Here is a 57671-nt window from a genome sequence, read left to right as displayed (position 1 = left end):
ATCTTTTTCGGGACGGAAAAGGGCAGCTACACCGGCGCCGAAACCAGAAAGGGTCTGTTTGAGCTGGCGGACGGGGGCACTCTGTTTCTCGACGAGATCAATTCCATGGAACTGTCCATGCAGGCAAAGCTTTTAAAGGTTCTGGAGGAAAAAAAGGCGCGCAGGCTTGGAGGATACCGTGAGATTCCGTTTAATGTCCGGATCATCTGCGCCATGAATGAGGATCCGGCGGAGGTCATGCGAGCGGGGCGGCTCAGGGAGGACCTGTACTACCGGATTGGCGTAGTGAAGCTCAGGATACCGCCTCTCAGGGAGCGGAGAGGGGATATTATGGTTCTGGCGGAACACTTTATCGAAAAATATAATCAGGAGATGGGGATGCACATTCACGGGATCAGTGAGCTGACGAAAAATGCCTTTCTGAACTATGAGTGGAGGGGGAATATCCGGGAGCTGAAAAATACGATTGAAAGCGCTTTCAACACGGCTCAGAACGGGATCATCACCATGAAAGACATTCCAGAACTGGTTCAGGTAAGCACGGAAAATGATATGTTTAAGACTCCCAACACAATTTCCGTCCCAACTGCCGGCTCCCTCAAGGAGATGATGGATGAGTACGAAAAGCAGATTATCTCTGAAACGCTGAAACGCTCCAAAACGATGGCTGAGGCAGCGGAGAAACTGAAAATATCGAGGCAGAATCTCCGGTACAAGATGAAGTGCTACCAGCTGGAACACAGCTGAAAACGGGAAAGCCCGGCCGCAGGGGAAAAGCGCAGCGGCGGTATAAAATATAAAAGCGGAATAACGGGAATGAATATCGGTTTCCCTGCAGGCCATTCTGGCCCTGTCAGGGGACCTTTTTTTATTTAACAGGAAACTTCGTTCCCTGTTAAATAAAAACGCTCCGCGGAGATCGCACTGCGGCGGAAAGACTAACTATTAAAAGTCAAGTCTAAAATGAAGACTTTTGAATGAATTGCGGGAACGCATTTCATAGATCGTTGTACCTTGAAAATCGCACGACAAACAGAGCATCGGATATCGGTGCTCTAAAAGAGTGTTATAGGGCAGAAAAAGTTATGCCGTTTTTATGTAAGGTTTGCCGGATTTTTCCATTGCGTAAATTAACCGTACAAGTTTCTTTGCGGCGTGGGTGATGGCGACGTTGTAGTGTTTCCCTTCAGAAATCTTCTTCTGAAGGTATGCACCGAAAGTTTCATCCCATTGGCAGACGTATTTGGTGGCATTGATCAGAGCAAAACGTAAATAGCGCGATCCCCGTTTCTCCATGTGGGAATAAGAGGATTCCATCTGCCCGGATTGATAGGTAGATGGAGAAGCTCCGGCATATGCCAGGATCTTATCCGGCGAATCAAAGCGGGAGAAATCTCCAATCTCTGCCAGGATCATGGCGCCCATGCGGTAGCCTATTCCTGGAATGGTCAGGATGGGAGAATGGATTTCATCCATGATCCGTTTGATTTCGGATTCAATTTCTGAGATTTCGGAATCCAGTTCACCAATTAGCCGGAGTGTGTGCTTTAATTCCAGAGATTTGGCAGGCATGTTGGAACCGATGGAGGCTCTGGCAGCATTCCGTATTTCAATCGCTTTCTCCCGGCTGTAACGGCCTTTTGAAGCGTTTTCCAACCGCTTCGTCAGGTGTGTCAAATGGCAGGAGGCAATCGTTCCGGCAGAAGGAAACTCGGAAAGAAGGGCGTAGATAGAAGCGATATGAAGCGAAGGAACAAGTTTTTCCAATTCTGGAAAGAGAATGGTAACAAGCCTGGAAACAGACTGTCTAAGCTGAGCGCGTTCCTGAACCTTACGAAAACGATAACGGGTGAGTGACTTTAACTCCTCGTTATGGTATGATGTATCTGAGTAGGACTTCAGGTTCACGTCAGACATGAGCATCAAAGCAATGGTTCGGGCATCAACCTTATCTGTTTTCGTCTTTCTAAGGCTGAGACTTTTTCTGTAAAGATTTGTGTGGAGCGGATTGATAACGAAGGTGTGGAGACCTTTGTCAATAAGATAACCGAGCAGGTTGTAAGAGTAGTGTCCAGTGGCCTCCAGTCCTACTTTTATATTGGACACATCTGAAGAAGAGGATTGAATCCTGGAAAAAAGAACATCAAATCCATCCCGGTTATTCTGAATGGTAAAAACCGGAAAAAGGACTTTGCCATCTGAATTGGTGATAAAGCAGTCATGCTTATCCTTAGCGACATCAATTCCAACGTAGATCATAAGAACACTCCTTAGTAATAGATTTAGATACTGTTTAGGACCACAGAGCTCTCTGCGCTTGTAACCTCGTTCTAAATCAACCGTCATGCGGTATCTAACTGATTAACAACGATACAAAGAGACTGTGGTTGGAGCCTTTCCGTAACCATCAAGTGGTAGGAAAATGAAACCAATCCACAGTATCTCCAAACAGTATAGCATACAGACCTTGGAGAGGGTCTATAAACACTACTACTATATAATACGAGGAAAATGTCGCTTTCGCGACCCGCCGCAGGCGGAGAATCCTGCAAAGCAGGATTCTTTCTTATCCTTCTGCGCCTTTTTCCGGTCTTTTTCCATCCTTCTGGCAGGAACAGAATTTTTACAGCCGGGAAAAAATTTGCGTGTCCGCTCTCCGGCCCGGCCCGGCCTGCTCCGTGAAAGCAGAGGCGAAGAGAGGAGGGAAAAGCCGCTGGATACAGATAATTACAGGGGATTTTGGCTGTTTCCCGGGAAATTTAAAAATTCTTCTCCATTTTCAAATACTGGCATGAAATCTGCTTTTTATATTTTGCAAAGGCAGAAAAAAGCTTATGAGGGCAGAATACAGTCCCCAGAACAGGAAAGGAGAATGTGAATGAAGCGCTATCAGGAATTAGAGGGAAAGAGGGTAATCATCACAGGAGGAGCCAGCGGCATCGGCCAGGCCACGGCACGGCGGTTTATTGAGGAAGGCGCCAAAGTGGTAATCTTTGATGTAAGCGACGAAGCCCTTGAGAGGGCGAAGGGGGAGCTTCCAGGGCTGGCCGGAGCTGTGAAGGTAGACGTAAGCAGCGAGGAGAGTGTAAAGGATGGATTCCGGGCGGCGGACTGCCTGATCGGCGGCGTGGATGTGCTGATCTCCAATGCAGGAATCAGCATCAGGAAACTGTTCCGCGACACAGATTTTGCCCAGTGGAAAAAAGTTATGGGGGTCAACCTGGACGGTATGTATCTGTGCGCCAAGGAAGCGGTTCTCAGGATGGAGCCTCAGCAGTCCGGCGTGATTCTTTTCACGGCCTCCACCAATGGAATGGAAGGGCATCCCTTCTACGCAGACTACAACGCGTCAAAGGCTGCCGTGATCCTTTTAGGAAGAACGCTGGCTCTGGAATGCGCGCCGTGGCTGCGGGTTAATTCCATCTGCCCGGGCTATGTGCTCACGCCGATGCAGAAGGCAGAGTACACAGAGGAAATGCTTGAGAAGGTAAATGAGGGGATCCCCATGAAGCGCCACGCTGCGCCGGAGGAGGTGGCAGCTCTGTTTGCCTTCCTCGCTTCAGACGAGGCAAAATACATTACAGGGCAGCATATTCCGATTGACGGAGGAGAGACAGCATAGGCTGCGCTTCAGGGTGACTCGGAAGGCAGAGAGGGTTTTGGCGAAAAGGTGAAAAGAAGACGGAAAGCCGGCTGATTAAGAATGGGGAGGCGAGCGAAATGATTCAGATTTATAAGAATGGAAATGTATTTACAGCGAAGGAAGGATTTGAACGCTGCCAGGCCTTTGCAGTGGAAAACGGAAGGTTTGTAAAGACAGGCACCGATGAGGAGGTGCTGGCGGAGTTTCAGGGGAGAGAGAAGGAGACAGAGGTCATCGATCTGGAAGGAAAAATGGTGGTGCCGGGATTCAACGACAGCCATATCCATCTTCTCAACTATGCCTACTCCCTCACAAAACTGCATCTGGAGGGGCTGAACAGCGTGGATGAGATTGTGGAGGCGGGAATCCGCTATATCCAGGAGAAGAAGATTCCGGCCGGCCAGTGGGTCATCGGTTGCGGATGGAACCACTATTTTTTCCCGGAGCCCCGCTTTTTGAACCGTCATGATCTGGACCGCATTTCCACTGAGCATCCGATTTTATTTACCCGCGTCTGCGAGCACACGGTGGCAGTCAATACGAAGGCCCTGGAGGTGCTGGGAATCGGAAAAGACACGGCGGATCCGGAAGGAGGGGAGATTGTCCGGGATGAGGAGGGAGAGCCTCTTGGAATCCTTCGGGAGACAGCCCGCTACCTGGCCTATGAAAAACAGCCTGCAAAGAGCGTGGAGGAGATTAAGGAGCTGCTTGTGCGCGCCATGGATGAGGCCGCGGCAGTGGGAATCACCTCTGTTCAGAGCGACGACTTTGAAACCTTCTCGGACAAGGACTGGAGAAAGGTGGTAAAGGCCTACAAAGAGCTTGAGGCAGAGGGCAGAATGAAGGTGCGCGTATATGAGCAGTGCCTTCTGCCGGATCTCTCCCGGTTCCAGGAATTCTTAGATGAGGGGTACCGCACCGGAACAGGGGATGAGTGGTTCAAAATCGGGCCTCTGAAGCTTTTGACTGACGGCTCCATCGGTCCCCGCTCCGCATTTCTGTCAGAGCCCTACGCAGACGACCCGGAGAGCAGGGGAATTGCCGTGTTCACCCAGGAGGAACTGAACGAGAGGATCCTTTTGGCTCACAGAAACGGGATGCAGACAGCCTGCCACGGTATCGGGGACGCTGCTATGCGGATGATTCTGACGGCGTGTGAGAATGCGCAGAAAGAGGCGCCCAGGGAGGATGCCCGCCATGGAATCGTCCATGTCCAGTTTGCAGCGCCCGATATTTTTGAGAGGATGAAAAAGGGCGGAATTATCGGCTACGTACAGCCAGTGTTTGTGCAGTCAGATATGCACTGCGCTGAGGAGCGGGTGGGAAAGGAAAGGCTGAAATATTCCTACCGGTTCCACAGCATGAAACAGATGGGGATTCACACTTCCCTGTCCTCCGACTGCCCGATCGAGTCCATTAACCCGATTGACGGCATCTATGTGGCGGTGACGAGACAGGATTACAATGGATTCCCGGAAGGCGGATGGTACCCAGAGGAAAAAATGAGCGCGGAGGAGGCAATCAGAGGTTATACGGCAGACAGCGCTTACTCTCAGTTCGAGGAAAAGGAAAAAGGGACGATAGAGGAAGGAAAGTATGCTGATTTTGCAGTCCTGTCCCATGATCTGACCAAGATTGAGCCAGAGCGGATCCGGGAGGTAAAGGTTGTGATGACTGTGGCAGGCGGAGTGAGAACCGCGTAAATTTTCCCGCTATACTTGCCGGCGGCGCGGGAGTGGAGTAAAATATCGATCAGAAAGAGAAAACAGAAAAAGAGAAGAAAAAAGAGGAATCAGAAAGCAGGAGAGAAGATTGGAGAAAAACAGCAGTCAGAGACAGCTGCATCTGCGGAGAGGAGCGGGAACCGTGAATGAATTTATCCAGGGACTGATTATGGGGCTTGCCTATTCGGCGCCTATCGGAATGCAGAATCTGTTTGTGATCAATACAGCCATTGGCAGTACACGCCGCCGCGCTCTATTTACAGCAGCCGCTGTGATCTGCTTTGATGTGGCTCTGATACTGTCCTGCTTTTTTGGAGCAGGGGCTGTTATGCAGCGGTTTGAAGGGCTGAGGATGGCTGTCCTGCTGGCAGGCAGCCTGATCGTTATCTGGCTGGGGGCGGGACTTCTGAGGGAAAAGGTGAGCGGTGCCCAGGCAGAAAACATACCGCCTCTGCCTGGGTGGAAGGTGATTTCCACCGCCTTCGTCGTCACATGGCTTAACCCTCAGGCTCTGATCGACGGCACCCTCATGCTGGGAGCATTCAGGGCGGCGCTTGCGCCCTCCGGGGCAGCCTCCTTTATAACCGGGGCAGTCTGCGCCTCAGCCCTGTGGTTTACGGTTCTGTCCCTGACCGTATCTGCGCTCGGAAGCCGGATCAGTGACAGGGTACTGCGCATAATCAACCTGGTCTGCGGCCTGGTTATGACAGTCTACGGCGTAAAGCTGCTCTGGAGCTTTCTGGGGGCAGCAGGGATAGGGCTCTAGCGGGATTTAAGCTCCTCCATCAGCTCGTAAACTCTTTTCTGTGTAAGCTCAGCGGCCTCTGTGTTGGCTGCAAGGGGTTTCATGGTTCCGCCCTCATACTCTGCGCCTGCTGCCCGGACAGCTTCTTCCTTTTCTTTAATCCATTCCCTCTGTCTGACAGTGAGCTGTTCCATTTCAGACTCGGTTTTTACTTTGCCGAGGGCGTCCCAGAGCTGATTCAGGGCAAAATCCCACAGACTGTAGAGATTCATGGAGGTTTCATTCAGCTCTGCCTGGTCGAGGGAGGCGTCTGTCCGGAGTTTCTCTTCCAGCTGGGCTCCCTGTTTTGCAGTATCGGAAATCAGAGTATCCATGCGCTCAATCAAATCATAGCTTCTGAAGCCGTACTGATGATTTTCATTCTCCAGCGCAAAGAAGGGGAGGGCGGTCTCGGAAGTCCCGGAAGGGTCGAAGTATCCAATCCATCCTCTGAATTCCTGGGAAAGCTCCTCCAGGGGCGTGCCGGGCAGGCGGATCAGGATTCGGCCAGGCTCTTCCAGGCCGCCTGCGCTGGTGTACAGGCGGCGGACGCCATCCAGGATTTCTTCTGTCCCGGGCTCCTTCTCATAATCGATGGCTGCGATTTCCGTGGAATAGGTATACGCATCAATTCTTTCAGGCTCTGTAAGCTGCCCGCTGAATTCAGACTGGTAGACTGTCCCGTTGGGGTATGTATCGCCAAAGTCTCCCATATCGCTGTCCAGGTATTCTCCGGAAAAGCTGCCGTCAGGGCGGATGACAAGGGAAGTGCTCCAGGCTCCCGCGCCGCTTGAAAAGGTGAACTCCAGTCCTCTCAGATCGGCGAAGGACAGAGCTCTCTCTTCAGAATTTTCTCTGTCGGAGAAGTTCACATCAGAGGCTTCCGACTTATCTGCATCAGCCGTTTCAGGCAGTTCAGACTCCGACGTGGTTTCCGGGAGACGTTCTGGAAGGTGATCTGAATCAGAAATCTCAGAAGCTGCCTCTGTACCCGAGGGCAGAGAAGGCTCCAGGCCGTCCGTCTGACTTCTGCACCCTACCAGAATGAGGGCCATCCCCGCTGCAAAAACACAGATTTTCATTTTTCTTCTCTTTTTCAATGTAAGCTCCTCCTAAAACTGTTCTGCTGTGTATCTATTCTGATGAAATTATAGAGCCGGCTCACCTGTTTTTCAAGCCTGTCATCCTTATATTTTCCTGTCATCCGCCGTATGTTCCCGATTAAAAGTCCGCATCATCTGAAAAGATTTTTAATGGGCTGGAAGCAGACTGCATTCCTGCGGCCGGCTGTAAAACTTGCAGAGTAAAAAACGGGGAAGATTTACCAGTAAAATTTTACTTCCTGCTGCCTTGAAAAGCAGATTTTCATCCGTCAAACCGCCAGAAAAAACAGGGGTTCTGACGGGAAAATGTGTAATAAATTACAAAAATGTATCGAAAAAGAGAGCTAAAAATTCCAAACAATAGAAATATCAGACAAAAGAATCTGAATTCATACGCTTTTAACCATGAATTTTCCTCTTGTTTTGCTTGTCAGAACCATAAAGGAATGATAAAATAGATGGAAAGTGAATTTTATCGCTGTAAAGAACAGGAGGAGAGGGAAAAAGACATGTACCAGATTTTAAGAGCAGAGAAGCTGGCCGACAAGATTTACCTGATGGAAGTGGAAGCTCCCAGGGTGGCCCGCGCCTGCGAACCAGGTGAGTTTGTAATTGTAAAGATGGACGAGGAAGGAGAGAGAATCCCGCTTACCATCTGTGATTTTGACAGAGAGAAGGGGACTATCACAATCGTATTCCAGACAGTCGGCGCTTCCACAGAAAAGATGGCCGGATTAAAGGCCGGAGACGCGTTCCGCGATTTTGTGGGACCTCTTGGAAATGCTTCCGAATTTGTGAAAGAGGACATCGAGGAATTAAAAAATAAAAAGTACCTGTTTGTGGCAGGCGGCGTAGGAGCAGCTCCTGTTTACCCGCAGGTAAAATGGATGCATGAGCATGGAATCGACGTGGATGTCATTGTCGGATCCAAGACAAAGGATCTCATCATTCTGGAGCAGGAGATGAAGGCTGTTGCCGGAAATCTCTACATCACCACAGATGACGGCTCCTATGAGAGAAAGGGCATGGTAACAGAGGTTGTAAAGGATCTGGTTCAGAACCAGGGCAAAAAATACGATGTCTGCGTAGCCATCGGACCGATGATCATGATGAAATTCGTCTGTCTGCTCACAAAAGAGCTGGGAATCCCGACGATTGTCAGCTTAAACCCGATTATGGTGGACGGTACCGGAATGTGCGGCGCCTGCCGTGTGACTGTGGGCGGGAAGGTGAAGTTTGCCTGCGTAGACGGACCGGAGTTTGACGGACATGAGGTGAACTTCGACGAGGCTATGAAGCGCCAGCAGATGTACAAGACAGAGGAAGGCCGGGCCTTATTAAAACTGAGAGAGGGAGACACCCATCACGGCGGATGCGGACACTGCGGAGGTAATGAGTAATGGAAGCAAATAGAGATCTGATGAAAAGAGTTCCTGTGAGAGAGCAGGATCCACAGGAGCGTGCAAAAAACTTTAAAGAGGTATGCTTAGGCTACGATATGGATGAGGCCATGGCAGAGGCAGTGCGCTGCTTAAACTGCAAAAACGCACAGTGCGTAAAGGGCTGTCCTGTATCCATCGACATCCCGGCTTTTGTTCAGGAGGTCAAGGCTGGAAATATTGAGAAGGCGGCAGAGATCATTGCAAAGTCCTCCGCTCTTCCGGCTGTATGCGGCCGTGTATGCCCGCAGGAGAGCCAGTGCGAGGGTAAATGTATCCGCGGAATCAAGGGAGAGCCTGTATCCATCGGAAAGCTGGAGCGTTTCGTCGCAGACTGGGCGAGAGAGCATGGCTTTGTTCCGAAGGCTCCTGAGACAAAGAACGGAAAGAGAGTAGCTGTGATTGGTTCCGGCCCTGCAGGACTTACCTGCGCCGGCGATCTGGCTAAGATGGGCTATGAGGTGAAGATCTTTGAGGCCCTCCATGAGCCGGGCGGCGTTCTCACATACGGAATTCCTGAGTTCCGTCTTCCGAAGGAGGGCGTTGTTCAGCCGGAGATCGAGAACGTAAAGAAGCTGGGCGTTGAGATTGAGACAAACGTGGTAATCGGAAAATCTGTTACCATTGATGAGCTGATGGAGAAGGAAGGCTTCGACGCTGTCTTTATCGGTTCCGGAGCAGGACTTCCAAAGTTTATGGGAATCCCGGGAGAGAACTCCAACGGCGTATTCTCCGCTAACGAGTACCTGACAAGAAGCAATCTGATGAAGGCATTCCGCGATGATTATGACACACCGATTGCAGCAGGACATAAGGTAGCTGTAGTAGGCGGCGGAAACGTGGCCATGGATGCAGCGAGAACAGCTCTTCGCCTGGGCGCAGAGGTTTACATTGTATACAGAAGAAGTGAGAAGGAGCTCCCGGCCCGTGTGGAGGAGGTTCACCATGCAAAGGAGGAGGGAATCGAGTTCCACCTTCTGACCAATCCGGTAGAGATTCTTGCAGATGAGAACGGCTGGGTAAAAGGCATCGTATGCCGCAAGATGGAGCTGGGTGAGCCGGATGAGTCCGGAAGAAGACGTCCGGTAGAGGTTCCAGGTTCCGACTACACCATCGATGTGGACACAGTTATCATGGCTCTGGGAACATCCCCGAACCCCCTTATCTCCAACACCACAAAGGGACTGGAGATCAATAAGTGGAAATGCATCATTGCCGATGAGACAAACGGCAAGACCACAAAAGAGGGCGTTTACGCCGGAGGTGACGCCGTGACAGGTGCGGCGACCGTAATTCTCGCCATGGAGGCCGGACGTGCCGGTGCAAAGGGAATTGACGAGTTCCTCTCCGGGAAGAAGGCTGAATAGCCAGACCGGAAAAATGAGGGAGCAGGCTGTCAGTTCAGCGGCACAGGTCTTTAAAGACTGAATGTGAGGATAAAAACTCATAAAAGAGGGATAAGAGCAGGGGCATGATATTTGAAAGAGTATCATGTCCCTGTTGTGATTTCCCGGAGGGCAGGCCAGGCGAATAAGTCTGTATATTTGCCTGGCGCTGACGGGGCAGCGGGTGAAGCCTGCCAGGTGTGTTTCATCTCGTTTACACGGGCAGAGCCAAGGAATTTAAGAAAAACGGCCGGTTTGCATGAGGCAGAGGGAGAATGACAGAAATGAAAAAGCAGGTTGATTTACTGAATGGAAAAATAATATCCGCTCTGACAGAGCTGGCTATTCCCATCATGGGAACAGCGGCAGTTCAGATGGCCTATAATCTGACGGATATGGCATGGATTGGCCGTGTGGGAGCTACGGCGGTGGCCTCGGTGGGAGCGGCCGGAATGTATACCTGGCTTTCCACAGGAGTGGTTATGCTGGCCAAGATGGGAGGCCAGGTGAAGGTCGCCCACTCGCTGGGAGAAGGCAGGAAGGAGCGGGCGGCCCAGTACGGCAGGGGAGCGCTTCAGCTGGCAGTGATCCTGGCGGTAATCTACGGGATTGTGATGAATGTGTTTGCCTATCCGCTGATCGGCTTCTTCGGCCTGGAGGATCCGAAGATTATCGGGGATGCAGTTATCTATCTCAGGATCGCAGGTGGGCTGATTATCTTTACCTTCCTGAACCAGACGCTGACGAACCTGTTCACGGCCATCGGAAGCAGCCGCGTTCCGTTTGCAGCCAACTGTATCGGAATGCTCAGCAATATTGTGCTGGATCCCATGCTGATTTTTGGAATCGGATTTTTCCCTGAAATGGGAGTGGCGGGAGCGGCGGCAGCCACGGTGGCTTCCCAGGCAGTGGTGACGGCTGTGATGCTGTGGCACGTAAGAAAGGACACGATCCTCTTCAACCGGATACAGTTTTGGAAGAAAACGCCTCTTCCCTATTTTATCATTATGGTAAAGATTGGCTTTCCCGCCGCTGTGCAGGAAACTATCTACTGCGGAATCTCCATGATCCTCACCAGATTTGTGACAGGATGGGGAGATACGGCTGTGGCGGTGCAGAGAGTAGGAGGCCAGATTGAGTCTCTTTCCTGGATGGCGGCAGAGGGATTTGGAATGGCTATCAACGCCTTTGTGGGGCAGAACTACGGAGCAAGGCAGTTTGGCCGTATGAGAAAGGGATATTTTATTGCAGCCGGGATGATGGCAGTGTGGGGAAGCATCATTACTGCCCTGATGATCCTGTTCAGCACGCCGATCTTCGGCCTGTTTATCCATGAGGCAGATGTGCTTCCCTACGGGGCGGACTATCTGAAAATTATGGGAGTGGGACAGATTTTCATGTGCGTGGAGCTGATGACTGTGGGAGCTCTGGCCGGAATGGGAAAGACGCTTTACAGCTCCATCATAAGTATCACCCTGACCAGCGCCAGGATTCCCCTTGCCATGCTGTTTGGCTCAACGTTTCTGGGACTGGATGGAATCTGGTGGGCGCTGACGGTGTCCAGCATCCTGAAGGGAATCACCTTCTTCCTGGTGTGCTGCATCGTGCTGAAACGAATAGTGAAGAGAGCAGGACAGGAAGGGGAAGGAGAGAAGGCGTAAACTACTTATAAAAATGGAAGGGAGAGGAGAGCAGATGAGATACCTGATTATAGGCGCCGGCGGAACCGGAGGATTCATGGCCGCCAATATGGCGGAGGCGGGACTGGATGTGGCGGTAATTGCAAGAGGAGAGCATTTGCAGAGGATACGGGCTCAGGGACTCGGGCTGGAAACGCCGGAGCGCGGAGAATACACCGTTTGGGTAAAAGCCTGCTCAATGGAAGAATATCTGGGCACAGACAGAGGAGACGGCGGCGCGAAGGTATTTGACGGCCAGGCCCCGGATGTAATTTTCGTCTGCGTCAAGGGCTACTCGCTTAAGGAGGCCGTCAGCTTTATCAGGCAGGCTGCGGGAGAAAAAACCATTGTAATTCCCGTTCTCAATATCTACGGGACAGGCGGGAGGATCCAGGAGAAGCTGCCTGAAATTCTGGTGACAGACGGCTGCATCTACATCTCTGCCAACATATCCTCCCCCGGACATCTGAAGCGCCATGGAGACGTGTTCCGCGTTGTATTCGGCCTGCGAAGGGGACAGAAGGCAGAGGAAAGCCAGAGGGAGCGTCTTGGCGCTGTGGAGGCAGATCTGAGAAAGGCCGGAATCGAGGGGATTCTGTCTGAAAATATAGAGAGAGATGCGCTGCTCAAGTTTTCCTATGTGTCTCCTCAGGCAGGCTGCGGCCTTTACTGTCACGCAGAGGCCGGGGCGATCCAGAAGGATGACGGAATGCGAGGCTTCTTTATTCAGCTTGTCCGGGAGGTGGATGCTGTGGCCAAAGCCATGGGAATTGACTTCGGCGAGGATATTGTCAGGAGAAATCTGGCAATTCTGGATGCCTTAAAGCCTACCGCCTCCACCTCCATGCAGAGAGACCTGGAAAAGGGGGACCAGTCAGAAATCGACGGCCTGATTTATGAGGTGGTGCGTCTGGGAGAAAAGTATGGAGTGGATGTGCCCGGATACAGAAAAATCAGTGAAAAATACCAGGGAATTTACAGGTAGAAAAGTTACGCGCCGGAAAACGGCAGAGGTGATGCAGCAGAGCCTTAGCGGCAGAGATACCGCCAGGGCTCTGCATTATTTTTTCTGGAGTTCTGCGCCAGGAGTTCTGCGCGGAACGGACGAAAATAGCCGGCTGCACTGTCCGGGGGACAGGGGCTGCGGGCGCGGTAATTTTTTACATGGGAGAGATTGACTATTTCGCTTTTCCATGCGATAATAGCGGTATGTACGGTGTGATAAAATTAACAATGTACTAAAACACTTGTTTGAAAGGAGTCTTACAATGATTTATTCACATGAAGTAGAAAAAATGTGCCCAGTTGCACAGGGTGTCTGTCATGGAGCAGCTCCGATTCCAGAGGAGGCAAAGTGGGTTCAGGCTAAGGAAATCAAGGATATTTCCGGTTTAACACACGGTGTAGGCTGGTGTGCTCCGCAGCAGGGTGCCTGCAAGCTGACTCTGAATGTAAAGGATGGCGTGATCCAGGAGGCTCTTGTAGAGACACTGGGATGCTCCGGTATGACACACTCCGCAGCTATGGCGGCAGAGATTCTTCCGGGAAGAACCATTCTTGAGGCTCTGAATACAGACCTTGTCTGCGACGCGATCAACACAGCCATGAGAGAGCTATTCTTACAGATCGTTTACGGAAGAACACAGAGCGCCTTCTCTGAGGAGGGACTTCCGATTGGAGCAGGACTTGAGGATTTAGGAAAGGGGCTCCGTTCTCAGGTCGGCACCATGTATGGTACATTGAAAAAGGGTCCGCGTTACCTTGAGATGGCAGAAGGATATGTAACAGGCATTGCTTTGGATGCTGAGGATCAGATTATCGGATATCAGTATGTAAACCTTGGAAAGATGACAGATTTCATCAAGAAGGGCGACGATCCGACAACTGCTTACGAGAAGGCTAAGGGACAGTACGGCCGCGTGGCTGACGCTGTCAAGATCATCGATCCGAGAGAGGAATAATTGTCTGCCTGCTCTGTCTGTGCAGGGAATACAGGCGCCGGGACATATGGACGAAAAGACCGATGGCGGCCGGAATATGCGGCTGTCGGGACGTATGGGCGCGGGGAACAGGGGAATGCATCGGCAGAGAAAAGACAGCAGTGAAATTCCCGGGCAGGACAGATTTCCGACACAGCGTCGGACTGTCAGGCTTTCGTGCTTAAAATTCAGAGATTGTTAATTACATATCAAGGAGGAAACCACTCATGGCATTATTTGAATCATATGAGAGAAGAATTGATAAGATCAATTCCGTATTAAACAGCTATGGAATTGCTTCTATCGAGGAAGCTGAGAAAATTACAAAGGACGCCGGCCTGGATGTTTACAACCAGGTAAAGGGCATCCAGCCAATCTGCTTTGAAAACGCATGCTGGGCTTATATCACAGGCGCGGCTATCGCTATCAAGAAGGGCTGCCGCAAGGCATCTGACGCTGCTGCAGCTATCGGCGAGGGACTTCAGGCATTCTGCATCCCGGGCTCCGTTGCAGACCAGAGAAAGGTTGGCTTAGGACACGGAAACCTTGGAAAGATGCTTCTCGAGGAAGATACAGACTGCTTCTGCTTCCTGGCAGGACACGAGTCCTTTGCAGCTGCTGAGGGCGCTATCGGTATCGCAGAGAAGGCAAACAAGGTTCGCCAGAAACCGCTTCGCGTTATCTTAAACGGTTTAGGAAAGGACGCTGCACAGATCATCGCCAGAATCAACGGCTTCACATACGTTGAGACACAGTACGACTACTACACAGGCGAGTTAAAGGAAGTATTCAGAAAGGCATACTCCGACGGACCTCGTGCAAAGGTAAACTGCTACGGCGCCAACGATGTGCGCGAGGGCGTTGCCATCATGTGGAAGGAGAACGTAGACGTTTCCATCACAGGAAACTCCACCAACCCGACACGCTTCCAGCATCCGGTAGCAGGAACATACAAGAAGGAGAGAGTAGAGGCAGGAAAGAAATACTTCTCCGTAGCTTCCGGCGGCGGCACAGGACGTACTCTGCACCCGGACAACATGGCAGCAGGCCCGGCTTCCTACGGTATGACAGATACTTTAGGACGTATGCACTCTGACGCACAGTTCGCTGGATCCTCCTCCGTACCGGCCCATGTAGAGATGATGGGACTGATCGGCGCAGGAAACAACCCGATGGTTGGTATGACAGTTGCTGTAGCGGTAGCCATTGAGGAAGCCGCTAAGGCTGGGAAGTTCTAAGAAATCCCGTAAAATCAAGGGTTGTTCAGAGTGAAGAGCCTGTCAAATCCTTGCGAATCCTGCCTGATAATACACAAGTAGTACACAGGTAATACACAAGGGGAAACGGCGGTAATACACAAATTTGAGCATAAGAAAAGGCTATACCAAAATCAGAATGTTGATTTCCGGCATAGCCTTTTTTTATTTGACTTTCTTTAGTATCGCTAATTCCTGCGGCCGTAACCAGGTAAAATACCGATCATGGCCATATGGAGAGGCTGTGACTTCCAGGTAATCTTTGTACCGCGCTAAGTTTATCATTTACAGAAACAACGTATTCAGACTCTATGGAATAAGTACTTCCTTGTCCGGCCAAGTATTTCCGAACAGCACGAAGCTTTTGTCCGGAGGACAGTTGCGACGAGTTTCAGAGTGAAAATATGCTGCCTCCTAGGCGGTTTATTATTTTAACTTGTCTATCTAGAAGGGAGCATATCATTATTGATGATTTTGCGGCACTCCTCTGAGCATTTTTTCGGTCTTTCGCCCTGCTCCGTCTTGAGGTTTCACTGTACAATCTCTCCCAAAAGTCCGTAAGACAATGCGTATCCGGCGAACATCCTTCCTGTATCAATAAAAAACATTATGTGAGGTGTTTTTTGAGAGCTTCAAAACTTTCCAGACTGATAATGTGCTCCATTTTGCAGGCGTCCTCAGCTGCAATTTCCGGACTCACTCCCAGACGCTCAAGCCAGGAAGAGAGGAGAATATGGCGTTCATAAATCTGAGCGGCGATTTCCTTTCCGGATTCTGTTAAATAGACATAACCTTCGGGAGATACCGTGATATGTCCGCTTTCACGCAGCTTTTTCATAGCCACGCTGACGCTGGATTTTTTAAAATTCAATTCTGCAGCAATATCCACAGACCGCACAACAGGGCGTTTTTTACTTAACAACAGAATGGTTTCCAGATAGTTTTCACGGGAAGGATTTATATACATAGCCTCACCTCTTCTAAAGCCAGATATGGTTGACAGGAAAATATACGAATATTGTAGCATGAACCCCTGTATTAGACCAGATAATTATAAAAAAATATTAAAAAATTATTGACAACTTACTTGAATTAGACTATACTAACTCTGTGTTGATGAAAAAGAAAACGTATAGTTATAAAGGGGGGAAGAGGTATGAATTTGCTGGAAGCAAAGGAAGGGGAAGAATATATTGTAAAAGAAATTCAGACGGATGATGAAGAACTGACTGCTTTCCTGTTTTCCCTGGGCTGTTACAGCGGTGAGCCGATTACAGTAGTTTCCCACCTAAAGGGCGGCTGCGTAGTTTCCATTAAAGATGGACGTTATAATATAGATACTGATCTAGCGAAAGCTATTTCAATATAAAAAATAGTGTCAGCACTATTTTTTTTGAATAAAAGTTAGTATGCACTAATTATAGTTAGATATATATAACAAAGTGCATCAAAAAAGGAGGAAAGTTATGAGGATCGCTTTTGCAGGGAATCCCAACAGCGGGAAAACGACCATGTACAACGCGCTGACCGGCAGAAATGAACGCGTCGGAAACTGGGCGGGAGTTACGGTCGAAAGAAAAGAAAGTCCGATCAAAAAGAGCTATTATGACGGAACAGAAGAGGTGATTGCGGTAGATCTGCCGGGGGCTTATTCCATGTCGCCGTTTACTTCGGAAGAAAGTATTACCAGCGGATATGTCAAGAACGAAAATCCGGATGCGATCATCAACATCGTAGATGCTACGAATCTGAGCAGAAGCCTGTTTTTTACCACACAGCTTCTGGAACTTGGAGTGCCGGTAGTTGTTGCGCTGAACAAAAGCGATATTGTCAATAAGAAACAGACGCAGATTGATGAAAAACTTCTGTCGGAAAAACTGGGGTGTCCGGTTATAAAAACGGTGTCTACTTCTTCCGGCCATGAGGGACTCAAAGAAGCTGTCCATGCTGCGGCTGAGCTGAAAGGAAAAGGGCAGAAGGCACCTTATATGCAGGCGGATATTGACCTGAAGGACAAGACGGCAGTAGAAGCCGCTGACAGAAAGCGTTTTGAATTTGTAAACAATATTGTAAAACAGGTAGAGAAGCGAAAAGTTTTTACAAAGGACAAAAACGTACAGGACAAAATTGACGCTGTTATCACACATAAGCTTATCGGTATTCCGATCTTCGCAGCGGTTATTTTCCTTGTATTTTACATATCCCAGACGACTCTCGGCACCTGGATTGCAGACTGGCTGGTGGCATGGATCGAGACCTTCCAGGGCTGGGTAGGCGGAATGCTGGAGAATGCAAACCCGCTTCTGTATGCGCTTCTGGTAGACGGTATCATTGGCGGCGTAGGCGCGGTTGTCGGATTCCTTCCTCTTGTTATGGTTATGTATTTCCTGATTGCTTTGCTGGAAGACTGCGGCTATATGGCCAGGGCGACGGTAGTACTGGATCCGATTTTTAAGAGAGTCGGGCTTTCCGGTAAATCTATCATTCCCATGGTAATTGGCACAGGGTGTGCAATTCCGGGAGTTATGGCCTGCCGTACCATCCGCAATGAAAGAGAGCGCCGCACAACGGCGATGCTGACGCCGTTTATGCCGTGCGGAGCAAAAATTCCGGTAATTGCGTTATTTGCCGGCGCGTTCTTTGCAGATGCCTGGTGGGTTTCAGCGACTATGTATCTGGTAGGTATCCTGTTAGTGCTTCTTGGGGCCCTGCTTGTCAAAAAAATTACAGGACAAAAATATAGAAAATCATTCTTTATCATTGAGCTTCCGGAATACAAATTCCCGAGTTTAAAAAGAGCGTTCGGCTCTATGCTGGAACGAGGAAAAGCGTACATTGTAAAAGCAGGAACCATTATCCTGGTATGCAATACGGTGGTGCAGATTATGCAGAGTTTTAACTGGCAGTTCCAGCTTGTGGAAGAGGGGGCAGAGAGTACGTCCATCCTTGCGTCGATTGCCCATCCGTTTGCAATTCTGTTTATCCCGCTCGGATTTGGAGTGTGGCAGCTTGCAGCGGCGGCAGTGACAGGGTTCATTGCAAAAGAAAACGTAGTGGGAACTCTGGCGGTTGTGTATGGCGTTACAAACCTGATTGATACGGATGAACTGGCGCTGGTTGGAAGCGGCAGCGAAGTTGCGACGGTTATGGGACTTACAAAAGCGGCGGCTCTTGCCTATTTGATGTTTAACCTTTATACACCTCCCTGCTTTGCGGCGTTGGGAGCGATGAATTCAGAGATGAAGAGCGGAAAGTGGCTGTTTGGAGGAATTTGCCTTCAGTTAGCGACCGGCTATACGGTGGCGTTTACCGTATACCAGGTTGGCACCCTGATCACAACCGGCTCTCTTGGCACCGCATTTGTTCCGGGCCTTATTGCAGTTATTGTATTTGCGTTAATTATTATCTGGAGAATCCGCAAATCGGATAAAGAGTTTGCTATGGAATATAGCTTACATTCTGTAAGATCATAAGAAACGTGAGTGAGAAACAGACGGCGGACAGAGGAGAGTTCCTTTGTCTGCCGTTTCCATTTGAAGAAAGGATGTAGTCTGCCATATGGAAAATTTAGTAGCGGTTCTTATTTTGGCCGTTTTGATCGGAGGAGCGTCTGCGTATCTGATCAGAGCAAAAAGAAATGGAGTAAAATGCGTCGGCTGCCCTGCAGGTGGAAGCTGTTCTGGTGGACGGAAGAAGAAAAGAAAAAAGCTGGCGGGACCGGTGATCGCCAGAAAAAATATTATAATTTCGGGGATGCACTGCGGCCATTGCGTACAAAGCGTAACCGATAGCCTGAACCAGATTGACGGAGTTTCTGCCAGGGTAGATCTTTCTAAAGGGTGTGCGGAAATATCCCTGGACCGGGAGGTGGGGGAAGATATTTTGACTGCTGCTGTGGAAAGAGCAGGATTTTCCGTCGAGTCTATTCAGAGTTGATTTTTTATAAATCTGATAAATCAAAAATGCGCCGCTTAGGAGAACATGGGGATGCTCAGCGAAAAAGAAACGATTATTAGAAAGCTGCGAGATAATGGCTGCCGCATTACCGAGCAGCGAAAGATGATTCTGGATGTTATCCTGGAAAGCAGATGTTCCAGCTGCAAGGAAATTTATGTCCAGGTAGAAAAGCTTGACAGGAATATTGGGATAGCAACGGTTTACCGCTTGGTAAAGGAACTGGAAAATATCGGGGTGCTGAGCAGGAAAATTGTCTATAAATAGAGAAAAGTGATAAGATTTATCAATAAGGGTAATTAGCGTTGACTATCTCAAAATTAATTTGTTATGCTGAAACATGAAAATAATATAAGCTTTATAGAAGGAAGGGATATGATTGTGAAGCAGCACAGATTTTGGGCATGGGCGGCAGTCTTTTGCTTTTTGATGGCATTCTATACAGGCTATAAACACAAGTAATCAGGAGGTACATAAGATGTTTAGTGATTCTGCTTTAAAAAAGATCGGCTGTTTCGTAGGGGGAGCCGTATTCGGGACTGTGGGTGTAAAGATTCTTTCCAGTAAGGATGCGAAAAAGGTATATACAAATTGTACGGCAGCCGCGCTGCGGGCGAAAGACTGCGTTATGAAAACCGCAGCGGCGGTACAGGAGAATGCGGAGGATATTCTTGCGGAGGCGCAGCAAATCAATGAGAAACGCGCGGAAGAGGAAGCGATGCAGGTAATGGAGGACGGGGTTCAGGAAGAGGGTGCGTCTGAACAGAAAGAAAACGAATAGATAAAAGATGAAATTTCTTATTAAGCATGAGATACAGGGCCGCCTCCGTATTCATGTCATGCGAAACCGTATGACATGTGAGGAGGCGGATGCTCTTTGCTGGGCTCTTGAAAAACAGAAAAATATCACAAAGGTCAAAGTATATGAACGCACCGCAGATGCTGTGATCTATTATACGGGGAACCGTAAAGAGCTGCTCTGTGAATTAAAAAAGTTTTGTTTAGAGAAGGCAGAAGCGCCGGATACGGTATTGTCAAGTTCCGGACGCACTTTAAATTCCGCATACAGAGAAAAGCTGATTGCAAAAGTACTGTTTCACTACGGGGGAAGGCTGATAATTCCGAATCCAGTAAGGAAAGTATGGATTGCCCTTAAAGCGATTCGGTATATTGGAAAGGGAATCCGGTGCCTGGAAAGGCGGAAAATAGAGGTTCCGGTTTTGGATGCAACGGCGATTGGCGTATCTGTACTGAGGGGAGATTTTAATACTGCCGGCTCCGTTATGTTTTTGCTGGGCGTCGGGGAACTGCTGGAGGAATGGACCCACAAAAAATCAGTAGGAGATCTGGCGCGCAGTATGTCTTTAAATATAAAGAAAGTCTGGCTGAAAAGAGATGAAGGGGAGATCCTTGTTCCTGCCTGCGATATTCTGCCGGGGGACAGAGTCGTTGTGCGCATGGGAAATGTAATTCCTTTTGACGGAGAGGTGGCTGCTGGAGAGGGGATGGTAAACCAGGCGTCTCTGACTGGGGAAGCTCTTCCGATACGAAGAACGGAGGGACAGTCCGTCTATGCCGGAACTGTTTTGGAGGAAGGGGAGCTGGAAATTCTGGTCAGGGCTGTGTCCGGCGCCACCAGGTTTGAGAAGATCGTGACAATGATCGAAGATTCGGAGAAACTGAAATCAGATCTGGAAAGCAAGGCGGAGCACCTGGCAGATCGTCTGGTGCCGTATACGCTGTTAGGAACAGGGCTTGTGGGACTTATTACCCGCAATGCGACGAAGGCGCTGTCGGTTCTTATGGTGGATTTTTCCTGCGCGCTGAAACTGGCCATGCCGATCGCCGTGCTTTCTGCCATACGGGAAGCGGGACAAAACGGTATTACTGTAAAGGGCGGGAAATACCTGGAGGCGGTAGCCGGGGCAGACACGATTGTATTTGATAAAACGGGCACGCTGACAAAGGCGCAGCCGACGGTAAAAGAAGTCGTTGTGTTTGGAGATTATCCAGAAGCGGAGGCGCTCAGGATCGCAGCCTGCTTAGAGGAGCATTTCCCTCATTCTATGGCAAAAGCCGTCGTGGATGCTGCAAAGAAAAGAAACCTGTGCCATGAGGAAATGCACTCCAAGGTAGAATATATTGTGGCTCATGGGATTTCTTCTTCTATAGGCGGAAAGAAAACCGTAATTGGAAGCAGGCATTTTGTCTTTGAAGACGAAAAATGCCGAATCCGTCCGGAATATCAAGAGCGGTTTGACATGCTGCCTGAAGAATACTCCCATTTGTTTCTTGCCATTAACGGAGAGCTGGTTGCAGTAATCTGTATTGAGGATCCGCTCAGAGAAGAAGCAGAGGAGATGGTAAGGCTCCTGAAAGCAGAAGGCATCTCCAAAGTTGTTATGATGACTGGCGACAGCGAGCGAACCGCAGCCTCGATCGCAAAGCGCGTGGGAGTGGATGAATATTATTCCGAGGTGCTTCCGGAGGATAAGGCGGGATTTGTCGAAAAAGAAAAAGCAGCAGGAAGAAAGGTCGTGATGATCGGCGACGGAATCAACGATTCGCCGGCGCTTTCAGCTGCAGATACGGGAATCGCTGTCAGCGATGGGGCAGAAATTGCCCGTGAGATTGCGGATATAACGATTGCCGCAGAAGATCTGCGGGAGATCGTAGTGCTGAAACGCCTGTCGAATGCTATGATGGATCGAATTCAGGAAAATTACAGAGGAATAGTTACCATCAATGCGGCCCTGATTGCGCTTGGCGTGGCGGGAGTTATCCAGCCTACGACTTCCGCGCTGCTGCATAATACGTCTACTTTAGCCATTAGCCTGAAGAGTATGGGAACTCTATTGCCGGAAAAATAATGAAGGAAGACAGAAGAACGGTTTTTCAGAGAAATCGTCTTTTGTCTTTTTTCTTTGAATGAAGATATGCACCGAGTGCTTCATCTAAGCGGAAGACATACCTGGCGGCTGTCTCCATTGAAGAAGCTGCTAAGGCCGGTAAATTCTAGTCTGGAAGCAGCTTAAGAGGGAGTGTTTACTTATAAATGAATAATGAAATGAAAAGGCCGCACTGGCTGGTTCAGTTTTGATGTAAACGAAAAGAAATGGGACAGATAAATGAAAGATCAGACAGAGGGCTTGCATTTTTAAGAATCCGGCGGTATAATAGGCACGATAAAAAACAGGGGAGCTTGTGGGCAGGCTGAGAGGAAGTAATCGAACTTCGACCCTTTAACCTGATGCGGATAATGCCGTCGTAGGAAGTCAAAGGGTGAGATTTTTTCGGGAGACGCTGCATCAGGCGTCTCTTTTTGTATGTCCTTTTGCAGCGCCGGGACTTTGCTCTGTAAGCAACCGAACCGCCGGGCGGAAAGGAGTGAATCCTTTCTGTCCTGATTCTGGAGAAAGCGGCGCTGTGACAGGCTGTTTTCTCTGTATTTCAAAGGAGAGAAGTAGAAAAATGAACAAGACAGTGAACCAAACAGTGAAGGAAAAAAACAGGGCAGCTGTTCAGCAGAGAACAGGAATGTCCCTTAGAACCAGAAAAATGGTCTTGACAGCCATGTTTGCGTGTCTGGCCTTTGTGCTGAATACCTTTGTCTATTTTCCGGCAATGGCTCCGTTTCAGCATTTTGTGGATGTGCTGGCGGCTGTATTTCTGGGTCCGTGGTACGGGTTTGTCAGTGCGCTTCTGTGCGGGCTGATGAGAATGATGTGCGGGCGGACTATCCAGGCAGTGGCAGGGGCTGTATTTGGGCCGATTCTGGGAGGACTTCTGTACAGAAAGACAAAAAATATTTATCTCGTGTTTGCAGGGGAGGTGGTGGGAACCGGATTCTGCGGAGCCATGGTATCCTACCCTCTTATGAAGCTGTTTTACGGACTGGATGCCCAGTCTCCCTTCTATTATATTCCATTCTACACGCCGGCAGCTGCTGTCGGAGCTGCCATGGGAATTGCAGTGCTTCTGCTTTTAAAGCGCGCCGGAGTATTCGGGCGGATGATGGATGCGATCGGATAGACAGTCAGCTTACATGCTGTACTGAAATCAGAAGCTGAGTAGGAATGAAGCTGAGTCGGAATGAAGCTGGGACAGGGCAGAAATGACGCCGGAAACGAGTCAGAACGGAGCCGAACAGGCAGAAAAGGAGTCGGAAAGGGACCGGGAATGGATCAGTTACAAGAGAGAATTTTAGAAGTGTTTTGCAGGACAAGGGAGCAGGGTCCGCTGGTGCAGTGCATCACAAATTTTGTCACGGTCAATGACTGTGCCAACGTGATACTGGCAGCGGGAGGCTCGCCGTCCATGGCCCACGATATACGGGAAGCGGCAGAGGCAGTGGAGGGAGCGGCAGCCCTTGTCTGCAATATGGGCGCGATTGAGAACATTGATGCGATGATTCTGGCAGGGCAGCGGGCCAATGCTCTGGGAAAGCCGGTGATTCTCGATCCGGTGGCAGCCGGCGGCACAGAGCTTCGCAGGAGAGAGTCCAGGCGGCTGCTTGAGGAAGTACATTTTTCAATTATACGGGGCAATGCCTCAGAGCTTCGCTATCTGGCCGGCAGGCAGGCTGCGGGAAGCGGGGTGGATGCAGGCGGAGCCGATCGAGTCACAGAGGAGAATCTTCTCAGGGCTGCAGAAGAGTTCAGGGAGCTTTCGAGAAGAACCGGGAGCGTAACGGCTGTATCCGGGGAAATCGATCTGATCTCTGACGGAAATCAGACAGCCGTCTTCCGTGGCGGATGTCCGGTGATGGCCAGGATTACAGGAAGCGGCTGTATGCAGACTGCGCTCCTGGGCGCATTTTCCGGTGCAGGGAGGGAGGACTCCTTTGCAGCTGCATGCGCCGGGGCGGCTGTCATGAACGTCTGCGGCGAGCTGGCAGACGAAAAAAGAAAACGAAACGGCACGGGAAATGCCACGTTTCGCACGGACTTAATTGATGCAGTATTTAATCTGACAGAAGAACAGTTAAAGGAAGGGATGCGGTATGAAATTTTCCAGGGATGAGATCAGAAGGGCGATGCTGCTCTATGCAGTGACGGATCGCTCCTGGCTGAGAGAAGGGGAGAGTCTGTCTGGTGTATGCAGGGAGGTTCTGAAGGGAGGAGCTACCTTTCTGCAGATCCGGGAGAAGGACTTGGATGAGGCTTCCTTTGAGGCTGAGGCCAGGGAGCTTAAGGAGCTCTGTGCAGAATACAGGGTTCCGTTTGTGGTGAATGACAGCGTGGAGATCGCTCTGAAAATTCAGGCAGACGGTGTTCATGTGGGGCAGTCAGATATAAAAGGGCGTGATATCCGCGCTATGATAGGCCCTGACCGGATTCTGGGGATTTCAGCCGGAACGCCTGAGGAGGCTGCCGTAGCAGAAAAGGTAGGGGCAGACTACATAGGCGTGGGAGCCGTGTTTGGAACCAGCACAAAGAAGGATGCGAGAAACCTGTCTGTGGACGCACTCCGGGAAATCCGGAATTCTGTTTCCATTCCCATTGTGGCAATCGGAGGTATTCAGCCGTCCAATCTGATGGAGCTTGCGGGAACGGGAGTGGACGGAGTGGCTGTGGTGTCAGCTATTTTCGCCGCAGAGCGGCCGGGAGAGGCCGCAGAGAATCTGAGAAAGCTGGCAGAGGAGATGGTAAGACATGGATAAGCAGTTTGCTGTGTTTGATCTGGACGGAACACTGGCAGATTCCATGGTCTGCTGGGCGGAGCTGGCCGGGGAATTCCTGAAAAAACGGGGGATCCATCCTGTTCCGGAGGGCATAGCCGATGAAATTAAAACGATGACAATGGCGGAGTCTGCGGCTCTGTTTGTCAGGACATTCGGCCTGGAGGATACGCCGGAGCAGGTGGCAGGCGAGATGAATGCCATGATAGAGGAGCATTACAGGAAGGATATTCCGCTGAAGGACGGAGCCGGTGAATATATCAGGCAGCTCGCCAGCCAGGGAGTCAGAATGTGCGTTGCATCTGCGACGGACAGACACCTTGTCAGCGACTGCCTGAAGCGGCTCGGTATTCTGCCGTATTTCGAGTTCCTCATTTCCTGCGAGGAGGTAGGCCGCGGAAAGGACAGCCCCAGGGTCTATGAGGAGGCCGCACGCCGGTTCGGTGCACAGCCCGGGGAGATCGCCGTTTATGAGGATGCACTGTTTGCTGCCAGAACAGCGAGACAGGCGGGATTCTACGTGGTCGGTGTATATGACAGGGGATCGAAGGATTTTGACCAGTTAAAGCAGATGGCTGACGAGGTGGTGCTTAGCTGGAGAGACTGCCTGGGATAGAAAAGAAAAAAGAGAGGAGAGAGTGGTATGAGCGCAAGCATTGCAATTCAGGTTCTGCCCAAGGTGGACAGTGACCAGGAGGTATGCCGGATTGTGGATCAGGTGATTGAATATATAAAAAGCACGGGACTCCACTGTGAAGTAGGCCCCTTTGAAACGACGATAGAGGGGGAGAGCTATGACGAACTGATGGATATTGTCAAGGAGTGCCAGCATGTGGCAGTCAGGGCCGGAGCGCCGAAGGTTTCAGCCTATGTAAAGATTGTGTACCGCCCCGATGGGGAGATCCTGACGATTGATCAGAAGATTGGAAAATACAGGGACGAATAGGAGTGCCGGGAGCCGGGAAAGGGCCGAAAGAAGCACCGGAAGGCCGAAACAGACACAGCGGTAAGCAGACGAAGCGCAGAGAGCGGGAGGAACAAAAGTGAAAACAGTACTTTCAATAGCAGGGAGCGATTCAAGCGGAGGAGCAGGAATCCAGGCAGACTTAAAGACCATGATTATGAACGGTGTCTATGGCATGAGCGCTGTGACGGCGCTAACGGCCCAGAATACCACAGGGGTGAGGGGGATACTGGAGAGCAGCCCGGAATTTCTGGGACAGCAGATCGACGCAGTCTTTGAGGATATCCGGCCGGATGCGGTAAAAATAGGTATGGTTCCCTCAAAAGCTCTGGTGCAGATGACGGCAGACAGGCTCCGCTTTCACAGAGCAGAGCGCATTGTGCTGGATCCTGTGATGGTGGCTACCAGCGGTTCACGTCTGATGGAGACGGAGACAGTCGCTGTTTTGGAGAAGGAGCTTATGCCGCTGGCGCTCGTGGTCACTCCGAATATACCGGAGGCGGAGATTATGGCCGGCATGAAGATAAGGGAAAAAAGTGAGATGGAGGCTGCAGCTGTAAAAATCTGGGAGAAATTCGGCTGCGCCGCGCTGGTCAAGGGAGGACACAGCGTCAGCGACGCAGATGACTTCCTGTTTGACGGACGAAAGGGAGAATGGTTCTGTGGAAAGAGGATTGACAATCCCAATACCCATGGAACGGGGTGCACGCTTTCAAGCGCCATTGCCTCCAATCTGGCCAAGGGTTACTCCCTGTCTGAGTCCGTCCGCCGCTCCAAGGATTATCTCTCTCTTGCCCTCGCCGAAATGCTTAATCTGGGAGCGGGAAGCGGCCCGATGGATCATGGCTTTGCGCTTACAGGCACATTTGCAGAATAGGAGAGGGCACTGGAATTTAAACTGCGGATCTGAAACGCCGTTTTTCCTTCCTTTTCGACAGACTGCATGATATAATGGGGATATCAGACACGATATCTGCGAAGGCAGGATGAAGGAAAGGGGTGCGTGCTATGAGCAAGGTTATAACGGTCAGCCGGGAATTCGGAAGCGGAGGAAGAGAGCTGGGGGTGAAGCTCGCAGAAGCTCTGGGGATTCCTTTTTATGATAAAGAGCTGATTTCCATGGCAGCTGACGATATGGAGATTGCGGAAGAGGCTTTCCGGCGCTATGACGAGAGGGTGGAGATTCCGGATTATCTGAATCATGAGAGATATGTAGCTCTGGCAGATTTATACCAGGTAAATATTTCAGATCAGCTGTTTGTGGCCCAGTCCAATGTAATCAGACGCCTGGCTGCCCACGGCCCGTGTGTGATTGTGGGCCGGTGTGCAGATATGATATTGGAGGACAGCGTCAACCTCTTTTTGCACGCCAGGATGGAACGGCGGGTGATGCGGGTGATGGCCATTGAAAAGAGTACGGATCCGAAGGAGACCGAACGCCATATCCGCGAGGTAGACGCAAAGAGAAAAGATTATTACCAGTACTATACGGGGAATACCTGGGGCAGGGCCCAGAATTACCACCTGTGCCTTGATACGGGACTGGCAGGGATCGATGGCTGTCTGAAGGCAGTGCTGGCCTATCTGGAAGCATTTTAGGGGCCGGCAGGAACGCAGGGGAAAATACAGGACAGGAAAAGAAAAAATAGGGGCAGCTTCTGCAGTTGATATGCTCCCTTCTGGGCAGACAAGTAAAAAATTAAAGCTTGTCACTTAGGAGGGAGCACACCACAGACAGAGGCTGCCTTTTTTGGACAGATACGCTGCCGGAGAAAATTAGTATTGACTTAGAGTGAACTCCAGGGCATATAATCAGTTTAAAGCTGGAACCTTGCAGAATAATACGAAGGATACTGTGTATCCAGAAACAGCTTTTACAATAGCTTCAAAAAGCTTCAGAGGCGGGTGCAGAGATATCTTCTTAAGAACGATGGAAAAGTTCCGGCACAGGATTTTTGACTGACAGAAGGAGGAGCGTGCAGATATGATTTACAAAAAATTTCAGAACCTGAATCTTTCAGCCCTTGGAATGGGAACGATGAGGCTGCCGGTGATTGACGGGGATGATTCCCGGATCGATGAGGCTGCTGCAGAGAAGATGGCTGCCTATGCCATAGAGCACGGGGTAAATTACTTTGATACGGCATGGGGATACCACGGCGGCCAGTCCGAGCTTGTGATGGGACGGATTCTCAAAAAATACCCCAGGGACAGTTTTTATCTGGCCACAAAATTTCCGGGCTACGATCTCTCCAATATGGATAAGGTGGAGGAGATTTTCGAGAAGCAGCTGGAAAAATGCCAGGTAGAATATTTTGATTTTTACCTGTTCCACAATGTCTGCGAGATGAACATTGACGCATACCTGGATCCGAAATACGGAATTTACGATTATCTGACAAGGCAGAGGAAAGAGGGCAGAATCCGCCATCTGGGATTTTCCGTTCATGGAAGCCTGGATGTTATGAAGCGCTTCCTCGACGCCTATGGCGACGCCATGGAATTCTGCCAGATCCAGCTGAATTACATAGACTGGGATTTTCAGGATGCCAGGGCAAAGGTGGAGCTGCTGGCTGAGAAGAAGATTCCTGTCTGGGTAATGGAGCCCCTCCGGGGAGGACGGCTGGCCTCTCTCCCTGAGGAAGGTGAAAAGCGGCTGAAAGAACTGCGCCCGGATGAGCCCATTCCTGCCTGGGCCTTCCGCTTCCTTCAGACAATCCCGGGAGTGACCGTCGTTTTATCCGGTATGTCCAATATGGAGCAGATGCAGGCCAATATCGAAACCTTTAAGGAGGATAGGCCTTTAGACGAGAAGGAGAGAAAGGTGCTGGCAGAGATTGCAGAAGGGATGGTAAAGAAAACAGCCCTCCCCTGTACGGCCTGCCATTATTGTGTCAGCCACTGTCCTAAGGGACTTGACATTCCTTCTCTGCTGAATTTATACAATGAGCACAGCTTTACAGAGGGCGGATTTATTGCCCCTATGGCGCTTTCGGCAGTTCCGGAGGATAAGAGGCCTTCTGCATGTATCGGCTGCAGAAGCTGTGAGGCTGTCTGTCCCCAGCAGATCAAAATTTCTGAGGCCATGAAGGACTTTGTCAGGAAACTGGGATAGAGACGGCGCTCCCCTTTTTGCGCTGCGGAGTATTCAGCCGGCAAAAAAGCAGGAGAGGAAGAAAAGGCGCGGAGCCGGGCAGGGTGAAAAAATGATGCGCAGGAACAGAGTTTAGAAGGAGATTGAAAGGATGGAGTATCGCAGATTACAGCGGGGAGGAGAGAACATCAGCATTCTGGGGCTTGGAAACAGCTCTCTGGGAGCGGCAGGGCAGAGGGAGGCAGAGGAAACCATCGCCCTGGCCCTGGAAAACGGCATCAACTATTTTGATATGGCAGCGGCAGACGCCTCGCCGTTTTCCGCCTTTGGAAATGCTGTTTTAGGGTACAGAAATCAGGTGTTCTACCAGATCCATTTCGGAGCGGATTACAGAAGCGGGAAATACGGCTGGACGCTTAAGCTGGAGGATATAAAAAAATCAGTGGACTGGCAGCTTCAGGCTCTTAAGACAGACTATATCGATTTTGGCTTTATCCACTGCATTGACGAACAGGCAGACTGGGAAAAGGTACTGTCCGGCGGGACGCTGGAGTATATCAGAGAGCTGAAGAAGGCAGGGACAGTCCGCCACATCGGTCTTTCGTCCCACACGCCTTCGATTGTGGAGCGCTTTCTCGATGAGGGCGATATCGACATGGTCATGTTCAGCATCAATCCTGCCTATGATTACAGGCAGGGAGACTATGCCATCGGCAGCGTGGACGAGAGAATGGCCATGTACCGCCGCTGCGAGGCCGAGGGAGTGGGAATTTCAGTTATGAAGGCATTTGGAGGCGGACAGCTTTTAAATGCAAAGACCTCTCCCTTTAAGAGAGCGCTGACAGAATACCAGTGCATCCAGTATGCCCTCGACAAGCCGGGAGTGGTGACGGTGCTTCCGGGCATCCGGGGAAAGGAGGATCTGGAACGTATTCTGGGATTTTTCAGGGCGTCCAGAGAGGAGAAGGACTACTCGGTTCTCGGAACCTTTGCCCCTCAGGATGCAGAGGGCATCTGCGTCTACTGCAACCACTGCCAGCCATGCCCGGCAGGGCTTGACGTGGGGCTGATCAACAAGTACTACGATTTGGCAATGGCAGGAGATGCTCTCGCGAGGGACCACTATGAGAATCTGGAAAAGAAAGCCTCTGACTGCATTGGCTGCGGCCACTGTGACAGGCGCTGTCCCTTCCATGTAGGCCAGGCAGAGCGGATGAAGGAGATTGCCGGGTACTTCGGAAAATAGCCCGGAAAACGCCAACGAAAGAGGCCCTTTGCGGTTTCGGAACATGCAGGAGCGTCAAGAACCGGTATCAGAGAACAGAGAGCCAAGGCCCCGGGAGAACTTCGGGGAAAATGGTATGGAAATAAAAAGCAGAAACATGACAGGAGAAGAGCAGATATGAAGGAAAATGTGGAAGAACTGGTGAAAGAAAAACTTGGCCAGGGGGCAGTATTTCCGGCAGGAGAGGAAAATACAGCCTTCTCCCAGTATTTTAAAGGCCAAAGCTACCTGAAGATGCTGACAACAGCAGGGGTGGGGATTGGAAATGTCACCTTTGAGCCCGGCTGCAGAAACAACTGGCATATTCACCACAAAGGAGGCCAGATCCTCCTTGTGACAGGAGGCCGCGGCTGGTACCAGGAGTGGGGAAAGGAAGCTGTCGAGCTTCATGCCGGGGATGTGGTAAACATTCCTCCGGAGGTGAAGCACTGGCACGGAGCGGCTAAGGACAGCTGGTTTCAGCATCTGGCCGTGGAGGTGCCGGCCGACGGCGCTTCCAATGAGTGGCTGGAGGCTGTGGAGGATGAGGAATACAGCCGGCTTCCATAGGAACCTGCTGCAAAACAGAGTGAAAATATGACGGAATTCAGGTTCAGGAGGTACAGGGATGAAAGTATTGATGCTCAACGGCAGCCCGAGAAAAAACGGAAATACGTCTGCCGCCTTAAAGGAGATGGAGCGTGTATTTTTAAGGGAAGGAGTCGAGGTGGAAACCGTGCAGATTGGGGCCAGGGATATCAGAGGCTGCATTGCCTGCTATTCCTGCAGCAAGACGGGACGGTGTGTGTTTGAGGATGAGGTAAACCAGCTGGCTCCGAAGTTTGAGGAAGCTGACGGTCTGGTGATTGCCAGCCCTGTGTACTATGCCTCTGCAAACGCCACGCTGATCGCCTGTCTGGACCGGCTGTTCTACAGCACGCATTTTGACAAGACCATGAAGGTCGGGGCGAGTGTGGCAGTGGCAAGGCGGGGAGGCTGCTCTGCCACCTTTGATGAGCTGAACAAGTATTTTACTATCACGGGAATGCCGGTGGCCTCCAGCCAGTATTGGAACAGCGTGCACGGCAGGAATGCCGGAGAGGCACTGGAGGACGAGGAGGGACTTCAGACTATGCGCACTCTGGCGGCCAACATGACATTCCTTATGAAGAGCATTGCTCTTGGAAAGGAGACGTTCGGTCTTCCAGAGAGAGAGCCTCAGGTGTTTACCAATTTTATACGATAGGATCCCACTGTCCTGGCAGGCCGCCGTTTCGGCGGCCTGTATCTGTATTGGAGGTCTTTGCCTGGCCTTTTTTCAGAAGATAAAGGATTCCGGGCAGTTTTGAGAGAAGAGAGAAGAAGACAGGAAGAGCAGGATTGATGTTGGCCCCCGTTCCCTGTTTGTGCAAAAAAGGACTTGCAGAAGGGAGAATTTTGTCTTATCATATAGTTTGATATCAAACTATATAAAGGAGGGAAATGAATGCTCAATGAAGAACTGCATGTCCTGCTGCTCAGAGCCTTTCATCACTGCAATAAGCGGATTGTCCAGAGAACATCGAGGCTGCCGCTGCTCCCGGGACAGCCTAAGATTCTGGAATACGTAGAAGAAAACAACGGCTGCATCGCAAAGGATATATGCAGGGGCTGTGTGCTCGATAAATCGACGATGACAAGTCTGCTGACCCGGATGGAACGGGAGGGACTGCTTGTTAAAAGCGGAAGTCCGGCTGACAGAAGGGCATATCATATTTTTTTAACGCCAAAGGGAGAGCAGGCTGCCAGAGAAGTGAAAAGGATTTTTTCTGAAACGGATGAGAAGGCCTTTCAGGGAATTTCTGCCAGTGAAAGGGCAGGCTTTCTTTCCACATTGAATAAAATTATAGCAAACCTGGAGGATGAGACCGAATGAAACAGATACTAAAGCGTTATTTATATTTTATACTTGGAGTGGCGATCAACTCTTTCGGTGTTGCCTTCATCACGAAAAGCGCTCTGGGAACCTCCCAGATTTCCAGCGTTCCCTATGTCTTAAGCCTCCGGTTCCCATCTGTCAGCTTTGGCATGACAACCTTTTTTGTAAACCTGCTGTTTATTCTGATCCAGGCAGTACTTTTGAAAAAGAATTTTCAGCCTGTGCAGTTTCTTCAGGTAGCAGTCAATGTGCTGTTCAGCGTGCTGATCGATGTGAGCATGACGCTGCTGTCTTTTTTCCAGCCGGAGGCGTTCGGGCTCAGAATCGTAAGCCTTCTGGCAGGATGCGTCATACTGGCTGTCGGAATCAGCATTGAGGTAGCCCCTGATGTGCTGGTGGTTCCCGGGGAAGGGGCAGTGCGCGCAATTTCCCAGACCACGGGACTCAAATTTGGCTCTGTGAAGGTCTATTTTGATGTCAGCCTGATTGTAATTGCCTCGGCTCTGTCCTTCCTGTTTTTTGGAAGGCTGAACGGCGTCGGCCTCGGCACCGTGATCTCGGCTCTTACAGTGGGAAAATTTGTGAATATTGTTAACCTTCATCTCCCTGCTGTCCGGAAAATAAGAGATCTGGCCGCATCTGCTTCTTGTCCATCTGCAAATTTTGTGCCATAATAGAACTGAATTCCTGCCGGAAGGTCTGAGCTGCCTGCTTTTTCAGGCAGCCAGGAAGATGGACAGGGGGAAATAAAAGTGACAGTACTGAAAAGAGAGGGATAGATAATGAGAAGAGAAGCCTCCCTGGAATTGTGGAAATCTCTGTATAAGGCTGCCGTTCGTCTGATGGAACTTGCTCCATGGGACAATTTCTGGGATACGGATCTGGTAGCGATACAGCTGAAGGATAAAAGAGAACCTGTGTTTATGAGTATTGCAGGCCGGGGAATTGCCGGCTGCGGAGTGACGATGTATGAGGGAGAGAGAGGGCTGGAGGACTTTGATCTTCTGGAGGGAACCAGGGGTGAGGAAGGACCCTTCAGTGTTTTTGCGCTCAGAGAACAGCAGTGTGTCTCCTTAAGCTTTGTGGATCGGGAGGATGTGCCGAAGGAGCAGCGTGACAGGATAAAGGAGCTGAATCTCTCCTTCCGCGGCAGAGGCAAATGGCCCTGCTTTCTCGCCTTCGAGAAGGCCTATGCGCCGTGGACTCCTGACGAAAGGCAGGTGTCCGTTATGGCCCAGGCCCTGTGGGAGCTGTGCGAGGCGGCAGGTGACGTGAAGTCCGGAAAGGTGAAAATCCGATATGAGAGGGGAGAGCACCTGTGGCGTTCCTATGACAGTGAGGCAGGAGAGTGGAGAAACTATTCGGCGCCTCTACCTGACGGGAACAGAAAGTATCCTCTTGCAAGGCTGAGAAGCCAGGACCAGATAGAGGCTGTGAAGTCCAGACCCAGGAGCATTTATGAACTGTGTATGGATCTGTTCTACATGAATGCGGAGGTGATGGAGGAGGGCTATGACAAGCCGTTTTTCCCCCGCGCCTTTCTGGTTATGGATAAGAGAAGCAGGAAAATTGCCAATATGCAGGTTTTAGAGCCCAGGGACAGCGAGGTAAACGCGATCCTCCATTTCCTGCTCACCTATGTGATGAAGAGCGGAAGGCCGCGCACCATTTACGCCAGAAATCCCTGGATCTTTGCGGCTCTGACCGATACCTGCAAAAAGTGTGACATCCCTCTTGTGCACAGCGATCTGGAAGAGATGGAAGAGATGGTGGAACAGCTGACGGACGCTGGGACAGAGGACGGACAGGAGTAGGAAACGTGCTAAGGAATCTTTCCTGCTTCCGCTATTTTCCGCTATCGCCGTAGTTGGACAGATACCGGGCAGAGGGATCAGCTACATGGCAGCCCTCCCAGCTCTGATTCGGCATCCAGTAGCCCGGGATCATTTCCGCCTGGCCGGGATAGTGACGCTCAAAAATCTCCCGGTACAGGAGAGATTCCTTCGTGAAGGGCGGGCAGAAATCAAAGACGGCGGCTTTGGATGAAAATTCACTGTCGCTGTAGAGGCAGTCCGCATATTCCTTCAGACAGTCTACCATGGAATGGCCTACCGCGTCAGAGAATGCGGCCTTTTCGCGCATCAGGAGGTTCTCAGGGAGAATGCCGGAGCCCAGAAATGCCCGGCGCAGCAGATACTTGCCCTTTCCATAGACATTTCTCTTTTTCTCAGGGTCGATGCTCATGACATATTCTGCAAAGGCCAGATCTCCGAAGGGGACGCGGCCCTCCATGGAATTGTCGCTGATGCACCGGTCTGCTCTCAGCACGTCGTACAGATAAAGCTCCCTTACACGTTTTTTGCTCTCCTCCTGGAAGGCTGCGGCGTCAGGGGCAAAATCCGTATATTTATAGCCGAACAGCTCGTCGGAAATCTCCCCTGTCATCAGAACACGGATGTCGGTGGTTCTGTGAATCTCCTGGCAGAGCAGGTACATTCCGATGGAAGCCCGGATGGTGGTAATGTCATAGGTGCCCAGAATAGAAATCACCGGATCCAGCGCGCGGATTACATCTTCGCGGTCTATGAGTACTTCCGTGTGTTCGCTTCCGATGTATTCGGCGGCCTCCCGGGCGTATTTGAGGTCAATGGCGTCTTTTGCCATTCCGATGGCAAAGGTGCGGATGGGACGGCTAAGCAGACGGGATGCGATGGCGCATACAAGGGAGGAATCCAGGCCGCCGCTCAGCAGAAAGCCCATGGGAGCGTCTGAATCCAGCCTCTTTTTCACACCGTCTGTGAGAAGGATCCTGATGTTTCGGCAGATGGTATCTAAATCTTCAGAAGGATCGGACAGGTGTTCCTCATCCGGGTGAAAGGGAGAGGGAAAACGGCGGGAAAAGATACTGTCCGCCGACGGGGCGGACACGTCCCTGTATTTTACGAAGGCGCCGTCCTTGTAGTAGCAGCCGGGAGGAAAGGGAAAGATTCTCCGGCACAGGCCTACGAGGCATCTGGCCTCGCTTGCAAAGCAGATAGCCCCCTGGCTGTCATATCCATAGAAAAGAGGACGGATGCCGAAAGGATCTCTGGCTGCAAGGAAGGAGCCGGAAGCTTTGTCGAACAGAACAAGAGCAAACTCTGCGTCTAAGAGACGGAACATGCCGGTTCCGTATTTTTTATACAGCGGCAGGAGAAGTTCACAGTCGCTGCCGCTCTTAAACTCCCATCCCTCTTTAATAAGGGCTTCCCGGACAGGTCGGAACCCGTACAGTTCGCCGTTGCAGGCGACGCAGATGTCTTTATCTGAAAAGGGCTGCATACCTTCGGGGGAGAGCCCCATAATCGCCAGCCGCTTAAAGCCTATGAGGCCGCGGCCGGTATCTACAATTCTCGTATCGTCAGGGCCTCTCTCCTCCGAGCGGCCGAAGAGGGAGGAAAACTCCTCCCTGTCGGCCCCGGCCCTGCAGCAGCACATAATTGAACACATATCAGATCTCCTCCTATTTCACACTGAATATAATATCGCTGTAGGACGGATAAGGCCATGCGCTGGAATCGGTCAGACCCTCCATGCGATCCACTGTGGAGCGCAGGGCCTCCATGGCAGGCACGATGCTGTCACGATAGAAAAAGGCCTGTTCACAGAGCTTTGCCATTTCCCTCGCTTCTCCCAGCCGCCTTTCCAGCTCGCCTGCCTCCTCAAAAGCCTGATCAGCAAGGGAGGACAGCTGAGCCGCCACTGTGCACTCATAGCCAGACGGAGCCTTGGAGGACAGCCGCGCTTTTCTGCGGGCCGCCGCTGCCAGCTCTCCGGAAAAGCGGGATACGGCCGGAAGAATATCCCGGAGCACCATCTCGCTCATGGTCAGCGCTTCGATATTCAGAACCTTCACATAGTTCTCAAACATGATCTCACAGCGGGCCTTTGCCTCTGCCTCACTGAATACCCTGTGCCTGGAAAAGAGAGCCAGATTCTTTTCATCTGTAAAATGTGACACAGCGTCCGGAGTAGTTTTCAGGTTCAGGAGCCCGCGGGTCCTGGCCTCTTCGATCCAGCTCTCATCGTAACCGTTTCCGTTGAAAATAATCCGTTTATGTTCAGATATGGTCTTTTTCAGCAGGGTGTGGAGAGCTGCCTCAAAGTCCCCGGCCGGTTCCAGAATATCGGCAAACTGCCGGAGTTCCTCGGCCACAGCTGTGTTCAGCATAATGTTGGGGCCGGAGAGAGAGGAGGAGGAGCCTGGCATACGAAACTCAAACTTATTGCCTGTAAAGGCAAAGGGGGAAGTCCTGTTTCTGTCGGTGGTATCCCGTGGAAATTTTGGGAGCACATGGGCGCCGCGCATAAACTCCCTCTCACCGCATCCGTCATAGGGGCAGCCGCTCTCAATGGAATCCAGCACCTTTTCCAGATCGGAGCCGATAAAAATGGAAACGATGGCAGGAGGGGCTTCGTTGGCGCCCAGGCGGTGATCATTTCCCGCGGAGGCGACGCTCAGACGAAGGAGATCCTGATACTCGTCCACCGCCTTTATGACGGCACAGAGGAAGAGAAGAAACTGGAGATTGCTTCCAGGCGTGTTTCCGGGATCCAGCAGGTTATTTCCAAGGCTGTCGCACAGAGACCAGTTGTCGTGTTTGCCGCTTCCGTTGATTCCCTCAAAGGGCTTCTCGTGGAGCAGGCATACCATATGGTGGCGTCTGGCAATCTTCTGCATCATCTCCATGGTGAGCTGATTCTGATCCATGGCCACATTGGCGGTGATAAACACGGGAGCCAGCTCATGCTGGGCAGGGGCCACCTCATTGTGCTCTGTCTTTGCCAGGATGCCCAGCTTCCACAGCTCCTCATTCAGCTCGTCCATAAAAGCCTGGACCCTGGGCTTGACCGCGCCGAAGTAGTGATCGTCCAGCTCCTGTCCCTTGGGGGATGTGGCGCCGAACAGAGTTCTGCCGGTCAGAATCAGATCCTTTCGCTTCAGGAATACCTCCTCATCGATGAGAAAATATTCCTGCTCTGCTCCGATAGTGGGGCGCACCCAGGATACGCCGCCATTGCCGAAGAGGCGCAGAATGCGGACAGCCTGACGGCTCAGAGCTTCCATACTCCTGAGAAGAGGCGTCTTCTTATCCAGAGCCTCCCCGCCGTAGGAGCAGAACGCAGTGGGAATGCACAGCACCCGGTCTTTGATAAAGGCGTAGGAGGTGGGATCCCAGGCGGTGTAGCCTCTTGCCTCAAAGGTGGCTCTCAGCCCTCCATTAGGGAAAGAGGAGGCGTCCGGTTCGCCCTTTATGAGCTCTTTGCCGGAAAAATCCATGATAATTTTTCCATCGCCGGCGGGAGTAATGAAGCTGTCGTGCTTTTCAGCGGTGATGCCTGTCATGGGCTGAAACCAGTGAGTAAAGTGGGTGGCTCCATGATCCAGAGCCCAGTCCTTCATAGCGTTGGCAACGGTATCGGCTATCTGGGGATCCAGGCTTCGCCCGTCATGGATGGTGCGCAGAAGCTGGCGGTATACGTCCTTTGGAAGACGTTCTCTCATGGCGTTTTCGCCGAATACCATAGAACCGAAAATGGCGTCAGGTTTTTTCATAATGTCTCCTCCTTCTTTTCAGAGTATGAGCTGTCATGCCCGGACAGCGCGTCCGGGCGGGAACTGGAGAGGAACCGTCAGGTTTCTCCAAAAATAAAAAAACGACAGAGGGCACTTTGACCATTGGCCGGCGCCCTTGCCGTTTGTTTGGGTGATACTATAGCGCGCTGAGAGAGATTTGTCAACTGTTGTTTCAAAAAAAATTTGCTTGACAGCAGAGTCATTTTCCTGTATAAATGATTCCAAACTGCAGAAAATACAATTTTAAGAGAGAACAAAGGCGTTCGCTTCAGGGGGAAATATCCCCCTGGCGGACGCCTTTTCTGAAAATCGGGCTTTTTTGCGGAGGCAGAAGATGAGGAGGAAATCTGGGATGACGAAGTACATTTTTGTGACAGGCGGAGTGGTATCCGGACTTGGAAAAGGGATCACGGCGGCTTCTCTCGGGCGGCTGCTGAAGGCCAGAGGCTTAAAGGTTGCCGCACAGAAGCTGGATCCCTATATCAATGTGGATCCGGGGACTATGAGCCCTTATCAGCACGGAGAGGTATACGTGACAGAGGACGGCGCGGAGACTGATTTGGATCTCGGACACTATGAGCGGTTTATCGATGAGGATCTGAACCAGTATTCCAATCTGACGACGGGGAAGGTTTACTGGAATGTCCTCAGCAAGGAGCGCCGGGGGGAGTATCTGGGAGAGACGGTTCAGGTGATCCCTCACATAACCAACGAAATCAAGGATTTTATCTACAGGGTTGGCAAAAAGACGAACGCGGATGTGGTGATCACTGAAATCGGCGGAACCACCGGCGACATCGAAAGCCAGCCCTTTTTGGAGGCTATCCGCCAGGTGGGGCTGGAAGTCGGCAGGGAAAACAGCCTTTACATTCATGTGACTCTTGTTCCGTTCCTGAGGGGAAGCAATGAGCATAAGTCAAAACCCACCCAGCACTCGGTCCGGGAGCTTCAGGGGATGGGAATTAAGCCGGATCTGATCGTACTTCGCTGCGACGAGCCTCTGGAGGAGGAAATTTTCAAAAAGACAGCCCTGTTCTGCAACGTGAAAGAGGACTGTATTTTTGAAAATCTGACGATCCCTGTACTCTATGAAGCTCCCCTGATGCTGGAGCGGGAACATTTTTCAGAGATTGTCTGCCGGGAGCTTCAGCTGAGAGCCAGGGAGCCGGATCTTGCCGACTGGAAGGCCATGGTGGAGCGGATCAAGGGAAGGAAAAAGACAGTGACCATAGGCCTGGTGGGCAAATACACAAAACTCCATGACGCCTATCTCTCTGTGGCTGAAGCCCTGAGCCATGCAGGCTATGACTGCGGCTCAAGAATCGATATCCGCTGGATTGACTCGGAAACTGTGAGAGAGGACAATGCTGCCCAGGTGTTAGGAGCCTGTGACGGAATTATCGTGCCGGGCGGCTTCGGGACGAGAGGAATCGACGGAATGGTGGAGGCTGCCAGATACTGCAGAGAGCACAATGTCCCCTTCCTGGGAATCTGTCTGGGAATGCAGATTGCCGTGATTGAGTTTGCCAGAAATGTCTGCGGCATGACAGGGGCGTCGTCCAGGGAGTTCAATCCGGATTCCCCCTATAAGGTGATCGATTTTCTTCCGGATCAGGATGATCTTACGGACAAAGGGGGAACACTCAGACTGGGGGCTTATCCGTGCAGCATAAAGAAGGGCAGCAGAATGGAGGCGTGCTACGGCAGCAGCCTCATTTATGAGCGCCACCGCCATCGCTATGAATTTAACAACAGTTACAGGGACAGGCTGGAGGCAAACGGACTCGTCATCAGCGGCACATCCCCGGACGGAAAGCTGGTAGAGACAGTGGAAATACCCGGGAATGATTTTTATGTGGGCGTCCAGTTCCACCCTGAGTTTAAGAGCCGTCCGAACCGGCCTCACCCTCTGTTTAAAGGGCTTGTGGAGAGCGCGCTGAAAAAGAGAGAAAATCTGCGCTAATAAGGCTTGGCCGGCGCAAAGACTTTTGGAAAGGAGAACAGACGAATGAACAGATACCTTGTCCTGGAGAACGGAAAAGTGCTGAAAGGCACGGCTTTCGGAGCTGACAGAGAGGTAACGGCAGAGATCGTGTTTACCACGGCCATGACAGGCTACATTGAGACGCTGACAGATAAGAGCTATAAAGGGCAGGCGGTTGTCCAGACCTTTCCTCTGATTGGAAATTATGGAATCATCAGGGAGGATCAGGAGAGCGGGACTGCAGGGCTTTCTGCCTATATTGTGCGGGAATGGTGCGCCCATCCCTCCAATTTCCGGTGCGATACAGATCTGGACAGCTACCTGAAGGAAAACCAGATTCCCGGCATCTGCGGTATTGACACAAGGGCTCTCACAAAAATGCTCAGAGAGCATGGAACTATGAACGGGTTCATCACAGATGACCCGTCGAGAGCAGATCTGGAACAGATCAGGGCCTTTCGCTGTGAGAACCCGGTTTCCCAGGTGACAATCCATGAGCCGACGCTGTTTCGCGGCAGGGCCAGCCGCAGACTGGTGGTCATGCTGGATTTCGGAAGGAAGGACAATATTCTGCGCTCCCTCCTGGAGAGAGACTGTGACGTGTGGGTGCTTCCGGCTTCCACTTCCCCAAAGGAGGTTCTCAAGTACAAGCCGGACGGAATTTTCCTGACAAACGGTCCGGGAGATCCGGCAGAGAACACGGAGATTATAAAAAATCTGAGAGAGCTTTTGGAAAGCGGTATTCCGATGATGGGAATCTGTCTCGGCCATCAGCTTCTGGCCCTTGCACACGGTTTTCAGACAGAGAAGATGAAATACGGCCACAGGGGAGCCAACCAGCCTGTAAAGGACGGAAAGACAGGGCGGATTTACATTACCTCCCAGAATCACGGCTATGCGGTGAGGGAGGACAGCATCGATACCTCTGTAGCTGAAACCTCCTTTGTCAATGTCAATGACGGGACCAATGAGGGGCTGCGCTATAAAAATTACCCCGTGTACTCCGTCCAGTTTCACCCGGAGGCGTGCGGAGGCCCGAAGGACACAGATTTTCTGTTTGATGATTTTTTAGGGATGCTGAAACGGTAGAAGCCCCGCCTGGCAGTTCAGCTTTGCCATAGAGCAGTACGAAAAGACAGATAAGGAGGAAACAGAATGCCTTTCAATCATTCAATTAAAAAGGTGCTTGTGATCGGCTCCGGCCCCATTGTCATCGGACAGGCAGCAGAATTCGACTATGCGGGAGCGCAGGCCTGCCGTGCCCTCAGGGAGGAGGGGCTGGAAATTGTCTTGGTGAATTCAAATCCGGCTACCATTATGACGGATCACATGATGGCAGACAGAATATACATTGAGCCGCTGACCCTTGAAACGGTGAAGAGGATTATTGAGAAGGAAAAGCCGGACAGCATTCTCTCCGGTCTCGGCGGCCAGACGGGGCTTACACTTTGTATGCAGCTGGCCCATGACGGGTTCTTAGAGGAGCATGGAGTAAAGCTTTTAGGCTCTTCGCCGGAAACTATCGACAGAGCAGAGGACAGGCAGCTCTTTAAGGATACTATGGAGTCCATCGGACAGCCCTGCGTCCCGTCAAAGGTAGTCAATGAGACAGAGGACGCCCTGGAATTTGCGAAGACCATCGGATATCCGGTGATTGTCCGCCCGGCCTTCACCCTGGGAGGAACGGGAGGAGGAATCGCAGACAGTGAGGAGGAGCTTCGGGAGATTGCAAGAAACGGCCTTGCCCTGTCGCCGATTCACCAGATTCTGGTGGAGAAAGGGATTTCCGGCTGGAAAGAGATTGAGTTTGAGGTGATCAGGGACAGGACAGGAAACTGCATCACCGTCTGCTCAATGGAAAACTTTGATCCGGTAGGGATCCACACAGGCGACAGCATTGTCATCGCCCCTGCGGTGACGCTGGCAGACAGGGAGTACCAGATGCTTCGCTCTGCGGCTCTCAGGATTGTGGATACCCTTCAGGTAGAGGGCGGCTGCAACTGCCAGTTCGCACTGAATCCAGAGTCTTTCGAGTATGCAGTGATCGAGGTAAACCCGAGAGTGTCCCGCTCCTCGGCCCTGGCATCCAAGGCCACAGGCTATCCAATCGCCAAGGTAGCCACCAAGATTGCCGTGGGATACACCCTGGATGAGATCAAAAATGCAGTGACAGGAAATACGTACGCCGCCTTTGAGCCGGCTCTGGACTATGTGGCTGTAAAGTTCCCCAAGTGGCCCTTTGAGAAATTCGTGTATGCAGAGAGGACGCTGGGAACTCAGATGAAGGCCACTGGGGAGGTTATGTCCATCTCCGACAGCTTTGAGTCAGCCATTATGAAAGCGGTGAGAGGGGCGGAGATCTCCACAGAAACCCTGAGTTTTGCGTGGATACGCGCCCTGACGGACGGGGAGCTGAAAGACCGCATTCACGTCCAGGATGACAGCCGCCTTTTTGTAGTCTGCGAGGCCTTAAGACGGGGGATCACAGTGGAGGAAATCCACGGGATCACAAAGATTGACGAGTGGTTTCTCTGGAAGCTCAGAAATATAGTCGATTATGAGAAGGAGATTGAGGAAAGGCAGCTGACCGGGGAGCTGTATATGCGAGGCAAGAAACTGGGCTTTACAGACCGCTCCCTTGAGACCATATCCGGCCATCCCCTGCCTGCGAAGGCTGCTCCTGTGTACCGGATGGTTGATACCTGTGCCGGCGAGTTTGCCGCCCAGACACCTTACTTCTACGGCGTTTACAGCAGCGAGGAGGAGGGAGGAGAAAATGAGGTGCTGCCGTTTATCAGAAATCCCGGGAAAACCGTCGTGGTATTTGGCTCCGGCCCCATCCGTATCGGGCAGGGAATTGAGTTTGACTATGCCAGCGTTCACTGTGTCCAGGTGCTGAAGGGGCTGGGCTATGAGGTAGTGATTGTCAACAATAATCCGGAGACTGTTTCCACGGATTTCGACACGGCAGACCGTCTCTACTTTGAGCCGCTGACGACGGAGGATGTGAAGAACATCCTTCAGGCGGAGAAGCCCTGCGGGGTGGTGGTGGCCTTCGGCGGCCAGACTGCAATCCGGCTGACCAGGTTTCTGGCAGAGAGCGGGGTGCCGGTTATCGGAACCTGTGCAGACAGCATCGATATGGCGGAGGACAGAGAACGGTTTGATGAGCTCTTAGACCGTCTGCACATTGCAAAGCCGAAGGGGCACACAGTCATGACAGAAGAAGAGGCCATCCGGGCAGCAGAGAGCGTGGGGTATCCGGTTCTGATGCGCCCGTCCTATGTACTGGGGGGTCAGAACATGATTATCGCCTTCGACGAGGCGGACATCAGAGAGTATATGAAAATTATCCTGGCTCAGAATATTGAAAATCCGGTGCTCATTGACAAGTACCTGGAGGGTACGGAGATAGAGGTGGATGCCATCTATGACGGAACAGATATTCTGCTTCCGGGAATCATGGAGCATGTGGAGCGTTCAGGCATCCACTCCGGCGACAGCATAGCCATCTATCCGGCCATGCACCTGACGCCGGAGACGGAGGAGAAGATCGCAGAGACCACGAAAAAGCTCTGTGAAGGTCTCAACGCCGTCGGCATTGTCAATGTCCAGTACATTGTGGCAGACGGGGAGATCTATATTATAGAGGTAAACCCTAGGGCATCCAGAACCGTTCCCTACCTGTCGAAGGTGACGGGAGTGCCGATGGTCGATCTGGCGGTAAAGGCAAGCCTTGGAATGAAGCTCAGAGATCTTGGCTTTGGCACGGGGCTTTACAGAAAATCACGGTACACGGCAGTCAAGGTACCGGTGTTCTCCTTTGAGAAGCTGATTGATGTGGACGTACAGCTGGGGCCGGAGATGAAATCAACCGGTGAGGTTCTGGGCATTGGACGGGATCTGAAGGAGGCACTCTACAAAGGGCTCTTGGGAGCCGGCTACAAGATGTTCCACGAGGGAGGCGTGTTCTTTACTGTCAGGAGAAGTGATAAAAAAGAGCTTCCTGCGCTGGCGGAGAAGTTTGCATTCCTGGGCTTCAGGCTCTACGCCACAGAGGGAAATGCCAGAGTGCTCCGGGAGGCCGGATTTGCGGTTAACATGGTTCCGAAGATCGATGAGAACAGCGAGTACAACAGCATGACCATCCTGGAAACAGGGAGAGTGCAGTATATTATCTCTACCTCTGCCAAGGGACGGATTCCGGCCAGGGACAGCGTGAGGATCCGCCGCAGAGCCTGTCTGCTGGGCGTTCCGTGCCTGACCTCCATCGACACGGCAGGCGCGCTGGCAGACAGCCTGATGAGCAGGTACAATGAGGACAACACGGTTCTGGTGGATATTAACCGGATGCAGGAGGAAAGGATTCAGGGAGAGCAGGTACAGTCAGGAAGGAGAGAAGAGCATGGCGGCAGATATTAACCACAATTACGAAAACTTACAGGAGAGCTACCTGTTTGCAGAGACAGCAAAAAGGGTGAATGCCTACAGTCATAGCCACCCGGAGGCAAAACTCATCCGGATGGGGATCGGAGACGTGACGCGCCCTCTCCCGGAGGCAGTTGTGAAAGCCCTTCACCGCGCGTCCGATGAGATGGGAAAGGCGGAAACCTTCCGGGGCTACGGTCCGGAGCAGGGGTACGACTTCCTGAGGGAGGCTGTGAGGGAGTATTACAGGCGGTTCGGCGTGGAGCTGGCAGCAGAGGAGATCTTTATCTCAGACGGGGCCAAGAGCGATCTGGGAAATATCCTCGATATTTTCAGCCGTTCCTGCCGCGTCCTGGTGACGGATCCCGTCTATCCTGTCTATGTGGATACGAATCTCATGGACGGCCGCGAGATTCTGTATGCCCGGGCCGGGGAGGAGAATGGCTTCCTCCCCATGCCAGAGGAGGGCATGGAGGCAGATCTGATCTACCTGTGCTCTCCCAACAACCCCACAGGCGCCGTTTATACGAGGGAGCAGCTGAAGGAATGGGTGGACTTTGCAAACGTCAGGGGAAGTGTGATCCTCTTTGACGCTGCCTACGAGTGCTTCGTGACGGGAGAGCTGCCCCGCAGCATTTTTGAGATAGAGGGCGCAAGGACCTGTGCCATTGAGTTCTGTTCCTTCTCCAAGAAGGCGGGATTTACCGGAACCCGATGCGGATACACGGTGATCCCCATGGAGCTTGTGCGCTCCGGGAAGGAGCTTAACAGACTGTGGCTGCGCCGCCAGACCACGAAGTTCAACGGAGTGCCCTATATTGTCCAGAGGGCTGCCGCCGCTGTGTTTACAGAAGAAGGCGAGAGACAGATTCTTGAAAATATTCAGTATTACAGGGATAATGCGAAAATTATTACAGAGACCCTGGACAGACTTGGAATCTGGTATACAGGCGGGGAGCATTCCCCGTATATCTGGCTGAAATGCCCGCGGCAGATGGACTCCTGGACCTTTTTTGATTTTCTGCTGGAGAAGGCCAATGTTGTGGGAACGCCGGGCGCCGGCTTTGGTGCCTGCGGGGAAGGATACTTCCGGCTGACGGCTTTCTCCACAAGGGAGAATACCATTGAAGCCATGAAACGGTTTTATGAGGTGTTTTCCAGATAGGAAAATAAAAATCACAAAAAATCACATAAGAGGCTGAACGGCAAAAACGGCTCCGGCCAGGGCTTTTCCCTGAATGGAGCCGTTTTTTGCCTGCAGCCGGTGCCGTTCAGCCCGGGAAGGCCAGAGCCTGGGGCAGAAGGGGAGGGCCTTGGGGCAGAAGAGCCTGGAGGTCAGCCCTGACCGGTGCAGGAGAAGGTATAGCCGATCCCCCAGACAGTTTTGATAAACCGCGGATTTTTCGGACTGTCCTCAATCTTGTTTCTCAGGTGGCTGATGTAGACCATAATTACGTTGTCATCCACTGCGGTATTGTTCCAGACAAGCTCATAGAGCTGCTCCTTTGAGAACACCTGGCCCGGGTGGGACAAAAAAAGGCGCATCAGCACATGCTCCCTGGAGGAGAGGGAGATGGGAATCCCGTTCTTTGAAAATTCCATGGTAAGGGTGTTGTAGAGAAAGGGCCCTGCTGTGAGAATTTCCCCTGCCTCTTCCCGTCCGGCCTGGCTTCTGCGCACCAGCGCCTTGATCTTGGCGCCCAGAATGACGGGGTTAAAGGGCTTGGACACGTAGTCATCGGCTCCGATGTCCAGCCCGTAGAGGGTGTCAAAGTCACCGCTCCTTCCGCTGAGAACCATGATGGGAGTAGTGTTTCCGGACTCTCTGAGCTTCTTAATGGCATGAAAGCCGTCGTCATTCCCGTTCATCATAATGTCCAGGAGAATCAGGGCAAACTCCCCGCTCTGGGCTGCGCGGACAGCCTCCAGTCCGTCGCTGGCCGTCTGAGCCTTAAAGCCGCTCCCCTCCACAACGCGCATGAGAAGCCGGCGGACAGCCGGATCATCGTCAGCAATCAGTATCTTTTCTTCAGCCATAGGTCCTCCTCCCTTTCTGGTCCGTCTCTTTAATTTCTTCATGAGCAGAAACTGCTCTGTCCAGAATACCACAAAACGAGGAAAACTGCAAAACTTTCAAATCTTAACATTTTTTAAGACTTTTTCAGGGGATGTTAAGAACCGGGCAGTATACTGAAGGCAGAATAACCGTTCTGCTGTACCAGAAGACAGGAAGCCCCAGGGCCTGGCAGGAAAGCAGAGGGAAGAAAGGGAGAAAGAGATATGTATTTAGCTTTTCTGGGCTTTGCCATGATCGTAGTATTTATGGGACTGATTATGGCAAAAAAATTAAGCCCGTTTACGTCACTGATTATCATTCCTGTGCTTTTCGGTCTGCTGGCAGGCTACGGCTGGGATACGCTGGAATATGCCATGGCCGGAATTAAGGATGTGGCCGGCACCTTTTCCATGATGACCTTTGCCATCCTGTATTTTGGAATCATGCTCACGGCGGGAATGTTTGACCCTATGGTGGACAAGGTAGTTTCCTGGTGCAAGGGAGACCCGCTGAAGGTTTTGGTGGGAACGGCCGTACTGGCTGCCTTCGTGTCACTGGACGGGGACGGCACCACCACGGTCATGATCTGCTGTACTGCCATGATCCCGATCTATGAGCGCCTGAAAATTAAAAAAATCTATCTTGCGACTCTGATTATCCTTCAGAACTGTATTATGAACCTGATTCCCTGGGGCGGCCCAACGGCCCGCGTTATGTCGGTGATGCATCTGGATGCTGGAGAAATCCTGGCTCCTCTGGTACCTGGTATGGTTCTCTCGGCGATTTACGTCATCGGAGTGTCCTATTATCTGGGACTGAAGGAGAGAAAACGCCTGGGCGTGTCAAAGGATGTGGAGAATCACGCGGTTAAGGTACAGCTTTCAGAGGAGGAGAAAGCATGGAAGAGGCCAGGGCTTATCTGGTTTAACCTGATCCTCACAGCGGCTATCATTGCAGCCCTGATTATGGGACTGGCTTCCTCTGCCATCCTGTTCGGAGTGGGAACAGCGGTTGCCCTCCTCGTCAACTATCCCAATCAGAAGATTCAGAGAAATGTCATCAGCTCCATTGCTCCGGATATGATCAACGTGGTCATGATGGTCCTCGGTGCCGGTGTGCTGATGGGTATTTTAAACGGTCCGGAAAATGCGGGTATGTCAAATGCCATTGCCGAATTCCTGGTTGCCGTGATTCCGGAATCTCTGGCAAAGTACTTTGCAGTCGTGATTGCCGTTGTCAGTGCTCCGGGTACCTATCTGCTTAACAATGACGCCTTCTACTATGGCGTGCTGCCGCCTCTGGCTGCCACAGCCAAGGCCTATGGCTTTACGGATCTGAATGTGGGCTTTGCAGCTCTGATGGGACAGGCCTTCCATTTCCTCAGCCCGTTAGTTCCGTTTATCTACCTGCTGATGGATAAGACAGAGATTACACTGGCACAGTACCAGGGATATATCTTTAAGTGGTGTATCGGAATTTTTGTCATCTTTATGGCTGCAGGGCTTGCGACAGGTTATCTGCCGATTCTGTAAAGAACAGGATTTCCGGGTTTCAGAGGCTGCTTCAGGCAGAAAATAAAACCGGCAGTACTATTTGACAGAAAAAGGGGCATTCTGTAAAATAGACGGAAGAAAATGCAGAAAGGCCCTGCAGAATGTCTGCGGCCAGCCGCCGGCTGCCGCAGGCAGGAAGCGGACGGAGTGCGCAGCGGTATGAAAATTCATTTTTTTAGGGAACGCCCCCGGGGAGGGGGAATCGGCGCTGCCGCAGCGGTTGTATTTGCTGCGGCAGTGCTTTTGTTTATTCTGGTAGGAAATATGATAGTCGAGAACCAGAAAACCATGATTGAAACCCAGAGCGGGCAGCTGCGCTCTATCTCAGAGAGCGTGGCGGCCAATATTGAGGTGTTTGTGGAGGAGACGAAAGACGATCTGGCAGTGGAAACAGGGCTGGAACAGTTTCGCACAGCGGAGGCCGCTTTTGCAGAGCAGAATCAGAAGCCCATGGAAGAGACCCTGGAGGAATTTCTCAGGGAGAGGGAGGGAACGGTCACGGGCCTTGTCTACGAACAGGGAAACCTCAGCATTTCACACTGGACACAGGAAGAGAGGGTTCTTACGCTGGTCAGCTTTATGACGGAGCAGACGGCAGATACCGCTATTTCCATCTGGCAGGATGAGGAGGAAAACTGTTACCTGAAACTTCAGAGAGCCACAGAAGCCGGAGGCAGGCTTTCCTGTATTCTGAGCTTTAACGATATCTATGAGAAAACAGCAGCCTATATTAAAATGGGAAAAAACGGGTATGTGATGGTCAAGTCCTCAGACGGCCTGATTCTGATGCACCAGGTAGAGGAGCAGATCGGGCAGTATGTCCTGGAAGGGCGCCGCAGGATGTACCCGGGGCTGGATTTTTCTGAGCTGGAAACGCTGATTGAGCATCAGGAGTCGGGAAAAGGAGGGGTGGAGATCTACAATTCCTACTGGTGGATAGAGGAACCGCCCCGGCCGGTCAGAAAGGTATCTGCCTATGAGCCGGTTGAGATCGGAGACGACTTTCTGATCGTCAGCGCTGTGATCGACTATGCGGAAATCACAGAACCCTTGCAGGCGGCTACTATAAAGATAGCTGCAGCAGCCGTCTGCCTGGCGGTATTTTTCGGTCTGTTTCTTCTCCTGATCTGGAAGCTGTTCAGCAGGCAGAAAGCGGTGGAGCAGGAGAACTGTCGGCTGAGAGAGGTGAATGAGCGGCTTGAGGAGCTCAGAAGGAGAGAGGAGGCTATGGCTCATCAGCAGAGGCTTCAGCTTGTGGGAACTATGGCGGGCGGAATCGCCCATGAGTTCAACAACCTGCTGACTCCCATTATGGGCTACTCGGCGATGATGCTGTCAGAGATGGATGAAAGAGACCGCTATTACGCAGATATTCAGGAAATTTTGAGCTCAGCGGAAAAGGCGAAGGAGATTATCAGCCAGATCTCAGCCTTCAGCGGAAAAAATTCCGAGCAGTCCTTTCAGGAAATTCCTGTAAGTCAGGTGGCGGCCAGGGCCATGCTGGTGGCAGAGTCGGGAAAGCCAAAGCAGGTGGAAATTGTCATGGAGCTTGTATTTGAGCCGTTTTGGATGTGGGGGAATGAAACCCAGATTCATCAGATTGTGCTTAACCTGTGCACCAATGCCTTTCACGCCATGGGGGAAGCGGGAGGCCGCCTGACGGTAAAGGGGAGAGTACGGAAGGGAAGAGAGTTTGCCAAAAACAGGTTTTTTGAGGGGAAGGAGGAACAGGACTTTTATGAGCTGTCCTTCTCTGATACCGGGTGCGGTATGACAGAGGATGTCAGAAAACAGATCTTTGATCCATTTTTCACAACCCGCAGGGCTGGAGAGGGGACGGGACTGGGGTTGTTTCTGGTGTACCGGATGGTGGAATCCCACAGGGGGCTGATCACGGTGGAGAGCGAGCCGGGAAAGGGGACGGTGTTCTGTCTGTATTTTCCGGTATACTGCCGCAGCGCGGATTCGGCTTCGCTTCGGTAGGGCGGCCGGCGTTCCGGCCTGTCCTACTTCCTGAAAGGTCCGGCTTTTTCCGGCAGGCTGATGCAAGAAACGAAAAGTTTGAGAACTCTGGATGCTTTAAAAATTCAAAAAAATACGTCCTGTTAAAGTGTTTTATCTCTGACAGGACGTATTTTTTTGCAGATACTTCCAGCTGACTGCATTGCAGCCGCCGTATTGATGCTAATGTGTAAGTCAGGACGGATTACAGCTTTTGCACCCTCTGTATCCGGGATTTTCCTTCAGGCACTGCTCGAAGGACTCTCCACTCCATTCAGCTTTATTTTTATCACTCATATCAGACACACTCCTGCAGTCCGGCATGTGAATGAGCTTGGAACTGGTGTTAAGAATATACGTATGAAGTCCGTTTCCATCCACAGTCCCGGAAGGCTCTGAACCGGCGGAGGGACCAAAGCCGGAAACAGAACTGTCTTCTGAACTGCCTCCCGCCGGTCTGGCCGGTTTGTCATCCGGATCCCCCGGCGTGTAGTCGCTGCAGGGACTGACAGACCAGGTCAGTGAGGAGCCGTCTGTGGAGACTGTGATGGTTCCCTGCTTGTCCGTGCGGAAGATCTCGATGCCCATGGCCTCGAATTTTTCCATGGTTTCCACATGGGGATGGCCGTAGGAATTTCCGGCTCCGCAACTGATGACAGCATATTCTGGCACTGCTCTCTGAAGAAAGTCCCAGCTTCCGGAGCTGGCGCTTCCGTGATGGCCGGCAGCGTAAACCGTGCTTTCCAGGGGAAGACCCGTCTTAATCATTTCAGCCTCACTCTCAGATTCCGCGTCCCCGGTAATGAGAAAGCTCACGTCGCCTGCCGTAAGACGGATGGCAACCGAGTAGTCGTTGGCGCTGCTGTAGCTTCTGCTCTGGGGAGCCAGAACTGTGAAGGATGCATTTCCCAGCTGGTAAGTCTCCCCGGGCTTCGGATGGATGAGAGGAATATCCTTCTCGCGGATCACAGACTGGAAAGACTGAAATACCCTTGTATCTGTCTCATAGTCTGGCGCAAGGACTTTCTCTGTTTCATATACATTCAGCGCGCCGACCACTCCGTTCAGGTGATCGGCGTCGTAGTGGGACGCGATCACATAGTCCAGGGTTTCCACGCCCTGCTCCTGAAGATAGGATACGACGAGAGAGGAAGCGTTCCTGTCTCCTCCGTCGTAGAGCATGAAATGGCCGTCAGACTGGATCAGCACAGACAATCCCTGCCCAACGTCGATGAAATGCACTGTGGTATCAGCAGATAATACCTGGCCTTCAGCTGTGCTGCTCTGTGAGGAAGCCGCGGAATTCTCCTCTGTGCTGCCTGTCACATTCAATGAGCCTTCTTCATTGGCCTGCCCGGATAATCCGCTGCCGGAGCATCCTGTTAAAAGAAGAGCGGCAGAGAGCAGACAGGCAACAGCCAGCCGGGCAGAATGTCTGACTCTGTTGAATCGGTTCATATGTCATTACCTCCTTTGCCTGTCCATTTTACCTCATACAGGCAGAGTGCGCAACAGAAAAAAGAACATAAGTTCGCAAGTCCGGAAAACGGGCCTTTTGTTATTTTGTTCCCACAATTGTGACAATCACGCGGTTTGGGAGGCAGACAATAGACTGGCCTGTTTCAGAGATGGCACCCTGACGGACGCAGAGTTTGTCAGGGCAGGAGGCCTCAGTCAGGAATGCCTTTCCATCCTCTATTATAAGATGGTTCGTCTGGCCGTTTCCGCTTTCAATGACAATGTCATCATTCCGGTTTAAGTCTAACGTCATGATTTCTGTTCCGTCTACACTGACTGAGACCATAACTGCCGGCCGGCCGGCGAAGAATTCTCTGCCGGCAAAGAGGAGGGCAGCAGCGGCGAGGAGGACGGCGAGAAGAAGAAGGTCCCGCTTTTTCTGTCCGGATTTGTGTTCAGGGGCGCTGTCAGCGAGTCTCGTCTGGCTCATATGCATTCTCCTTATCACTTAATTCAGAGGCTTCCCATGGATATCATAGATGGACAGCTCTCTGGCGCCTTCGGAAAAGTGGAGCTCGTAGTCATCCGTGATGAAGATTCCGCAGGCGTCATCCGTAGAATCGAGAAGTTCTATTCCTTTTTCCAGTCCCAGGGAAAAGCAGGTGGTGCTTAAAGCATCACCGTCCACAGACTCCGGACAGATGATGACGACGGAGATCAGACCGTTGTCATAGGGATAGCCGGTCTTTGGGTTTAGGAGGTGGTGGTAATTCTTTCCGTCTGCAACAAAATGGCGTTCGTATACTCCGGAGGATACCACGGACATGTCGTCGATATCCACATATCCCACCACATCGCTGTATTCCGCAAAAGGCTTCTGGATGCCGATGCGGAAGGGAGTGCCGTCCGGCTGTGTTCCGATGCACAGTACATTTCCACCCAGATTGATGATCGCGCTCTCCACACCGCGGCTGACAAGAAAATCCTTCAGTCTGTCCGCGATGAATCCCTTGGCTATAGAACCCAGATCCAGGGTGGTATCAGGGGAGAGGAAGGTCAGTTTATTGCCGTCGAGAGAAAGATTTTCATATCCCACCCGGCTCACAGCCTCGTCGATGGAGGACTGAGGGGGAATCACGGCCTGTCCGCCTGTAAAGTCCCAGAGAGAACTTAAGGGCTCGATGGTCAGGTCATAGGCTCCGTCGGATACCTGGCTGTAGTAGAGGCCCTCCCTCAGAAGGGCAGCCGTATCATCGCTCAGGGTGAAGGTGGTTTCATCGGGGCTTCTGTGGTTCAGCTTATAGATCTCGCTGTCCGCGATAGTCTTGCTGAATCGGTTTTCGTATTCCCGGCACAGGGCCATGCACTGTGTCAGAAGCTCTTCGTCATCTGTGTCATAGAGAGTGACGGTGACAAAGGTATTTAAAAGAAAGTCAGAGCGGGAAATGGGCTCCTGCGGTACGGTCTTCTGATCAAGAAAAAAGCAGGCGGCCAAAACTGCTGCACCGGCCAGCACGCCGGCGGCTTGGGTCAGTCGTTTTTGATTCATTTCAGTATTTCCTCTTGTACTTTGTTTATTGACAGATATAATAGAAAGGAGTGCTATAGGCGCTGCGCTTTTAGGGCCCGCAGACCGGCACTGAACTTTCGCTTACCATACTAGCAAAGGCAGAGAGGCATGTCAAGAAGGCGGCCGGGAAAGGACGGCAGGAGAATGGACAGCTATGGGACAGAGGAAAAAGTGAAAAAACGCAGGATGAGAGAGAAAGCTGAGAAAAATAAAACACAGACAGAAGCAGACATAGTCAGAGGCAGGCGGAAGCAAAAACAGAGCACAGACAGAAGAGACAGAAGACATAGAAATAAGAGAAATGGAAATAGGAGAAATGGAAATAAAGGAAACAAAAACTAGGAAAGCAGAGAGAAAAAGAAGGGAAAATGCATTCCAGGCCGCGTTCTGCGGGATGATGATCGCCCTGGCCTTTCTCCTGAGCTATGTGGAAACGCTGATTCCCATAAACCTGGGCATTCCGGGCGTGAAGCTGGGACTTGCCAACCTTGTCACGATTGTGGGCCTCTACACAGTAGGCCTGGGGGAACTGGTATTTATCTCACTGGTCAGGATTATTCTGGTAGGATTTACCTTTGGAAACGGCTTTTCCATGGTTTACGGGATGGCAGGGTGGACCCTCAGCCTTCTCCTGATGCTTTTATTTAAAAGGACAGGATGGTTCGGACAGACAGGGGTGAGTGTCATAGGAGGTGTGGGACACAATGTGGGGCAGCTTGCGGTTGCCGCCCTGGTTGTACAGAACACGGCAGTATTCTATTACCTGCCGTTTCTTCTGGCTGCGGGAAGCATCGCCGGGGCAGTGATCGGGCTTCTTGGAGGGATGGTGGCAGAGCGGATTCACGGTTTTAGGGGAAGGCTGTGAGGAAGAAACAGAGGAAAAAACTGGTTGGCAAACCGTCCGGGATGAAGTACAATGGAAGGCAGGAGTGAGGAATGCTCCTTCGAGTGTATCAGAAGGTTCAGATGCCTTCTAGGGAGCAGCTTCATGGAGAAATCATTCTTTTATGGTTATTTATGGTTATAGTTATAAGAAACAATAAGGAGAGTACGGGTATGATTTATGAAGCAATCAAAAAACTGGTGAAATACGGTCTTGATACGGGGCTTATCACGGAGTATGACAAAATCTATGCCACAAACCAGATCCTTGAGGTGATGGGGCTTGATGAGTATGAGGAGCCGGCAGAGGAACCGGGAGATATTGATCTGGAGGCCGTGTTGAAGGAGCTTCTCGACTATGCCCACGAAACAGGCGTTCTCGCTGAGGACAGCATTGTTTACCGCGATTTGTTTGACACGAAACTGATGAACTGCCTGATGCCGCGTCCAAGCGAGGTGGTGGCGAAGTTCTGGGATATATACAACCACAAATCTCCAAAGGATGCCACAGAGTATTACTATAAGCTGAGCCAGGATTCCGACTATATCCGCAGATACAGGATTGCCAGGGATATGAAATGGACGACGGATACGAAGTACGGCACCCTTGATATTACCGTAAACCTTTCAAAACCGGAGAAGGATCCGAAGGCCATCGCAGCCGCGAAGATGATGAAGCAGAGCGGTTATCCGAAATGCCAGCTCTGCATGGAGAATGAGGGCTATGCAGGAAGGGCCAACCACCCTGCCAGAAACAATCACAGAATCATCCCGATCACGGTCAACGGAAGCCCCTGGGGATTCCAGTACTCTCCATATGTCTATTACAATGAGCACTGCATCGTGTTCAACGGAAAGCACACCCCGATGAAAATCGACAGAGCTGCTTTTGTGAAGCTGTTTGACTTCGTTAAGATGTTCCCCCACTATTTCCTGGGATCCAATGCGGATCTGCCGATTGTGGGCGGTTCTATTCTGACGCACGATCACTTCCAGGGCGGAAATTATACCTTCGCCATGGCAAAGGCGCCTATCGAGAAATATTTTACTGTCCCGGGCTTTGAGGATGTGGAGGCCGGAATTGTGAAATGGCCCATGTCCGTGATCCGGACCAGGGCAAAGGATCCGGAGCGCCTGATTGAGCTGGGGGATAAGGTGCTTGGATGCTGGAGAGAATATACGGATGAGGCTGCCTTCATCTTTGCAGAGACAGACGGAGAGCCTCACAATACGATCACTCCCATTGCCAGAAAGAACGGAGAGATGTATGAGCTGGATCTGGTGCTCAGAAACAACATTACCACGGAGGAGTTCCCTATGGGCGTTTACCATCCGCACCAGGAGCTTCACCATATCAAGAAAGAGAACATCGGTCTGATTGAGGTTATGGGACTGGCAGTTCTTCCGTCCCGCCTGAAGGGAGAGCTGGCAAAACTGGCTGAGTACATTGTGTCCGGCAGGGATATCCGTTCCGATGAGGAGATCGAAAAGCATGCAGACTGGGTGGAAGGCTTCCTTCCGAAATATCCGTCTGTGACGGCAGAAAATGTAGATGAGATTCTGAAAAAAGAGGTTGGGCTTGTATTTGAGAAGGTTCTCGAGGATGCAGGCGTGTACAAGTTCACTCCTGAGGGGAGAGAGGCATTTGCCCGCTTCCTGCACGCGGCAGGTTTCCAGGAGAAATAAGCAGGGGACAGAAAATACAGGAACAGGCTGCTTTTCAGCTCCGGAGCTTTTGTGAGAGAAAAGGAGAAAAAGGACAGATAACATGCTTATTAAGGAAGAGTTTCTGAAAAAGTACAACATTGCTGAAAATGAGTTCCGCTCGGCGAATATCAGCTTCAGGGAACTGGAACGGATTTATAATCATTACTGTTCCCTGGAGCCGAAACTGCGTTCCATCAGCCGGGATTTCCTTGACGAGTATCTCTATGACACGGAGAGAGCGGGAATCCACTCCTACCGTTACCGGCTGAAAGAGCCGGGCCACCTGATTGAAAAGATCATCAGAAAGAGAAATGACAGCCTGGACAGCTACCGGGAAATTGACAGCACCAACTATTATAAGTACATTACAGACTTAATCGGAATCCGCGTGTTTTTCCTGTACCGGGAGGACTGGAGAGGATTCCATGAATACATTACAGGCAGGTTTGAGAATAATCCCGAACACTACGTGGAAGATCGGCTCAGGGATTTTGACGAGGATCCAGGTCACTGGTATATTGCGGAGCGCCCCAAAAGCTATCGGAGGATTGGGGATACGAAAATATATGATAAAAATCTGATTGACATTAAGTCGGACGGAATCTACCGGTCGATCCACTACATTGTCAAATATAAGGGATACTATGTGGAGCTGCAGGCCAGAACTTTGTTTGAGGAGGGATGGAGCGAGGTAGATCACGACATCGTGTACCCGTATTTCCAGAACGATGTGATGCTGAAGGACTTTTCCACCCTCTTAAACAGACTGTCCGGCATGGCTGATGAGATGAGCTCCTACTTCAGACGGCTGAAAGAGGCAAAGGAGCGCTATCAGATGGAGGAGGACAGGCATTCCCTGTAAGTCGGAAGGATATCATATGAACGAAAAAGAGATACAAAGGCGCATTTTCAGAATCACCGTGCTTACAGTGGCAGTGAGCCTGATTCTCATTGTCTGTGCAGGCGTCGTAATCACATCAATGCTCCGGGCGGAGAAAAACTCATATGAAGCGCAGATGAAGGCCTTTATCAATGAGTACAAGATAAATATGGAGCGCCAGATGGATTCTGACATTGAATCTCTGGAAACGCTGGCCGGCTTTATCTCCAACAGCCGTCTGCTGGAGCTCGAAAACCTGGCGGACGGAATTGACGGGGCAGGGACGGCAGCGCTGTTTCTGCGGCTGGGCTACTGTGAGAAGGGAAGCGACAAGATACGCATCAGCATGACCAGGGAGCTGGGAAGGGATCTGCCGATCTCTGAGCGGGCGCCGGAACTGCAGGAGGTGATTGAGAAGGGATGGAACGGAGAAAACGCCACCTCTCAGGTGTATATGGATGTGACCCTGAAAACGCCGGTTATTGCTTACAGCGTTCCCGTCTACGATGAATCGGGTATTCTGAAGGGATGCCTGCTGGGAGTAAGGGCTCTGGATGTGTTTCAGGATATTCTGAACGAGACAACGCTGTCGCAGATTAGCCTGGATGTGGCCTGGCTGGATGCAGACGGGAATTTCGTCGGGCATACGGAGGAGGAAGAGGGGCGTCATATGAGCGCGTCCATTTTCAGCCAGGAAGGGATTTCAGAGAAGGACAGAAGCCTTCTGAGGGAGAACATGGCCATGGGCAGGGACTGCACGATTTCCTACCAATATGGCGGCAGTACCTACGGCCTTTACCTGGAACCGTTAGACAGAAACGACTGGTATCTGCTCTGCATTGACGACAGCGATAAAGTGAAAAGCCCCGTCTATTTTATGCTTCTGGCTGTTGCAGCCACCTTCCTGATTATTCTGGTTCTGAGCATTGCTTCCATATGGTATGGTTCCAGGATTCTGAGGAAGAATAACCGGGAGCTGATAAGAACCGCATACTACGACAGCCTGACAGGACTGTTTAATATGAAACGGTTCGAACAGGAGGCTTCCGAGCTTCTGGAACAGGATGGCTGCAGGAGTGTTGCAGCTCTGAATATACGCCATTTCCGCTACATTAACGAGATATTCGGAAAGAAGCAGGCGGATCAGGTGCTCTGCGAGCTGGCTCTTATCATCAGGGAAAATATAAGAGAAGATGAGCGCTTCTGCCGTTACAACGGCGATCAGTTCTGCATGCTTCTCCACACCGTGGAGGAGGAGGAGATCCGGAGACGGATTGGGGACATCATGAAGAGCTGCGAGAGAATCTCCAGAAGATTTAACAGAAACTATCCCATTCAGATTTACGCGGGAGCAGCAGTCAATCAGGTGACCAGACCGGATGAACTGATCGACAGGGCAGAATTTGCGCTGAAGCAGGCCAGACAGGGAGCGGAGCGGGATATTGTATTTTACGATGAAAAGCTCCACAAAGCAGAGGAGCTGGTGCGCCTGATCGAGAGCAGCAAAAATGAGGCCTTGGAAAAAGAAGAGTTCCGCCTGTTCCTCCAGCCTAAGAGAGACCTCGCTTCAGGGGAGATTGCCTCTGCAGAGGCCCTGGTGCGGTGGATTCGTGAGGACGGTTCGGTGATCTTTCCAGATCAGTTTATTCCTCTTTTTGAGCTGAACGGC

The 57671-nt window shown here is 51.4% G+C and carries 50 protein-coding genes and 1 riboswitch (2 of these 51 running past the window's edge); of the genes, 41 read left to right on the top strand and 9 right to left on the bottom strand.

Going from position 1 to position 57671, the window contains the following annotated elements:
- A protein-coding gene (locus LK436_RS13505) for a sigma-54 interaction domain-containing protein (protein WP_227910075.1) crosses the window boundary here: on the top strand, positions 1-747 show its 3' portion. 567 nt of this gene lie to the left of the window's left edge; 747 of the gene's 1314 nt are visible here — the last part of the coding sequence; its start codon lies beyond the left edge, outside the window; it ends in the stop codon at positions 745-747.
- A gap of 336 nt (positions 748-1083) precedes the next feature.
- On the opposite strand, the gene LK436_RS13500 is transcribed toward LK436_RS13505, so the two are convergent.
- A complete protein-coding gene (locus LK436_RS13500; protein WP_044930339.1) occupies positions 1084-2259 on the bottom strand; it encodes an IS110 family transposase in 1176 nt (391 codons plus the stop codon).
- 619 nt (positions 2260-2878) lie between these two features.
- Between LK436_RS13500 and LK436_RS13495 the strand changes: the two genes are divergently transcribed.
- From LK436_RS13495 to LK436_RS13485, 3 genes are all read left to right on the top strand, one after another.
- Positions 2879-3622 carry an SDR family NAD(P)-dependent oxidoreductase gene (locus LK436_RS13495; RefSeq protein WP_008395045.1) on the top strand — a complete coding sequence of 248 codons (744 nt, stop codon included), beginning with the start codon at positions 2879-2881 and terminating at the stop codon, positions 3620-3622.
- A gap of 98 nt (positions 3623-3720) precedes the next feature.
- Positions 3721-5346, top strand: a complete 1626-nt coding sequence (locus tag LK436_RS13490) for an amidohydrolase (protein WP_008395046.1) — start codon at positions 3721-3723, stop codon at positions 5344-5346.
- 163 nt (positions 5347-5509) lie between these two features.
- A complete protein-coding gene (locus LK436_RS13485) occupies positions 5510-6133 on the top strand; it encodes a LysE/ArgO family amino acid transporter (RefSeq protein WP_008395048.1) in 624 nt (207 codons plus the stop codon).
- Here the strand turns inward: LK436_RS13485 and LK436_RS13480 are convergent.
- Positions 6130-7251 (bottom strand): lysozyme inhibitor LprI family protein, encoded by a 1122-nt coding sequence (locus LK436_RS13480; RefSeq protein WP_049931750.1) that lies wholly within the window; start codon positions 7249-7251, stop codon positions 6130-6132. The two genes, LK436_RS13485 and LK436_RS13480, sit on opposite strands and share 4 nt — an antisense overlap.
- 512 nt (positions 7252-7763) lie before the next feature.
- Here LK436_RS13480 and LK436_RS13475 point away from each other — a divergent pair.
- The 6 genes from LK436_RS13475 (at position 7764) to LK436_RS13450 (ending at position 14974) form a co-directional block, all read left to right on the top strand.
- The gene (locus LK436_RS13475; protein ID WP_021965966.1) at positions 7764-8654 is read left to right on the top strand and encodes a sulfide/dihydroorotate dehydrogenase-like FAD/NAD-binding protein; all 891 of its coding nucleotides are present in this window, start codon (positions 7764-7766) and stop codon (positions 8652-8654) included.
- The gene (gene gltA / locus LK436_RS13470; RefSeq protein WP_008395052.1) at positions 8654-10060 is read left to right on the top strand and encodes an NADPH-dependent glutamate synthase; all 1407 of its coding nucleotides are present in this window, start codon (positions 8654-8656) and stop codon (positions 10058-10060) included. Before LK436_RS13475 ends, gltA begins: the two co-directional genes overlap by 1 nt.
- Positions 10061-10362: 302 nt before the next feature.
- The gene (locus tag LK436_RS13465) at positions 10363-11739 is read left to right on the top strand and encodes an MATE family efflux transporter (RefSeq protein WP_373132823.1); all 1377 of its coding nucleotides are present in this window, start codon (positions 10363-10365) and stop codon (positions 11737-11739) included.
- Positions 11740-11773: 34 nt separating this feature from the next.
- On the top strand, positions 11774-12742 hold the full coding sequence (locus tag LK436_RS13460) for a ketopantoate reductase family protein (protein ID WP_044930473.1): 969 nt from the start codon (positions 11774-11776) through the stop codon (positions 12740-12742).
- 283 nt (positions 12743-13025) lie between these two features.
- On the top strand, positions 13026-13718 hold the full coding sequence (locus tag LK436_RS13455; protein WP_008395057.1) for an iron-sulfur cluster assembly scaffold protein: 693 nt from the start codon (positions 13026-13028) through the stop codon (positions 13716-13718).
- 245 nt (positions 13719-13963) lie between these two features.
- Positions 13964-14974 (top strand): GGGtGRT protein, encoded by a 1011-nt coding sequence (locus LK436_RS13450; protein ID WP_008395059.1) that lies wholly within the window; start codon positions 13964-13966, stop codon positions 14972-14974.
- Positions 14975-15599: 625 nt separating this feature from the next.
- On the opposite strand, the gene LK436_RS13445 is transcribed toward LK436_RS13450, so the two are convergent.
- Positions 15600-15959 carry a metal-dependent transcriptional regulator gene (locus tag LK436_RS13445; RefSeq protein WP_015573759.1) on the bottom strand — a complete coding sequence of 120 codons (360 nt, stop codon included), beginning with the start codon at positions 15957-15959 and terminating at the stop codon, positions 15600-15602.
- 189 nt (positions 15960-16148) lie between these two features.
- Between LK436_RS13445 and LK436_RS13440 the strand changes: the two genes are divergently transcribed.
- The 20 genes from LK436_RS13440 (at position 16149) to LK436_RS13345 (ending at position 33680) form a co-directional block, all read left to right on the top strand.
- A complete protein-coding gene (locus tag LK436_RS13440; protein ID WP_008395061.1) occupies positions 16149-16361 on the top strand; it encodes a FeoA family protein in 213 nt (70 codons plus the stop codon).
- Positions 16362-16458: 97 nt separating this feature from the next.
- Positions 16459-18465 carry a ferrous iron transport protein B gene (gene feoB / locus LK436_RS13435; protein ID WP_008395062.1) on the top strand — a complete coding sequence of 669 codons (2007 nt, stop codon included), beginning with the start codon at positions 16459-16461 and terminating at the stop codon, positions 18463-18465.
- An 85-nt stretch (positions 18466-18550) separates the two neighbouring features.
- Complete coding sequence (locus tag LK436_RS13430) at positions 18551-18928, top strand: heavy-metal-associated domain-containing protein (protein WP_008395063.1); 378 nt, start codon at positions 18551-18553, stop codon at positions 18926-18928.
- A gap of 51 nt (positions 18929-18979) precedes the next feature.
- Positions 18980-19213, top strand: a complete 234-nt coding sequence (locus LK436_RS13425; protein WP_015544046.1) for a transcriptional repressor — start codon at positions 18980-18982, stop codon at positions 19211-19213.
- A 211-nt stretch (positions 19214-19424) separates the two neighbouring features.
- On the top strand, positions 19425-19727 hold the full coding sequence (locus LK436_RS13420) for a DUF6110 family protein (protein WP_008395066.1): 303 nt from the start codon (positions 19425-19427) through the stop codon (positions 19725-19727).
- A 7-nt stretch (positions 19728-19734) separates the two neighbouring features.
- Positions 19735-21816, top strand: coding sequence for a heavy metal translocating P-type ATPase (locus LK436_RS13415; protein WP_008395067.1), 2082 nt, complete (start codon positions 19735-19737; stop codon positions 21814-21816).
- Between the two features lie 314 nt (positions 21817-22130).
- A riboswitch (TPP riboswitch) is annotated at positions 22131-22237 on the top strand.
- A 180-nt stretch (positions 22238-22417) separates the two neighbouring features.
- Entirely contained in the window at positions 22418-22978 is a 561-nt protein-coding gene (gene thiW, locus LK436_RS13410; RefSeq protein WP_008395068.1) for an energy coupling factor transporter S component ThiW, read from the top strand.
- 147 nt (positions 22979-23125) lie between these two features.
- A complete protein-coding gene (thiM, locus tag LK436_RS13405) occupies positions 23126-23968 on the top strand; it encodes a hydroxyethylthiazole kinase (RefSeq protein ID WP_227910074.1) in 843 nt (280 codons plus the stop codon).
- Complete coding sequence (gene thiE, locus LK436_RS13400; protein WP_008395070.1) at positions 23949-24608, top strand: thiamine phosphate synthase; 660 nt, start codon at positions 23949-23951, stop codon at positions 24606-24608. Before thiM ends, thiE begins: the two co-directional genes overlap by 20 nt.
- Positions 24601-25242, top strand: a complete 642-nt coding sequence (locus LK436_RS13395; RefSeq protein ID WP_008395071.1) for an HAD family hydrolase — start codon at positions 24601-24603, stop codon at positions 25240-25242. Before thiE ends, LK436_RS13395 begins: the two co-directional genes overlap by 8 nt.
- Before the next feature lie 27 nt (positions 25243-25269).
- Positions 25270-25572: a thiamine-binding protein gene (locus tag LK436_RS13390; protein ID WP_008395072.1), complete on the top strand. Its 303-nt coding sequence runs from the start codon at positions 25270-25272 to the stop codon at positions 25570-25572.
- 97 nt (positions 25573-25669) lie between these two features.
- On the top strand, positions 25670-26467 hold the full coding sequence (gene thiD / locus LK436_RS13385) for a bifunctional hydroxymethylpyrimidine kinase/phosphomethylpyrimidine kinase (protein WP_008395073.1): 798 nt from the start codon (positions 25670-25672) through the stop codon (positions 26465-26467).
- A 131-nt stretch (positions 26468-26598) separates the two neighbouring features.
- Positions 26599-27189: an AAA family ATPase gene (locus LK436_RS13380; protein WP_008395074.1), complete on the top strand. Its 591-nt coding sequence runs from the start codon at positions 26599-26601 to the stop codon at positions 27187-27189.
- Positions 27190-27574: 385 nt separating this feature from the next.
- Positions 27575-28705: an aldo/keto reductase gene (locus LK436_RS13375; protein WP_008395076.1), complete on the top strand. Its 1131-nt coding sequence runs from the start codon at positions 27575-27577 to the stop codon at positions 28703-28705.
- A 130-nt stretch (positions 28706-28835) separates the two neighbouring features.
- Positions 28836-29930, top strand: a complete 1095-nt coding sequence (locus LK436_RS13370; protein ID WP_008395078.1) for an aldo/keto reductase — start codon at positions 28836-28838, stop codon at positions 29928-29930.
- A 156-nt stretch (positions 29931-30086) separates the two neighbouring features.
- A complete protein-coding gene (locus LK436_RS13365) occupies positions 30087-30518 on the top strand; it encodes a cupin domain-containing protein (RefSeq protein ID WP_008395079.1) in 432 nt (143 codons plus the stop codon).
- Positions 30519-30576: 58 nt separating this feature from the next.
- Positions 30577-31194: a flavodoxin family protein gene (locus tag LK436_RS13360; RefSeq protein ID WP_008395080.1), complete on the top strand. Its 618-nt coding sequence runs from the start codon at positions 30577-30579 to the stop codon at positions 31192-31194.
- 240 nt (positions 31195-31434) lie between these two features.
- Positions 31435-31863, top strand: coding sequence for a MarR family winged helix-turn-helix transcriptional regulator (locus tag LK436_RS13355; RefSeq protein WP_008395082.1), 429 nt, complete (start codon positions 31435-31437; stop codon positions 31861-31863).
- Positions 31860-32540 (top strand): YczE/YyaS/YitT family protein, encoded by a 681-nt coding sequence (locus tag LK436_RS13350; RefSeq protein ID WP_008395083.1) that lies wholly within the window; start codon positions 31860-31862, stop codon positions 32538-32540. The genes LK436_RS13355 and LK436_RS13350 overlap by 4 nt, the downstream gene beginning before the upstream one ends.
- Positions 32541-32648: 108 nt before the next feature.
- Positions 32649-33680: a DUF6930 domain-containing protein gene (locus LK436_RS13345; protein WP_008395084.1), complete on the top strand. Its 1032-nt coding sequence runs from the start codon at positions 32649-32651 to the stop codon at positions 33678-33680.
- A 31-nt stretch (positions 33681-33711) separates the two neighbouring features.
- Here LK436_RS13345 and asnB read toward each other — a convergent pair whose 3' ends face one another.
- Both asnB and LK436_RS13335 read right to left on the bottom strand, forming a co-directional pair.
- Positions 33712-35355, bottom strand: a complete 1644-nt coding sequence (gene asnB, locus LK436_RS13340; RefSeq protein WP_044930343.1) for an asparagine synthase B — start codon at positions 35353-35355, stop codon at positions 33712-33714.
- A gap of 13 nt (positions 35356-35368) precedes the next feature.
- Entirely contained in the window at positions 35369-37462 is a 2094-nt protein-coding gene (locus LK436_RS13335) for a glutamine synthetase III (protein ID WP_008395086.1), read from the bottom strand.
- A 373-nt stretch (positions 37463-37835) separates the two neighbouring features.
- Between LK436_RS13335 and LK436_RS13330 the strand changes: the two genes are divergently transcribed.
- The 4 genes from LK436_RS13330 (at position 37836) to LK436_RS13315 (ending at position 45060) form a co-directional block, all read left to right on the top strand.
- Entirely contained in the window at positions 37836-39446 is a 1611-nt protein-coding gene (locus LK436_RS13330) for a CTP synthase (RefSeq protein WP_044930344.1), read from the top strand.
- Positions 39447-39491: 45 nt separating this feature from the next.
- A complete protein-coding gene (locus LK436_RS13325) occupies positions 39492-40556 on the top strand; it encodes a carbamoyl phosphate synthase small subunit (protein WP_008395089.1) in 1065 nt (354 codons plus the stop codon).
- Between the two features lie 66 nt (positions 40557-40622).
- A complete protein-coding gene (gene carB, locus LK436_RS13320) occupies positions 40623-43889 on the top strand; it encodes a carbamoyl-phosphate synthase large subunit (protein WP_008395090.1) in 3267 nt (1088 codons plus the stop codon).
- Positions 43873-45060 carry an LL-diaminopimelate aminotransferase gene (locus LK436_RS13315; protein WP_008395091.1) on the top strand — a complete coding sequence of 396 codons (1188 nt, stop codon included), beginning with the start codon at positions 43873-43875 and terminating at the stop codon, positions 45058-45060. Before carB ends, LK436_RS13315 begins: the two co-directional genes overlap by 17 nt.
- A 170-nt stretch (positions 45061-45230) precedes the next feature.
- On the opposite strand, the gene LK436_RS13310 is transcribed toward LK436_RS13315, so the two are convergent.
- Positions 45231-45932, bottom strand: a complete 702-nt coding sequence (locus tag LK436_RS13310) for a response regulator transcription factor (RefSeq protein ID WP_021965459.1) — start codon at positions 45930-45932, stop codon at positions 45231-45233.
- A 243-nt stretch (positions 45933-46175) separates the two neighbouring features.
- Between LK436_RS13310 and LK436_RS13305 the strand changes: the two genes are divergently transcribed.
- Together LK436_RS13305 and LK436_RS13300 are read left to right on the top strand one after the other, a co-directional pair.
- Positions 46176-47483: a CitMHS family transporter gene (locus tag LK436_RS13305; protein WP_008395093.1), complete on the top strand. Its 1308-nt coding sequence runs from the start codon at positions 46176-46178 to the stop codon at positions 47481-47483.
- 180 nt (positions 47484-47663) lie between these two features.
- Entirely contained in the window at positions 47664-49487 is a 1824-nt protein-coding gene (locus LK436_RS13300; protein WP_227910072.1) for an ATP-binding protein, read from the top strand.
- 213 nt (positions 49488-49700) lie between these two features.
- Here the strand turns inward: LK436_RS13300 and LK436_RS13295 are convergent, their stop codons facing one another.
- The 3 genes from LK436_RS13295 to LK436_RS13285 all read right to left on the bottom strand — a co-directional run bounded on the left by LK436_RS13295 (position 49701) and on the right by LK436_RS13285 (position 52512).
- Positions 49701-50963: a ComEC/Rec2 family competence protein gene (locus tag LK436_RS13295; protein WP_008395095.1), complete on the bottom strand. Its 1263-nt coding sequence runs from the start codon at positions 50961-50963 to the stop codon at positions 49701-49703.
- A gap of 100 nt (positions 50964-51063) precedes the next feature.
- A complete protein-coding gene (locus tag LK436_RS13290; RefSeq protein WP_044930347.1) occupies positions 51064-51453 on the bottom strand; it encodes a NusG domain II-containing protein in 390 nt (129 codons plus the stop codon).
- An 18-nt stretch (positions 51454-51471) separates the two neighbouring features.
- Positions 51472-52512 (bottom strand): FAD:protein FMN transferase, encoded by a 1041-nt coding sequence (locus LK436_RS13285; protein ID WP_008395097.1) that lies wholly within the window; start codon positions 52510-52512, stop codon positions 51472-51474.
- A gap of 165 nt (positions 52513-52677) precedes the next feature.
- Here LK436_RS13285 and LK436_RS13280 point away from each other — a divergent pair, with 165 nt between their 5' ends.
- The 5 genes from LK436_RS13280 to LK436_RS13260 all read left to right on the top strand — a co-directional run.
- Positions 52678-52875, top strand: coding sequence for a hypothetical protein (locus LK436_RS13280; RefSeq protein WP_021965462.1), 198 nt, complete (start codon positions 52678-52680; stop codon positions 52873-52875).
- The gene (locus LK436_RS13275) at positions 52850-53398 is read left to right on the top strand and encodes a Gx transporter family protein (protein WP_015573805.1); all 549 of its coding nucleotides are present in this window, start codon (positions 52850-52852) and stop codon (positions 53396-53398) included. The genes LK436_RS13280 and LK436_RS13275 overlap by 26 nt, the downstream gene beginning before the upstream one ends.
- A 191-nt stretch (positions 53399-53589) precedes the next feature.
- Positions 53590-55101: a UDP-glucose--hexose-1-phosphate uridylyltransferase gene (gene galT / locus LK436_RS13270; protein ID WP_044930350.1), complete on the top strand. Its 1512-nt coding sequence runs from the start codon at positions 53590-53592 to the stop codon at positions 55099-55101.
- Between the two features lie 82 nt (positions 55102-55183).
- Complete coding sequence (locus LK436_RS13265; RefSeq protein ID WP_008395101.1) at positions 55184-55984, top strand: GTP pyrophosphokinase; 801 nt, start codon at positions 55184-55186, stop codon at positions 55982-55984.
- Positions 55985-56000: 16 nt separating this feature from the next.
- On the top strand, positions 56001-57671 hold the 5' portion of the coding sequence (locus LK436_RS13260; RefSeq protein ID WP_008395102.1) for a GGDEF and EAL domain-containing protein. 582 nt of this gene lie beyond the right edge of the window; the window shows 1671 of its 2253 coding nt (coding positions 1-1671); its start codon is at positions 56001-56003; the stop codon falls past the right edge of the window.

Origin of the sequence: Clostridium sp. M62/1, assembly GCF_020736365.1 — a bacterium.
In the GTDB taxonomy this organism is placed as follows: Bacteria; Bacillota; Clostridia; order Lachnospirales; family Lachnospiraceae; genus Otoolea; species Otoolea saccharolyticum_A.
The sequence above is the reverse complement of the archived record's forward strand: the minus strand, read 5'-3'. Positions and strand labels throughout refer to the sequence as shown.

Excerpts from the sequence above, each read along its gene's own strand:
- LK436_RS13315 (WP_008395091.1), top strand. The coding sequence starts at position 43,873 with ATGGCGGCAGATATTAACCACAATTACGAAAACTTACAGGAGAGCTAC.
- LK436_RS13290 (WP_044930347.1), bottom strand. The coding sequence starts at position 51,453 with ATGAGCCAGACGAGACTCGCTGACAGCGCCCCTGAACACAAATCCGGA.
- LK436_RS13300 (WP_227910072.1), top strand. The coding sequence starts at position 47,664 with ATGAAAATTCATTTTTTTAGGGAACGCCCCCGGGGAGGGGGAATCGGC.
- LK436_RS13330 (WP_044930344.1), top strand. The coding sequence starts at position 37,836 with ATGACGAAGTACATTTTTGTGACAGGCGGAGTGGTATCCGGACTTGGA.
- LK436_RS13475 (WP_021965966.1), top strand. The coding sequence starts at position 7,764 with ATGTACCAGATTTTAAGAGCAGAGAAGCTGGCCGACAAGATTTACCTG.
- LK436_RS13365 (WP_008395079.1), top strand. The coding sequence starts at position 30,087 with ATGAAGGAAAATGTGGAAGAACTGGTGAAAGAAAAACTTGGCCAGGGG.
- thiM (WP_227910074.1), top strand. The coding sequence starts at position 23,126 with ATGGATCAGTTACAAGAGAGAATTTTAGAAGTGTTTTGCAGGACAAGG.
- LK436_RS13285 (WP_008395097.1), bottom strand. The coding sequence starts at position 52,512 with ATGAATCAAAAACGACTGACCCAAGCCGCCGGCGTGCTGGCCGGTGCA.
- LK436_RS13280 (WP_021965462.1), top strand. The coding sequence starts at position 52,678 with ATGGACAGCTATGGGACAGAGGAAAAAGTGAAAAAACGCAGGATGAGA.
- LK436_RS13455 (WP_008395057.1), top strand. The coding sequence starts at position 13,026 with ATGATTTATTCACATGAAGTAGAAAAAATGTGCCCAGTTGCACAGGGT.
- LK436_RS13355 (WP_008395082.1), top strand. The coding sequence starts at position 31,435 with ATGCTCAATGAAGAACTGCATGTCCTGCTGCTCAGAGCCTTTCATCAC.
- LK436_RS13345 (WP_008395084.1), top strand. The coding sequence starts at position 32,649 with ATGAGAAGAGAAGCCTCCCTGGAATTGTGGAAATCTCTGTATAAGGCT.
- LK436_RS13350 (WP_008395083.1), top strand. The coding sequence starts at position 31,860 with ATGAAACAGATACTAAAGCGTTATTTATATTTTATACTTGGAGTGGCG.
- LK436_RS13500 (WP_044930339.1), bottom strand. The coding sequence starts at position 2,259 with ATGATCTACGTTGGAATTGATGTCGCTAAGGATAAGCATGACTGCTTT.
- carB (WP_008395090.1), top strand. The coding sequence starts at position 40,623 with ATGCCTTTCAATCATTCAATTAAAAAGGTGCTTGTGATCGGCTCCGGC.
- LK436_RS13425 (WP_015544046.1), top strand. The coding sequence starts at position 18,980 with ATGCTCAGCGAAAAAGAAACGATTATTAGAAAGCTGCGAGATAATGGC.
- LK436_RS13440 (WP_008395061.1), top strand. The coding sequence starts at position 16,149 with ATGAATTTGCTGGAAGCAAAGGAAGGGGAAGAATATATTGTAAAAGAA.
- LK436_RS13370 (WP_008395078.1), top strand. The coding sequence starts at position 28,836 with ATGGAGTATCGCAGATTACAGCGGGGAGGAGAGAACATCAGCATTCTG.
- thiE (WP_008395070.1), top strand. The coding sequence starts at position 23,949 with ATGAAATTTTCCAGGGATGAGATCAGAAGGGCGATGCTGCTCTATGCA.
- LK436_RS13450 (WP_008395059.1), top strand. The coding sequence starts at position 13,964 with ATGGCATTATTTGAATCATATGAGAGAAGAATTGATAAGATCAATTCC.
- LK436_RS13360 (WP_008395080.1), top strand. The coding sequence starts at position 30,577 with ATGAAAGTATTGATGCTCAACGGCAGCCCGAGAAAAAACGGAAATACG.
- LK436_RS13490 (WP_008395046.1), top strand. The coding sequence starts at position 3,721 with ATGATTCAGATTTATAAGAATGGAAATGTATTTACAGCGAAGGAAGGA.
- galT (WP_044930350.1), top strand. The coding sequence starts at position 53,590 with ATGATTTATGAAGCAATCAAAAAACTGGTGAAATACGGTCTTGATACG.
- LK436_RS13420 (WP_008395066.1), top strand. The coding sequence starts at position 19,425 with ATGTTTAGTGATTCTGCTTTAAAAAAGATCGGCTGTTTCGTAGGGGGA.
- LK436_RS13375 (WP_008395076.1), top strand. The coding sequence starts at position 27,575 with ATGATTTACAAAAAATTTCAGAACCTGAATCTTTCAGCCCTTGGAATG.
- LK436_RS13335 (WP_008395086.1), bottom strand. The coding sequence starts at position 37,462 with ATGAAAAAACCTGACGCCATTTTCGGTTCTATGGTATTCGGCGAAAAC.
- LK436_RS13495 (WP_008395045.1), top strand. The coding sequence starts at position 2,879 with ATGAAGCGCTATCAGGAATTAGAGGGAAAGAGGGTAATCATCACAGGA.
- LK436_RS13465 (WP_373132823.1), top strand. The coding sequence starts at position 10,363 with ATGAAAAAGCAGGTTGATTTACTGAATGGAAAAATAATATCCGCTCTG.
- LK436_RS13390 (WP_008395072.1), top strand. The coding sequence starts at position 25,270 with ATGAGCGCAAGCATTGCAATTCAGGTTCTGCCCAAGGTGGACAGTGAC.
- feoB (WP_008395062.1), top strand. The coding sequence starts at position 16,459 with ATGAGGATCGCTTTTGCAGGGAATCCCAACAGCGGGAAAACGACCATG.
- thiW (WP_008395068.1), top strand. The coding sequence starts at position 22,418 with ATGAACAAGACAGTGAACCAAACAGTGAAGGAAAAAAACAGGGCAGCT.
- gltA (WP_008395052.1), top strand. The coding sequence starts at position 8,654 with ATGGAAGCAAATAGAGATCTGATGAAAAGAGTTCCTGTGAGAGAGCAG.
- LK436_RS13380 (WP_008395074.1), top strand. The coding sequence starts at position 26,599 with ATGAGCAAGGTTATAACGGTCAGCCGGGAATTCGGAAGCGGAGGAAGA.
- LK436_RS13310 (WP_021965459.1), bottom strand. The coding sequence starts at position 45,932 with ATGGCTGAAGAAAAGATACTGATTGCTGACGATGATCCGGCTGTCCGC.
- LK436_RS13325 (WP_008395089.1), top strand. The coding sequence starts at position 39,492 with ATGAACAGATACCTTGTCCTGGAGAACGGAAAAGTGCTGAAAGGCACG.
- LK436_RS13445 (WP_015573759.1), bottom strand. The coding sequence starts at position 15,959 with ATGTATATAAATCCTTCCCGTGAAAACTATCTGGAAACCATTCTGTTG.
- LK436_RS13305 (WP_008395093.1), top strand. The coding sequence starts at position 46,176 with ATGTATTTAGCTTTTCTGGGCTTTGCCATGATCGTAGTATTTATGGGA.
- LK436_RS13275 (WP_015573805.1), top strand. The coding sequence starts at position 52,850 with ATGGAAATAAAGGAAACAAAAACTAGGAAAGCAGAGAGAAAAAGAAGG.
- asnB (WP_044930343.1), bottom strand. The coding sequence starts at position 35,355 with ATGTGTTCAATTATGTGCTGCTGCAGGGCCGGGGCCGACAGGGAGGAG.
- LK436_RS13295 (WP_008395095.1), bottom strand. The coding sequence starts at position 50,963 with ATGAACCGATTCAACAGAGTCAGACATTCTGCCCGGCTGGCTGTTGCC.
- LK436_RS13460 (WP_044930473.1), top strand. The coding sequence starts at position 11,774 with ATGAGATACCTGATTATAGGCGCCGGCGGAACCGGAGGATTCATGGCC.
- LK436_RS13265 (WP_008395101.1), top strand. The coding sequence starts at position 55,184 with ATGCTTATTAAGGAAGAGTTTCTGAAAAAGTACAACATTGCTGAAAAT.
- LK436_RS13395 (WP_008395071.1), top strand. The coding sequence starts at position 24,601 with ATGGATAAGCAGTTTGCTGTGTTTGATCTGGACGGAACACTGGCAGAT.
- LK436_RS13430 (WP_008395063.1), top strand. The coding sequence starts at position 18,551 with ATGGAAAATTTAGTAGCGGTTCTTATTTTGGCCGTTTTGATCGGAGGA.
- LK436_RS13415 (WP_008395067.1), top strand. The coding sequence starts at position 19,735 with ATGAAATTTCTTATTAAGCATGAGATACAGGGCCGCCTCCGTATTCAT.